Annotated in this window: 47 protein-coding genes, 1 tRNA gene and 2 pseudogenes (2 of these 50 cut by a window edge); 19 read left to right on the top strand and 31 right to left on the bottom strand. The window is 56.3% G+C overall.

The features are described from left to right. From KO1_RS07185 to KO1_RS07120, 14 genes and pseudogenes are all read right to left on the bottom strand, one after another. Positions 1-727 carry the 5' end (the start) of a cellulose biosynthesis protein BcsC gene (locus KO1_RS07185; protein WP_004106722.1) on the bottom strand. 3,326 nt of this gene lie to the left of the window's left edge, so the window shows 727 of its 4,053 coding nt (coding positions 1-727); it begins with the start codon at positions 725-727; its stop codon lies beyond the left edge, outside the window. Then, a complete protein-coding gene (gene bcsB, locus KO1_RS07180; protein ID WP_004106723.1) occupies positions 724-3,129 on the bottom strand; it encodes a cellulose biosynthesis cyclic di-GMP-binding regulatory protein BcsB in 2,406 nt (801 codons plus the stop codon). Before bcsB ends, KO1_RS07185 begins: the two co-directional genes overlap by 4 nt. After that, positions 3,126-5,237: a UDP-forming cellulose synthase catalytic subunit gene (bcsA, locus tag KO1_RS07175; RefSeq protein ID WP_004106724.1), complete on the bottom strand. Its 2,112-nt coding sequence runs from the start codon at positions 5,235-5,237 to the stop codon at positions 3,126-3,128. Before bcsA ends, bcsB begins: the two co-directional genes overlap by 4 nt. A 20-nt stretch (positions 5,238-5,257) precedes the next feature. Further along, positions 5,258-6,050 (bottom strand): annotated as a pseudogene (bcsQ, locus tag KO1_RS07170) (cellulose biosynthesis protein BcsQ). A 1-nt stretch (position 6,051) separates the two neighbouring features. Further along, entirely contained in the window at positions 6,052-6,639 is a 588-nt protein-coding gene (gene bcsO / locus KO1_RS07165) for a cellulose biosynthesis protein BcsO (protein WP_049094282.1), read from the bottom strand. A gap of 702 nt (positions 6,640-7,341) precedes the next feature. Next, positions 7,342-8,355 (bottom strand): dipeptide ABC transporter ATP-binding subunit DppF, encoded by a 1,014-nt coding sequence (gene dppF, locus KO1_RS07160; RefSeq protein WP_004106735.1) that lies wholly within the window; start codon positions 8,353-8,355, stop codon positions 7,342-7,344. Further along, positions 8,352-9,335, bottom strand: a complete 984-nt coding sequence (gene dppD / locus KO1_RS07155; protein WP_004116296.1) for a dipeptide ABC transporter ATP-binding protein — start codon at positions 9,333-9,335, stop codon at positions 8,352-8,354. Before dppD ends, dppF begins: the two co-directional genes overlap by 4 nt. A gap of 10 nt (positions 9,336-9,345) precedes the next feature. After that, positions 9,346-10,248 carry a dipeptide ABC transporter permease DppC gene (gene dppC, locus KO1_RS07150; RefSeq protein ID WP_023321752.1) on the bottom strand — a complete coding sequence of 301 codons (903 nt, stop codon included), beginning with the start codon at positions 10,246-10,248 and terminating at the stop codon, positions 9,346-9,348. Between the two features lie 9 nt (positions 10,249-10,257). Beyond that, positions 10,258-11,277 carry a dipeptide ABC transporter permease DppB gene (dppB, locus tag KO1_RS07145; protein WP_004106742.1) on the bottom strand — a complete coding sequence of 340 codons (1,020 nt, stop codon included), beginning with the start codon at positions 11,275-11,277 and terminating at the stop codon, positions 10,258-10,260. 107 nt (positions 11,278-11,384) lie between these two features. Further along, entirely contained in the window at positions 11,385-12,992 is a 1,608-nt protein-coding gene (gene dppA / locus KO1_RS07140) for a dipeptide ABC transporter periplasmic-binding protein DppA (protein WP_004116299.1), read from the bottom strand. Between the two features lie 887 nt (positions 12,993-13,879). Next, positions 13,880-13,956 (bottom strand) — tRNA-Pro (locus KO1_RS07135). Between the two features lie 89 nt (positions 13,957-14,045). After that, positions 14,046-15,734, bottom strand: coding sequence for a kdo(2)-lipid A phosphoethanolamine 7''-transferase (gene eptB, locus KO1_RS07130; protein WP_004116305.1), 1,689 nt, complete (start codon positions 15,732-15,734; stop codon positions 14,046-14,048). Positions 15,735-15,975: 241 nt separating this feature from the next. Then, a complete protein-coding gene (locus KO1_RS07125; RefSeq protein WP_004116308.1) occupies positions 15,976-17,178 on the bottom strand; it encodes an L-lactate MFS transporter in 1,203 nt (400 codons plus the stop codon). A gap of 239 nt (positions 17,179-17,417) precedes the next feature. After that, positions 17,418-18,062, bottom strand: a complete 645-nt coding sequence (locus KO1_RS07120) for a hypothetical protein (protein WP_004116310.1) — start codon at positions 18,060-18,062, stop codon at positions 17,418-17,420. 159 nt (positions 18,063-18,221) lie between these two features. On the opposite strand from KO1_RS07120, the gene tag reads away from it, so the two are divergent. Together tag and KO1_RS07110 are read left to right on the top strand one after the other, a co-directional pair. Continuing rightward, positions 18,222-18,803 carry a DNA-3-methyladenine glycosylase I gene (gene tag / locus KO1_RS07115; protein ID WP_004106751.1) on the top strand — a complete coding sequence of 194 codons (582 nt, stop codon included), beginning with the start codon at positions 18,222-18,224 and terminating at the stop codon, positions 18,801-18,803. Then, positions 18,781-19,227 carry an N-acetyltransferase gene (locus tag KO1_RS07110; RefSeq protein ID WP_004116315.1) on the top strand — a complete coding sequence of 149 codons (447 nt, stop codon included), beginning with the start codon at positions 18,781-18,783 and terminating at the stop codon, positions 19,225-19,227. The genes tag and KO1_RS07110 overlap by 23 nt, the downstream gene beginning before the upstream one ends. On the opposite strand, the gene KO1_RS07105 is transcribed toward KO1_RS07110, so the two are convergent. Beyond that, the gene (locus KO1_RS07105; RefSeq protein ID WP_004116318.1) at positions 19,190-21,520 is read right to left on the bottom strand and encodes a molybdopterin guanine dinucleotide-containing S/N-oxide reductase; all 2,331 of its coding nucleotides are present in this window, start codon (positions 21,518-21,520) and stop codon (positions 19,190-19,192) included. The genes KO1_RS07110 and KO1_RS07105 overlap by 38 nt on opposite strands. Before the next feature lie 167 nt (positions 21,521-21,687). On the opposite strand from KO1_RS07105, the gene KO1_RS07100 reads away from it, so the two are divergent. From KO1_RS07100 to ghrB, 6 genes are all read left to right on the top strand, one after another. After that, entirely contained in the window at positions 21,688-22,350 is a 663-nt protein-coding gene (locus tag KO1_RS07100) for an OmpA family lipoprotein (RefSeq protein WP_004106757.1), read from the top strand. A gap of 94 nt (positions 22,351-22,444) precedes the next feature. Next, positions 22,445-23,461 carry a LacI family DNA-binding transcriptional regulator gene (locus tag KO1_RS07095; RefSeq protein ID WP_004106759.1) on the top strand — a complete coding sequence of 339 codons (1,017 nt, stop codon included), beginning with the start codon at positions 22,445-22,447 and terminating at the stop codon, positions 23,459-23,461. Positions 23,462-23,569: 108 nt separating this feature from the next. After that, entirely contained in the window at positions 23,570-24,319 is a 750-nt protein-coding gene (locus tag KO1_RS07090) for a sugar phosphate isomerase/epimerase family protein (protein WP_049593696.1), read from the top strand. 3 nt (positions 24,320-24,322) lie between these two features. Next, positions 24,323-25,261 (top strand): sugar kinase, encoded by a 939-nt coding sequence (locus KO1_RS07085; protein ID WP_004116328.1) that lies wholly within the window; start codon positions 24,323-24,325, stop codon positions 25,259-25,261. A gap of 101 nt (positions 25,262-25,362) precedes the next feature. Continuing rightward, the gene (locus KO1_RS07080) at positions 25,363-26,643 is read left to right on the top strand and encodes an MFS transporter (protein ID WP_004106766.1); all 1,281 of its coding nucleotides are present in this window, start codon (positions 25,363-25,365) and stop codon (positions 26,641-26,643) included. A 24-nt stretch (positions 26,644-26,667) separates the two neighbouring features. Next, positions 26,668-27,639: a glyoxylate/hydroxypyruvate reductase GhrB gene (ghrB, locus tag KO1_RS07075; protein ID WP_049593698.1), complete on the top strand. Its 972-nt coding sequence runs from the start codon at positions 26,668-26,670 to the stop codon at positions 27,637-27,639. Between the two features lie 57 nt (positions 27,640-27,696). Here ghrB and KO1_RS07070 read toward each other — a convergent pair whose 3' ends face one another. Beyond that, positions 27,697-28,407, bottom strand: coding sequence for a DUF3053 domain-containing protein (locus KO1_RS07070; protein ID WP_004106769.1), 711 nt, complete (start codon positions 28,405-28,407; stop codon positions 27,697-27,699). Positions 28,408-29,040: 633 nt separating this feature from the next. Here KO1_RS07070 and KO1_RS07065 point away from each other — a divergent pair. The 3 genes from KO1_RS07065 (at position 29,041) to cspE (ending at position 31,402) form a co-directional block, all read left to right on the top strand. Further along, positions 29,041-30,399 carry an MFS transporter gene (locus KO1_RS07065; protein ID WP_064406863.1) on the top strand — a complete coding sequence of 453 codons (1,359 nt, stop codon included), beginning with the start codon at positions 29,041-29,043 and terminating at the stop codon, positions 30,397-30,399. 236 nt (positions 30,400-30,635) lie between these two features. Then, complete coding sequence (locus KO1_RS07060) at positions 30,636-30,929, top strand: HTH-type transcriptional regulator (RefSeq protein ID WP_004106774.1); 294 nt, start codon at positions 30,636-30,638, stop codon at positions 30,927-30,929. 260 nt (positions 30,930-31,189) lie between these two features. After that, a complete protein-coding gene (gene cspE, locus KO1_RS07055; RefSeq protein ID WP_000014594.1) occupies positions 31,190-31,402 on the top strand; it encodes a transcription antiterminator/RNA stability regulator CspE in 213 nt (70 codons plus the stop codon). 94 nt (positions 31,403-31,496) lie between these two features. Here the strand turns inward: cspE and KO1_RS07050 are convergent, their stop codons facing one another. From KO1_RS07050 to KO1_RS07030, 5 genes are all read right to left on the bottom strand, one after another. Further along, complete coding sequence (locus tag KO1_RS07050) at positions 31,497-33,116, bottom strand: ATP-binding cassette domain-containing protein (RefSeq protein ID WP_047720532.1); 1,620 nt, start codon at positions 33,114-33,116, stop codon at positions 31,497-31,499. A gap of 303 nt (positions 33,117-33,419) precedes the next feature. Further along, positions 33,420-33,572, bottom strand: a complete 153-nt coding sequence (gene hokA, locus KO1_RS07045) for a type I toxin-antitoxin system toxin HokA (protein ID WP_047720531.1) — start codon at positions 33,570-33,572, stop codon at positions 33,420-33,422. A 327-nt stretch (positions 33,573-33,899) separates the two neighbouring features. After that, the gene (gene glyS, locus KO1_RS07040; protein WP_004106780.1) at positions 33,900-35,969 is read right to left on the bottom strand and encodes a glycine--tRNA ligase subunit beta; all 2,070 of its coding nucleotides are present in this window, start codon (positions 35,967-35,969) and stop codon (positions 33,900-33,902) included. A gap of 9 nt (positions 35,970-35,978) precedes the next feature. Then, positions 35,979-36,890, bottom strand: coding sequence for a glycine--tRNA ligase subunit alpha (glyQ, locus tag KO1_RS07035; protein ID WP_004106786.1), 912 nt, complete (start codon positions 36,888-36,890; stop codon positions 35,979-35,981). 127 nt (positions 36,891-37,017) lie between these two features. After that, positions 37,018-37,314, bottom strand: coding sequence for a YsaB family lipoprotein (locus KO1_RS07030; RefSeq protein WP_064406862.1), 297 nt, complete (start codon positions 37,312-37,314; stop codon positions 37,018-37,020). Between the two features lie 180 nt (positions 37,315-37,494). Here KO1_RS07030 and KO1_RS07025 point away from each other — a divergent pair, with 180 nt between their 5' ends. After that, positions 37,495-38,490, top strand: a complete 996-nt coding sequence (locus tag KO1_RS07025) for an acyltransferase (protein WP_049095713.1) — start codon at positions 37,495-37,497, stop codon at positions 38,488-38,490. Between the two features lie 2 nt (positions 38,491-38,492). On the opposite strand, the gene yiaB is transcribed toward KO1_RS07025, so the two are convergent. The 3 genes from yiaB to xylA form a co-directional block, all read right to left on the bottom strand. Continuing rightward, entirely contained in the window at positions 38,493-38,873 is a 381-nt protein-coding gene (gene yiaB / locus KO1_RS07020) for an inner membrane protein YiaB (RefSeq protein WP_049095715.1), read from the bottom strand. A gap of 167 nt (positions 38,874-39,040) precedes the next feature. Next, complete coding sequence (xylB, locus tag KO1_RS07015) at positions 39,041-40,495, bottom strand: xylulokinase (RefSeq protein ID WP_024274806.1); 1,455 nt, start codon at positions 40,493-40,495, stop codon at positions 39,041-39,043. A gap of 96 nt (positions 40,496-40,591) precedes the next feature. After that, the gene (gene xylA, locus KO1_RS07010) at positions 40,592-41,914 is read right to left on the bottom strand and encodes a xylose isomerase (RefSeq protein ID WP_024274807.1); all 1,323 of its coding nucleotides are present in this window, start codon (positions 41,912-41,914) and stop codon (positions 40,592-40,594) included. A gap of 374 nt (positions 41,915-42,288) precedes the next feature. Between xylA and xylF the strand changes: the two genes are divergently transcribed. The 4 genes from xylF (at position 42,289) to xylR (ending at position 47,344) form a co-directional block, all read left to right on the top strand. Further along, entirely contained in the window at positions 42,289-43,281 is a 993-nt protein-coding gene (gene xylF / locus KO1_RS07005) for a D-xylose ABC transporter substrate-binding protein (RefSeq protein WP_004106799.1), read from the top strand. A 64-nt stretch (positions 43,282-43,345) separates the two neighbouring features. After that, positions 43,346-44,884, top strand: a complete 1,539-nt coding sequence (locus tag KO1_RS07000; protein WP_004106801.1) for a xylose ABC transporter ATP-binding protein — start codon at positions 43,346-43,348, stop codon at positions 44,882-44,884. After that, positions 44,865-46,043 (top strand): xylose ABC transporter permease XylH, encoded by a 1,179-nt coding sequence (gene xylH / locus KO1_RS06995; RefSeq protein ID WP_004116352.1) that lies wholly within the window; start codon positions 44,865-44,867, stop codon positions 46,041-46,043. Before KO1_RS07000 ends, xylH begins: the two co-directional genes overlap by 20 nt. 122 nt (positions 46,044-46,165) lie before the next feature. Then, positions 46,166-47,344, top strand: a complete 1,179-nt coding sequence (gene xylR / locus KO1_RS06990) for a D-xylose utilization transcriptional activator XylR (RefSeq protein ID WP_004106805.1) — start codon at positions 46,166-46,168, stop codon at positions 47,342-47,344. Between the two features lie 60 nt (positions 47,345-47,404). Here the strand turns inward: xylR and KO1_RS06985 are convergent, their stop codons facing one another. After that, entirely contained in the window at positions 47,405-48,232 is an 828-nt protein-coding gene (locus KO1_RS06985; RefSeq protein ID WP_071530269.1) for a protein bax, read from the bottom strand. Between the two features lie 315 nt (positions 48,233-48,547). On the opposite strand from KO1_RS06985, the gene KO1_RS06980 reads away from it, so the two are divergent. Continuing rightward, positions 48,548-50,578, top strand: a complete 2,031-nt coding sequence (locus KO1_RS06980; protein ID WP_047720529.1) for an alpha-amylase — start codon at positions 48,548-48,550, stop codon at positions 50,576-50,578. Between the two features lie 174 nt (positions 50,579-50,752). Beyond that, a complete protein-coding gene (gene avtA / locus KO1_RS06975) occupies positions 50,753-52,009 on the top strand; it encodes a valine--pyruvate transaminase (RefSeq protein WP_047720528.1) in 1,257 nt (418 codons plus the stop codon). An 84-nt stretch (positions 52,010-52,093) separates the two neighbouring features. On the opposite strand, the gene KO1_RS06970 is transcribed toward avtA, so the two are convergent. Both KO1_RS06970 and KO1_RS28050 read right to left on the bottom strand, forming a co-directional pair. Beyond that, positions 52,094-52,582, bottom strand: coding sequence for a 4Fe-4S dicluster domain-containing protein (locus tag KO1_RS06970; RefSeq protein WP_016807718.1), 489 nt, complete (start codon positions 52,580-52,582; stop codon positions 52,094-52,096). Between the two features lie 118 nt (positions 52,583-52,700). Continuing rightward, positions 52,701-52,799 (bottom strand): annotated as a pseudogene (locus tag KO1_RS28050) (IclR family transcriptional regulator); the annotation flags it as partial. 182 nt (positions 52,800-52,981) lie between these two features. Here KO1_RS28050 and KO1_RS06965 point away from each other — a divergent pair. Beyond that, entirely contained in the window at positions 52,982-53,305 is a 324-nt protein-coding gene (locus KO1_RS06965; RefSeq protein ID WP_016807717.1) for a hypothetical protein, read from the top strand. Positions 53,306-53,373: 68 nt separating this feature from the next. Here KO1_RS06965 and selB read toward each other — a convergent pair whose 3' ends face one another. The 4 genes from selB to KO1_RS06945 form a co-directional block, all read right to left on the bottom strand. Beyond that, a complete protein-coding gene (gene selB, locus KO1_RS06960; RefSeq protein ID WP_004106815.1) occupies positions 53,374-55,221 on the bottom strand; it encodes a selenocysteine-specific translation elongation factor in 1,848 nt (615 codons plus the stop codon). Next, entirely contained in the window at positions 55,218-56,606 is a 1,389-nt protein-coding gene (gene selA / locus KO1_RS06955; protein WP_047720527.1) for an L-seryl-tRNA(Sec) selenium transferase, read from the bottom strand. Before selA ends, selB begins: the two co-directional genes overlap by 4 nt. A 95-nt stretch (positions 56,607-56,701) precedes the next feature. Next, positions 56,702-57,310 carry a glutathione S-transferase gene (locus KO1_RS06950; RefSeq protein ID WP_004116363.1) on the bottom strand — a complete coding sequence of 203 codons (609 nt, stop codon included), beginning with the start codon at positions 57,308-57,310 and terminating at the stop codon, positions 56,702-56,704. A gap of 91 nt (positions 57,311-57,401) precedes the next feature. Continuing rightward, positions 57,402-57,671: the 3' end of an HlyD family secretion protein gene (locus KO1_RS06945; protein WP_004106821.1), read on the bottom strand. The gene runs 867 nt beyond the window's last position; 270 of the gene's 1,137 nt are visible here — the last part of the coding sequence; the start codon falls outside the window, past its right edge; the stop codon is at positions 57,402-57,404.

The following is a 57,671-nucleotide window of genomic DNA, read 5'->3' as shown; positions in this document are numbered from 1 at the left end:
CCGGCTGCGGCCCCAGCCACAGCAGCGCCTGACGCAGCCCGCTATCGGCTTCTTTGCTGCCGCTGGCCATCGGCTCCAGCATGGCGATGCCTTCCCGGCGGGTCTCTTCGCGCCAGGTGAGCACTTTGCCCAGGGCAACGCGCGGCGCGTTCTCCTGCGGATGCTGCGCGACGTATTGACGTAGTTCGCTCAACGCCTGTGGGTAGAGCGCCTTGTCGCTGGCCATGGTCATATAGTATTCGGCCGCCAGCCCGGAAGGCGGAACGTTGCCGTTAAACATACTCCGCCAGGTCGCCAGCGCGGCGGGAACATTGCCGCTGCGCGCCTGCTGTCTGGCCAGAGTGAGCTGTCCCTGCGGCACCTGCGCCATTTTTTTTGCGCTATCCAGATCCTGTAGTCCGGGGCTGTCGGGCGCCGCTTTCTCCAGCCGCGCCCGCCACTGGGCTGCGGCCTGCAGATTGCCCCCCTGCTGCGCCCATAGCGCCATCAGGTACAGCGCCTGAGCGTTGTTGGCATCCACCGATAGCACTTTTTGCAGCGATTCCATCGCCAGTTCGTCATGCGATTTTTCGTGCCAGTAGTTGGCCTGTGCGAACAACGCTTGTAGCGCGGCATCGTTACCCGCCGCGTGCGCTCCGCCGAATGCGCCAAGCGTCAGCGCGCCGGACAGGCACAGCGTAGAAAATTGACGGGCTGCATGGGTATTCATTCTGCTGGCTCTTTTCATTGGCTCTCTCCCGAATCCAGGCGCTTACGAGCATGACGTTTAAACATGGCGGTCAGCGCCAGACCCAGAATCGATGTCGTAATCAACCCCAGCACCGCCAGCAGCCCGGAGTGCTGATTGGCGTACCATACCGCCATCATGTACCACGGCATCTGGCCGCTGGGGAACGGCGTGCTGACCTGGAAGCTACGCACGCCGTTATCGCTGGTGATCACTGCCGTATCGCCGCGAATACCGGCATTGATACGCGGGGAATTAAGATCGTCTTCCAGTTTCGCCAGCTGATCGTCGCTGCTGGCCATCGCCACCACCACCACCCGCTGCGGGTTCCACGGTGAGCGATAGCTGATAAAACCGCGCCAGGCGCTGCTGGAGGAGAAATAGCGGTCGGCATCGACGCCGTCAGAAGCCCAGTCGCCGCTCAGCCTGCGCTGAATCTTTTCCCACAGCGTCGGTTCACGTACGCTCAGCAGGTTATCGACCGGGGCGTAGGGGGAATAGGCCAGCAGGCGCTGGTTAAACGCTTGTTGCTCGAGGGAACTGACCGCCAGCACGTCGCGATCGCGCAGCAGCGGCGCATTGGCGCCGCCGTCAGGAACGCCCAATATTACGCGGTTGTTGGCTAACGCTTTGCCGGTTGAATTACCCGAACGGGCTGCCAGATTCAGCATCATCGCCACCTGGGTTTCCGAAGGCTGTTCCGGCAGCAGCAGCGTAGTTTGCGAATAATCCGCTAACCGGGAGAACGGGAACGAAGCGCCGACAAAATAGGAAAGATTCGGCAGCAGCGAGAAGTGCCGCGTACCGCTCAAATCGATCCACGAATCGTCGGTGATTCGACTCTTGATAGTGCTGTTCAGCAGGAGCGAACAGGGCGCGTTATCCTTCGGCACCAGGTTGAAATAGAGAGATAGCTGGTTATCACCGTAAATCAGATACGGCGCCAGCGGGATAGTAAACCGTTCCTGACGCGCGTCGCCGCCCAGATGCCGCCAGAGCTTCTCCAGCGGCCCCTGTTTGTTCATCGGTAGATTATTAAGGAAGGTGTTGTTCAGCGTCACGCTCAGCAGCGACTTATCCTCGTTAATCCAGTTCTCCGACGGGAAACGATAGCCAATTTGCAGGGGGATAGTTTCTCCATCCCACAGATAAAGATCCGGCGCGGCGCGAAAGGCCACGCGCAGCGGTTCATGCCACACGCCGCTAACGGTCATACTTTGATCCTGACGGATCAGCTCGCTGATTTTTACCGGACGATCGGTGGCGATCCAGCGCGGCGCATCGTAGGGCTTGCCGACGGGAATCGCCTGCGGATCCACGGTCATGCTGGCCGTCTGCGGGGCGAAATCGCCGCGGGTCAGGCGCCACGCGGCCATGCGCAGTGCGGCGTCATTCTGGCCGACGATCAGCAGCAGCTTATAAGCCGGATTACCGGGATTTTCCACGATCCGCAGCAGCGGTTTGTCGGTTTGCGGCAGCGTCAGGCCGCCCACCCGATCCCCGGGATGACCGATGATAATCCCGTGTTTCTCGGGCAGGCGATCGCGCAGCGCGTCAAAAGCGATACCGCGATAGTCGGCCTGAATACCCAGCCATGACGACACCAGCGCCGCTGCGCTGAAAATATCCGCCGTTGGTTTCTCCGGATACGCGATAGCGATATCCGCTGGCGTCATCTGCATACGGTCGAAAAACGGGCGCGGGAAGTGGCCCAAATCGTTGCTGATATTGAGCTGCTGGCTCTCCCAGCTAAAGTGGGAGCCGGGCAGAATGGTTACCCGCGAGGTGTCGTGAATATCGAGCCGGCACTGCAGCGCATCGCCGTCGTTAATCTTAAAGCTCAGGTTGTTGCTGGACACCATCAGCGCCGCCGGGATATCCAGCTGGTAGTGCGAAATATCCTCGCCATCAGCCCCCAGCGGCAAGGTGCCGAGCGGCTGGCCGTTGAGCATTAATTGCAGCGTGGCGTTGCGGGACGCCATCTCCGGCGAAACCTTGACCTCCAGCATCAGCTGGGCGTGGGTGACCACCTGATCGGAGGGGAGCGTAAAGCTGGCGCCGCCCTGATTTTGTCCACCGCTGAGGATAATGCCGTCCGGCATGCCCATCTGCATCAGGTTAAGATTGCCGCCAACGATCGGCGTAAGCGGTACCGTATCAGGGACAACAGGCGTTATCGGCGGCAGCGCGGGTAGCGAATCCGGCTGAGCGGCGTTTGCCGACGCGGCTTCCGTCGTCGCCGGTGAATTCGCTTCGCTAGCGGGCGCCGATGCGCTGTTCGCAGCCGCATCTGGAAGCGGAAAGTTAAGCTCCGGCAATGAATCTGCGGGCATCTCCTCGCTGTGCAGCGCTGGCGCAGAGAGCACTCCAACCAGCAGCGCGAGCGTCGTTAAGGATTTCATAGACTGCCATCCTCCTGCGCGGGGTTTGCCGCAGAGGGCTGACGACGCTGGCTGCGGCGCGTCTTCCACGTCAGCCAGAAGAGTTCAAATACGCAGCGTAAAATCGTGGCGAAAGAGCGGAACGGGTTGTCCTGCGGGCGCGGCGGATTAATCCACGCATCGGCGCGGGCCAGCACCACCCGCACCAGTTCACGGCGACGGGAAAGCTGAATGTTTTCATCAAATTGCAGGCGGATAAACCGATCGTCAGCGGTGACCTGGCGTACCGGGATCGAAATCGCTCCGGACTGAAGAATTAGCTCAATCTCTTCGATTTCATCCTCCAGGTGACGCTTATCCGGCGCGCTTACGCGGCAACCGCCCATGGACAGATCTGCGGTGTGGCTGCGGGAGACAATGCCGCTGGTGTAGTGGATAAGCACCGGGATATCGACATCAATACGAATCGTTTTTCGTACCTGACGGGTTTCGCGCGCCACGGCAATGGCGGCCAGCAGGAAAATCAGGCTGTAAATCCCCCAACCGACGTTCAGCGCGATAACGTTCGGGTCTGAGCCAAAATAGTCGTGACCGATGGCGCGGACGATACCAACCACCACCCCCAGGCCCAGCAGGCAGGCGACGACCAGGTGTGGCCTGACGACGGTAAAGTCGAAGTAGCCCACGTCCAGCAGGCCGCCTTTATCGGTCACGTTGAATTTTCCGCGTTTGGGGAAAATCATGGTGACCAGCGTTGGCAGCACCAGGTGGAAGGCCAGCACGATATCGTAGATTTCGCCCCAGAAACTGTAGCGATAGCGGCCGTTCATGCGCGATCCGACATAGATCGCGAGGAACAGATGCGGCAGCGCGTAGGAAACAATCAGGCTCGCCGAGGAGTAGATGATATTCAGGTTGAACAGCAGATAGGCCAGCGGTGCGGTGACAAAGACCACGCGCGGCAGAGCGAACTGATAATAGAGCATGGCGCTGAGGTAGCACAGGCGCTGCTGGAACGTTAGCCCACGCCCAAGTAGCGGGTTATCCAGACGGAAAATTTGCGTCATCCCGCGGGCCCAGCGGGTACGCTGAATGACGTGCACCACCAGGCGTTCGGTAGCCAAACCTGCCGCCAGAGGAATATCCAGGAACGCCGATTTCCAGCCCAGACGCTGGAACTTCAGCGCGGTATGGGCGTCTTCGGTGACGGTCTCAACCGCAAAGCCACCGATCTGCTCCAGCGCAGCGCGGCGAATAACCGCGCAGGAACCGCAGAAGAAGGTCGCATTCCAGTTGTCGTTTCCCTGCTGAATCGGACCATAAAACAGCATCCCTTCGTTGGGAATATTGCGGCCGACGGAGAGATTGCGCTCGAAGGGATCCGGCGAGTAAAAATAGTGCGGCGTCTGCACCAGCGCCAGCATCGGGTCTTTGAGGAATCCCCCCACCGTTGCCTGCAAGAAGACGCGGGTTGCCACGTGGTCGCAGTCAAAAACGCAGATCAGCTCGCCGTTGGTTAGCGTCATCGCGTGGTTGAGGTTGCCTGCCTTGGCGTGTTTGTTATCGTTGCGGGTGATATACCCTACCCCAACGTCGGCGGCGAATACCGCGAATTCGTTACGCTTGCCGTCATCCAGCAAATAGATTTTTAATTTATCTTTTGGATAATCAATACATTGCGCAGCGAGCACGGTATCACGCACCACTTCAAGCGGTTCGTTATAGCTGGGAATATAGATATCTACCGTCGGCCACTGGCTCATATCATCGGGCAACGGGACGATTTCACGCTTCAGCGGCCAGACCGTTTGCAGGTAGTTCAGCAGCAACATCACCCAGATATAGACTTCCGCCAGAAACAACCCCATTCCCAGAATCGCTTCGATGGTGGAGTTGAAATGCAGGGTCTGCGTCAGACGAAAATACATATAACGGGTCGACATCAACAGCGATGTCACCACCATAATGACGGAAACGCTGCGGTTTTTACTGAAACCCATAACAAAGAGAATACCGATGCTCAGCAGGCCAAAAATAGACTGCTTTTGGCTGTCCATCGGCGTAATCACCACCAGCACGGCAATGGGCGCAAGCACCAATACCAGCGCCCAGAAAAGCGTTTTTTTCATTGAGCAGCCCTGCAGTTAAATTAAAGACCTGACCTGCGAGGCTGGCTGTGCACCGTGCCGTCGCCGATATTGATACCCAACTGCGCAGAGATTTTTTTGGCAATAATTTCAATATCAAAGGCGGCTGCGGAGGATGAGTTAAAGTCGAGGATCGACTTCTGGGAGGCATTTGCCTCCACCACGCTTTCATCACGATGAATAATGCCCAGCAGACGATCGCCCAGCTTTTCTTCCATCAACGCCGTGACATCGCGACTGACCTGGCGACGGTTATCGCTCTGGTTAATCACAAAATAGTGACCGTGTTTAGCGTTGAGAGCGCCTCCGGTCAGGCGCTGCTTTACCACGTGCGACAATGCGGACATCGATGCGGTATCCGCCAGCAGCGGTACCAGATGCATGTCGGCCAGCGAAGTCAGCGCCTTTAGCGCGGGTGAAGGGCCCGGCGGCAGGTCGGCAACGGTAATCAGCCCAGGATAGTTAAGCAGTGCCGCCAGCCCGCGCGTCAGGAAATGCGCGTCATGGGTCAGACGCTCATCGAACGCCTGTCGCTGCGCCTCGCTCACCTCGCCGTAGGGCAAAACGAAAATATTGCTGCCGGCGCTTAACACGCACTGGCTCCAGTCATGGAGCTCCAGCGCTTTTGCGGCATACCCACGCTCATCGCCGAGAGGCACGCCAAAATGCAGGCGCAGCGCGTTCTGCACATCAAAATCCAGAGCGAGGACTTTGCTGCCTGCGCGGGCCAACGCCCAGGCCAGGTTTGCCGCCAGGGTCGTCTTTCCTACGCCGCCTTTCGGCGAACACACGCAGATCAACGGCATGTCGCAATCCTTTCTAAGAGTGATTTCAGGGGCTGATCTTTATCTTTCGCCGCTGGCGCCACCGTTTTTGCCGCAAAGAGATGGGCAAAACCGTCCACCGTCGGCGCTATCGCCGGGCGAGGTCTGACAGCCGGAGCTGGCACGTGGTCAGATAGCGGCGCAACAGGTTGCGATACGGCTGTCCGGAACGCTTGCCCGGTCGCGGCCTCGCCTGCCTGCACTATCGGTTCTACGGCAACCGGAGCAATATGACTCACCGCGGGAACAGGCTGCGGCGCGGATGGGGCTGCAGGGTCGGGAATCATTACCGACGGCGCAACCGACGATGTCGCCGGCGCGGTCTGAATGGCTGTCCGCTCCACCTGATGAAACATATTGGCCGGCACCAGCTGCGGCAGAGGTAAAGATACCGATCCGCCCATAGCCAAAGAGGATGCTTGCTCCGCAGGAATAAGCTGATTGAGAATAACCCAATCGCCTTTTTCACCGGCGCCGGTTTCTGATGAGAGGTCCTTGAATGGGAGACTGTGTGTCCGCGTCTTTTCCTTAAAGCGCTGCAAATCATCATAATGGTTCATAGATAACCTCATGATTTTAAATACATCATATTTAATCTGTTTTAATTGTCATGCTATGCCGCCAGAGCATAGTTTAATGGGTTGTTTTTTGGGGAGTTACGCCCGTCACGATACGCTAACTTTAGTATTAATTTGATTATTTTGAATAAGCCTGACTGGTTTAATTCCATAGCGGTAGTGCGGCTACACTAACAGCTCTTTTTCAAAATGATAGCCCCATTTTTTGGGCGGCAGCGTCATCAATCCCCCCGCAACCTGCCGGGCTATCAGCAGACCGTAGTTTTTTATGCCGTTTAACTTTTAAAAACCGTGTAATACGCGCCGACTGAATGCGAAAGAGAAAACATTTTAATATTTTTTAATGTCTTTAGTAATCACCTGCCACGCTTAATTAAAATAATAAATAACACCGCGGCGCAAAATAAATAGCTCAGGATGTTAGCCAAAAACCAGGAATATAAAGCGTTGACCGAACAACAAGGAACAACTTCATGAATCACCTTTGCTGCTTACCCGCTCCAACCAAAGAAAGAACGAAGATAAAACAAAATATTTTCATGTAGTTATCTCGAACTCCCGCAATAACTATTGTACTGGCGTAGGGTGCCAGCATTGTTCGTTGTAGGTTTGTTCCAACAGCGCTGAGTCCGGGATAAAAAAAGCCGAAGCACAGGCTTCGGCTTTGATTATCGGTTACCTGGATCAGCTCAGCGGCTTCTCGCCGTTTTGATCCTGGTCGACCGCAAAGCAGGCCACCAGTTGGCCGCTGTAGTCTTTCAGCTGCGGTTGAAGCTGGGTACATGGGCCAAAACGGCGGCGACAGCGGGCGTTAAACGCGCATCCCGGCGGCGGATTCAGTGGGCTCGGCAGCTCGCCGGTGAGCTTGATACGCTCGCGGCGGTCATCCGGATTCAGACGCGGCGTGGCTGACAGTAGCGCCTGAGTGTACGGATGCTGCGGGTTATTGAAGATTTGATCCTTCGTCCCTTTCTCCACGCAGCGGCCCAGATACATCACCATGACTTCATCAGCGATATGCTCCACGACCGACAAATCGTGAGAGATGAAGACGTAAGAAAGCCCCATATCCTGCTGTAAATCCATCATCAGGTTCAGCACCTGCGCGCGCACCGAAACGTCCAGCGCGGAGACCGGTTCATCGGCGATCACCACGTCCGGGTCAAGCATCAGACCGCGGGCAATGGCGATACGCTGACGCTGGCCGCCGGAGAACATATGCGGATAACGGTCGTAATGTTCGGTTTTCAGACCCACTTTCGCCATCATCGCCAGCGCCTTCTCCCGGCGCTGCTCTTTGCTCAAGCTGGTGTTGATCTGCAGCGGCTCCTCGAGAATCTGCCCCACCTTTTTACGCGGGTTAAGCGAACCGTAGGGATTCTGGAACACAATCTGGATTTTCTGCCGGCGCAGCTTCTGCGCCTGCGGATCGTGCTTCAACAGGTCCTGTCCCTGGTAGTAAAGCTCCCCGCCGGTGGGAATTTCAATCATCGTCAGCAGACGACCGAGCGTCGACTTGCCGCAGCCAGACTCCCCCACCACCGCCAGCGTTTTACCGCGTTCAAGGGTAAACGAAACGCCGTCCAGCGCTTTGACCAGGCGTTCCGGCGCAAACAGCCCCTTCTTCACCGGGTAGTATTTTTTCAGATCGGTGGCCAGCAACAGAGGCTGTTGCGTGGTGGCCTCATGCGTACTCATAGCCCAGGCCTCCCGGCATCATCAAGTGGGTAATGGCATTTCGACTGGCGACCGCCGTTAAGCAGGTTCAGCTCAGGTTCTTCACTGCGGCATTTGTCTGTCGCATAGGGGCAGCGCGGATTAAGCAAACAGCCGTTCGGACGGTCGTATTTACCCGGCACCACGCCCGGCAGCGAGGCAAGGCGCGCTTTATCCTGAGCGAACTCCGGCAGCGCGCGCAGCAGCGCCTGCGTATAGGGGTGGCGAGGCGCGCGGAAGATATCCTGCGCGTCGCCGGTTTCCACCACCTGCCCCGCGTACATGACGATGATTTTGTGCGCCGCTTCGGCCACCAGCGCCAGATCGTGGGTGATCAGGATCAGCGCCATATTCTCTTTTTGCTGCAGCTCCAGCAGCAGTTCAATGATCTGCGCCTGGATAGTCACATCCAGCGCCGTCGTGGGTTCATCGGCAATCAGCAGCTTTGGCCGACAGGCGATGGCCATCGCAATCATCACGCGCTGGCTCATACCGCCGGAAAGCTGATGCGGATAGACATCAAGACGCGAAGCCGGGTCGGGGATACCGACCAGCGTCAGCAGGTCAATCGCCCGCTGCACGCGGGTTTTCTTGTTGCCGCCCTGGTGCACCTTAATGGCTTCCATGATCTGGTAGCCGACTGTATAGCACGGATTCAGGCTGGTCATCGGGTCCTGGAAGATCATCGCCACTTCCGCGCCCACCAGCTGGCGGCGCTCTTTTTCGGAAATGCGCTTCAGGTCGCGACCGTTAAACTCCAGCTTTTCAGCCATTACCCGGCCGGGATAGTCAATCAGCCCCATAATCGCCAAAGAGCTAACCGATTTACCCGAACCGGACTCGCCGACGATACCAACCACTTCACCCTGATTTACGCTGTAGCTCACGCGATCTACGGCGCGGAACGGCGTCCCTTCGTCGCCGAAGTGCACCGAGAGTTTATCTACATTTAATAACGCCATCTCGAACCTCTTACTGCTTCAGTTTGGGATCGAGCGCGTCACGCAGACCGTCACCCATCAGGTTAAATGCCAGCACCGTCAGCAGGATAGCGACACCGGGAAAGGTGACGACCCACCAGGCGCTCTGCGCGAACTGCAACACGTCGGAGAGCATCGTGCCCCACTCCGGTGTCGGCGGCTGCGCACCCATGCCAAGGAAGCCAAGAGCGGCCATATCGAGAATGGCGTTAGAGAAGCCCAGAGACGCCTGAACAATCAGCGGCGCAAGGCAGTTAGGAAGAATGTTGATGAACATCTGACGCATCGCGCCGGCCCCCGCCACGCGGGAAGCGGTGACGTAATCGCGGTTCACCTCTACCAGCACCGCCGCGCGGGTCAGACGCACGTAGTGCGGCAGGGCGACAAAGGTCAGCGCTATAGAGGCATTGACGATCGACGGGCCGAAGATGGCCACCAGCACCAGCGCCAGCAGCAGACTTGGCAGGGCCAGCATAATGTCGACAACGCGCATAATGACCGAGTCAATCACGCCGCCAAAATAGCCCGCGACAAGACCGAGCACCACACCGAGGATCAGCGATAGCACAACGACCAGACAGCCTACCAGCAGCGACAGGCGCGCGCCGTACATCAGGCGCGACAGGATATCGCGGCCAACGTCATCGGTGCCGAGCAGGTGGGACATGCTGCCGCCCTCCTGCCAGAACGGCGGAGCCAGCAGCGCATCGCGGAACTGATCCGCCGGATTGTAAGGCGCGAGGAAGTTGGCAAAGACGGCGATGATGATCATCACCGCGACATAGGCCAGCCCCACGACGGCGCCTTTATTACGTTTAAAATAGTGCCAGAACTCCTGCAACGGGGTCATTGGCACCGGCGCGGCGACAACTTTATTTTCAGTAAATTGTGACATGATGGCCCCTTACTTCTTATGCCGGATACGCGGGTTCACCACGCCGTACAATAGGTCGACCAGCAGGTTGACGAGAATAATCATCGTCGCCACCAGCAGCACCCCGCCCTGCACCACCGGATAGTCGCGGCGCTGCAGCGCATCAATCAGCCAGCGGCCAAGGCCCGGCCAGGAGAAGATGGTTTCGGTCAGGATAGCCCCCGCCAGCAGCGTACCGACCTGCAGGCCGATAACCGTGACCACCGGCAGCATCGCGTTACGTAAAGCATGCACGATGATTACCCGCATCCGCGTCAGGCCTTTCGCGCGCGCGGTACGGATATAATCCTCACCCAGCACTTCCAGCATCGACGAACGGGTCATACGCACGATCACCGCCAGGGGAATCGTCCCCAGCACCACCGCGGGCAGGATCATATGCATTACCGCATCAATAAAGTCGCCCGGCTCGCCCCAAATCGCGGTATCGATCAGCATAAATCCGGTCAACGGCAGGGTATCGTCAAGGAAGACGGTATCGCTGATACGCCCGGAAACCGGCGTCAGATTGAGCTGCACCGACACCAGCATGATTAGCATCATGCCCCACCAGAAGATGGGCATAGAGTAGCCGGTCAGCGCGAGGCCAACGGAGGTGTGGTCGAAGATAGAGCCGCGCTTAACCGCCGCCAGCACGCCCACCGGGATACCGACAATGACGGCAAAAATCATCGCGCAGACGCCCAGCTCCATCGTGGCTTTAAAGCGCGGTACGAACTCTTCCCAGACGGGAATACGGCTTTTCAGCGAGATGCCCAAATCACCGTGCATCACGCCCCAAATATAGTTGACGTACTGCTGCCACATCGGTTTATCAAGGCCCATCTCGGCCAGCAGCTGCGCGTGACGTTCAGGGGAAATACCACGTTCGCCCGCCATAATCATCACCGGGTCGCCGGGAATCATATGAACGAAGGCAAAAGTGAGAAGGGTAATACCGATAAATGTCGGGATGACAAGTCCCAAACGTCGGAGAATGAACTGCAACATAACCCGGATTCTCTCTAGTGACGACCCGCCTGGTGACAGGACGTCTGTATTGCTCACAAATGTCAATTCCCTCTCCCCAAGGCGGGGAGAGGGGAAACACGCTGTTATTATTCGATAGAGACGTTATCGAAGTGGTGTTTACCTAATGGATCGACCACGTAGCCTTTGACCTCTTTACGCACCGGCTCATAGACGGTGGAGTGAGCGACGATCAGCGCCGGCGCCTGGTCGTGCATCACAACCTGAGCCTGTTTGTACAGCTCAATACGCTTGTTGTGGTCGTCGGTAGCGCGAGCCGGTTGAATCAAGTCTTCAAACGGCTTGTAGCACCAGCGGGAGTAGTTAGAACCGTCTTTTGCCGCGGCGCAGCTAAACAGGGTCGCGAAGAAGTTATCCGGATCCCCGTTGTCGCCGGTCCAGCCCATCATTACGGTCTGGTGCTCGCCCGCTTTCGCGCGCTTGAGGTATTCACCCCACTCGAAGGTCACGATCTTGGCCTGGACGCCAACTTTAGCCCAGTCGGCCTGAATCATCTCAGCCATACGGCGCGCGTTCGGGTTATACGGACGCTGTACCGGCATCGCCCACAGGTCGATGGTAAAGCCTTTTTCCAGTCCCGCCTCTTTCAGCAGCGCTTTCGCTTTTTCTGGATCGTAGGTGTAGTCTTTAATGTCGTCGTTATAGCCCCACATGGTCGGCGGGATCAGGTTCTTCGCGGCCTGGCCGGCGCCCTGATAAACGGCTTTGATAATCGCTTCTTTGTTTACCGCGTAGGTCAGCGCCTGACGAACTTTGACATCATCCAGCGGCTTCTTCTCGGTGTTAAAAGAGAGGTAGCCGACGTTCAGACCCGGCTGTTCCAGCAGGGTGATATTTTTGTCTTCCTTCATGCGCGCGATGTCTGCCGGGTTCGGGTACGGCATGATCTGGCATTCATTTTTCTGCAGCTTAGCGTAGCGCACGGAAGCATCAGGGGTGATGGAGAAGACCAGGCGATCGATTTTCGGCTTAGTGCCCCAGTAACCCGGGAAGGCTTTATAGAGAATACGGGAGTCTTTTTGATACTGCAGCAGCTGGAACGGACCGGTACCGATTGGGTTGAGGTCCACTTTCTCCGGCGTACCGGCTTTCAGCATGTTATCGGCATACTCTTTTGACAGAATAGAGGCGAAGTCCATAGCGAGGTCGGCAAGGAACGGCGATTCCGGACGGGTCAGCACGAACTGGACGGTATTATCGTCCACTTTCTTCACTTCGCTAATCAGGTCTGGTAATCCCATGCCTTCAAAGTATTCATAGCTGCCGCCAGACACTTTGTGGTACGGGTTATTGGTATTTTTTTGTCTGTCGAATGAGAAAACGACGTCATCGGCGTTCAGCGTGCGGGTCGGTTTAAAATCTTTGTTATCCTGCCACTTCACGTCTTTACGCAGATGGAAAGTATAGGTTTTTCCGTCTTCACTAACTTCCCATTTCTCCGCCAGGCCCGGAATAACTTCCGTGGTGCCGGTTTTGAATTCTACCAGGCGGTTATAAATTGGCACTGAGCTGGCGTCATAGGTGGTACCAGAGGTGAAGAGCTGTGGGTTAAAGCCTTCCGGCGAACCTTCTGAACAATAAACCAGGGTCTTCGCTTGTACGCTTGCTGCGACGGTCATGGCAACCAGGCTCAGACCAAGCTTCAGCATCCCTGATTTCTTCAAGGAAATACTCATTATTCTGCTCCAAATGTGATGTTGTTTGCATATATCCGCCAGACCTTTATTTATTTTTATTCGTCATATTTCGAACTACGGATGCGTTGGCTGCGCTCGATCGCTCCAGTCACATAGCCATCTATGCTCCTGGGGATTCTCAAGCTTGCCGCCTTCCCGCAGCTCGAACTATTTAGAATATACCCGGTCCGGTCGGTGGTGCCCGAAAGCGTTGAGAGAGATGGGGATTCCTTTCGCAAAAACGACTGAGTTGCAGTACGGATTCTCCATGAAATGCCCCTCATGCCCTACAATCTGTCAACAGAATGGGGAAACGTCAATACAGCCAACCTGGTTTTACATCCGGGGTGAGAATCGGCAGGCAAAGATTAAAAAAAGTGCAATGCGCTATTTCCAGCAGAGAAATTTATGCTAGCGGCCAATAGACAGAATAAAGCCCTTTATATTTTTCAACAGGCAGTCATAAGCAATTACAGGAAATGGTAAAAATTTCTTGCGATGTGACCAATATGTGAGCGATAAATAGCGTGAACGTTAAAACGCACAGCGGAAAATGCTGAAGTTATCCATAAGCTTCGCGAAAAAAGATCGGAGCATATATAAAAAATACAATGGAAGATGTCACAAAACAGGGAATTGGCGGCAGGAAATGAGGATGGATGCGTTTTTTCACACTCTTAGCAGGCAGCGCCTTTTCCCGGAGGCGATGCTGCGCATCTGTCCGGGCTACCTGCCCGCAAACAATGCTGAACCTGTAGCCCGGGCAAGGCGCTTTGCGCCGCCCCCGGGAGCGGTGTGCGATGCGGCTAATTTCCCGGAGGCGATGCTGCATATCAGTAAAAGCTACAGATGCAAAAAAGCCTGCTCGTTGAGCAGGCTTTTGAATTTGGTCGGTGATAGAGGATTCGAACCTCCGACCCCTTCGTCCCGAACGAAGTGCGCTACCAGGCTGCGCCAATCACCGAATGCGGGCGCATCTTACTGCTGCGATACACACCCGTCAATGCCTTATTATGAAAAAGTCGCTCAAGCGGCGAGAAACTCGCCACTCCGCTACGGCTTTTTCGCCGCAGCGTCAGGAACGTGGCACCAGTTGTTATATTGGTTAATCCCGCCGTCCGGCGAAGTATAGCCAAGACAGCCCATAATGGTGTCATACAGCTCTACGTGGCGGCGCGGCACCTTCATGGCTGCCTGCTGCTTCAGGCGAGCAAAAGAGGCGGCATGATCGGGAGACGCCAGATACTTATCCGACATCCATACCATCATCGGCACGCGGAACTGCTCCGGCGGCGCCATCTTGCGAGGCGTACCGTGTAGGTGCTCGCGCTCATTAATGGACTCGCCGTGGTCGGCGGCATAGAAAACAATCGCTTTCTTATCCCGCAGCTGATCCAGCACGCTGACAATAAAGTGATCGACATAGGTCACGCTGTTATCATACGAGTTAATCAGCTCAGCCTTCGAACACTTATTATCGACGCCAACGCACTCCGGCTGCCACTGCGCAAAACTGCGCGGATAGCGCTGGGTATAGTTAAAGTGCGACCCTTTGGTATGCAGAATAATCAGATGCTTACCATTGGGATTCTTCGCCAGACCGCGCTTCATTTCGTCCACCAGCAGCATATCGTCAACGCTCTTGCCGCGGTTACTCGGCTCCGCGCCAATCTGCTCGCGATAGGCGATATTGTTCGCCATCGTGTTGCTGTAGAACCACATCTCGCTCTGCATGGCATACAGGTCGCCGGTAAAGCCAAGCTGATGCAGAACGGCAAAAACGTTCTGCTCTTTCAGCGTCCGCTGCGGATTATCATCCGCCCCGCCCTGACGGACGAACATACAGCGCAGGGACAGCTTAGTCGCGGTATCGCAGGAGTATCCGCGAAAAGCGACCAGGTTTTTCTCCTGCGCCAGCTTAGGCGTGGTATTACGGCTATAGCCCAGAATCCCCATATGATCCCAGCGGGTGGTTTCGCCGATGATAAACACCACGTAGGTATCGTCGAGCCCTTCGGGCGCCACGTAGGTAAATTTTTTCGCCGGATTAATCAGGGATTTAGTATCCGATGACTCATCAACCTGCGCCCACGCGTACAGCCCCAGCGCCGAAAGCCAGTTTGACGGCAGGTAGGAGTTAGCCACTACGCCGCCGTAGCTTGGCAGATCGACCTCTGAGCTCCGCTCGAAGTTCTTCTGACGGACCTCCAGCAAACGGATTGGCCCCCAGACCATCAATCCCGCCAGCAATACGATCGTAATATTCTTCATCCGCTGGCCAGGGGTACGAATTTGCCGCAGCAGCGTGAAGCGGCAGCGGTTGCTCCAGATAAGCAGCAGCGGCAGCGCGCTCATCAGCACCAGCCAGAGGATCAGGTGCCAGCCGATCACCTCTCTGGATAAGTCGATGTCGGTGGTCATCACCGAGGCGATAATCCCGTAGCCGATCACCACGTTCAGGAAGGTCATGTAATAGCTGGCGGCAGCGGAGAATAGAACGACGATAGTCGCGAGGATACGCCAGACCCGGCGTCCGAACAGCGACAAAATACGCAGCAGAAAGAAGGTGACCAGGAAAGTCCCGACCAGTTCCACTGCCCCTGAGAGTCCTTTCCAGATGGTAAATTCCTGAGCGTACCCTTCGAAGCGGCGGAAGAGTACGGCAGCGTTCATAAACCAGCCGATGTACAGCGCCAGCCAGATACTGAGCTTCAGCTGCGTCATCGTTTTAATGTATTTCATGCAAAAAACCTGGAAAACGAAGAGATAAAACCGCCCGACTTAAGCAATATAAGTAAGCAGGTTAATAAAGTGCGTTTAGCTTGGTTATAAGAAACCTCTACAATGCGCGCTAAGTAGACCACAGCGGAAGGGAAAAGTATCAGGAGGGAATGTGATCCAACCAAACATTTACAAAACATTTGGTTGGATTGGCACTATTAGCTTAGGTGATTAATCATCGAGACCACGATAACGCCCGGCTTCAGGCATGCGCTTCGTGATAAATCTCACTTTTCGGCTGGCGGATGGTGGTCGATAGCGCCAGGGAGAGAATCAGCAGCGCAAAGATGACGCAGAAGGTCACGTAGAAACCGCCGAACAGGGACGCAATCAGGGAACCGCAAATGCTGCCGATACCAAAGCCGAGATAAATCACGCCGTAATTTTTCGCCAGGTTATTGAGACCAAAGAATTCGCTGACCAGCGACGGGAAGACGGTAATCGTACCGCCGAAGTTAAAGGCCACGCAGGCAATGGCGGCGAAGAAAGTGGTGGCGTTCAGCGGAGCGAACAGCAGCGCCGCCATACCGATAAGCGAAACAACCTGCCCGATGGTAATCACTCGAATACGGGACATTTTATCAGACAGGATCCCCAGCACCAGGCGACCGCTAAGGTTAGCGATAGAGATCACCGTGACCGCGTTAGCTGCCGTCGCCACATCAAGGTGCACCATCCCCTGGGCAATATCTTTCGCCACGCCAATCACGTACAGGCCGCTCATGCAGGCGGTCAGGAACATTACCGCCAGCATCCAGTACTGTGGTTTACGCATCGATTCGGCAAGGGTGAAGTCGTTTTCGACGACGCCGTTGTTGGCGGTAGCGGTATGGTTCGGTGCGTCTTTCATCAGCGTCGCGCCGAACACAATCATCACCAGCACGATTGCGCCCCAGATAATAAAGGTTTTCTCAAGGCCGACCGTCGCCAGCAGATGGGAATCAATAAATTTAAAGCCCAGGCTGCCAAGCCCATAAGAACCGATGGAAAAGGCGGAGATCAGCCCCTTACGTTCCGGGAACCATTTGACGCAGTTTGACAGCGTGAGCAGATAGCCGGCGCCATCCGCCAGCCCCACCAGCAGGCCCGCGCTCAGCCACAGCATCATCAGGCTGTTTGAATGAGCGGTAAGGAAGAAACCGAGGCCCAGCAGAACGCCTGACGCCATGGTGACGCGTTTGACGCCAAAACGTTCCTGTAATTTACCCGCCACGGATGAGGAGAGCGCCAGACCAAGGCTTAGCAGGCCAAATGAGAATGCCACCTGGCTTACCGGTTCGTTCAGCTTGGCGGAAAGGGAACTATTGAACAAACTCCATGTATAAACCGATCCCAGCGCAAATTGCGTAATGATAGTGCCGAGCAGCGTGAGCCAGCGGGTGTATTGACGGTTTGCAGCGTTCATAGCAGTTGTCCTGAATAATTAACTGCCGCCACCATAACGAAGTCCCCTGTAAGCCTGGGGAAAAAAGGCATGAGCTGCCGCTACTGCGGAATGAAATGCATAAAAGACGGAATGAATGACATTGCAAAACATTCACGCCTTAAATATTTACTGCAAAGTTAGTGTCCACTATCGCTGCAAGATGCGTCACTGCTGTAACTGATACGTTAATAAATTAAATAAAACATGATACAAATAAATTAAAAATTGGCGCTCACGCCCATTAAATAGAGATAGTTTTCCCCGGAGGGCACATTATCCGCCTGCGATAGCGCCGCCCAGGCGGCTATATGGGGGTTAAGCGACATATCCGCGCCAAAGGTCACGTCCCGCCAGGCGCCATCCTGCGCGCGATTCGGCCCGCCAGAATCCGTCGTTAATCCCTGGTTATAGCTCACCTGCGCCCACGGATGTACGCCCCATAATTTCTGGTAATCGACCCGCCAGCCCAGCGTATTCACATAGCCGGCTCCGGCGGCATTTCGGCTAAGCAGCGGCGAAGTCAAATCGGTATGTAAACTGGCTACCGGACCGGACGTCATGCCCTCGAGCAGAGAGAAATTCCAGCCGACGCTCATCCCGCGGGCGCTATCTGCCGGGGAGACTGCCTTATTAAATGCCAGTCCTGAAGGATCGTCGGCCGCATTTATCCGCTCCGCGAGAATATCTTCATAGCGCGGTTGGTGATCGCTGTCCCATGTATAGCGTTCCGCTGTATTACTTTTTGTATCGATAGCGATATATTCCTGTTGCCAGGCATTCGCACCGGCAACACACGACGCCCAGACGGATACGCACGCCGGGACCAGGAATCCCCGGAGGCCATTGCATTTCTTTATTATCATTAATGCGACTCCAAAAAGAGCCGAAACGGCAAGGTTGCTGTGTTTTTTTATGGGGTGCCCTATTCCTGCTGTGGGAATAATAACCCTGTATTAACTATTATCTTTATCTTTCAGCCGTCAAGTTGAACGACTGATTTTTATGACAAAAGGGAGAGGCAGATGCAACGTTGCGGATGGGTCAGTCAGGATCCTTTATACATTGAGTATCACGATAGCGAGTGGGGCGTTGCGGAAAAGAATCCCCGTAAGCTGTTTGAGATGATTTGCCTTGAGGGCCAGCAGGCCGGACTATCGTGGATCACCGTGCTGAAAAAGCGTGAAAACTACCGCAACGCTTTTCACCAGTTTGACCCGGTTCGCGTCGCCGCTATGGGTGAAGAAGATATTGAACGTCTGCTTCTCGACGCCGGTATTATTCGCCACCGCGGTAAAATCCAGGCCATCATCGGCAACGCTCGCGCCTTCCTGGCAATGGAAGAAAATGGCGAACCTTTCGCAGATTTCGTCTGGTCGTTCGTCGACAATCAACCGCAGGTGACGACCGCCGCCACGCTGGCGGAGATCCCGACAACCACCCCCGCTTCTGACGCGCTATCGAAAGCGCTGAAAAAACGCGGCTTTAAGTTTGTCGGCTCCACTATCTGCTACTCCTTTATGCAGGCCTGCGGTCTGGTCAATGACCACGTCACCGGTTGTTTCTGTCGCACAGGAGGCCAGGATGATTCGCCACTGGGACGCTAGCGAAACCGGCCCGCTGCTTGAGCTGTGGCTGGAAAGTACGATCCACGCGCACCCGTTTATCGCCGAAAGCTACTGGCATGATAGCCTGGCGATAGTGCGCGACGTTTATCTGCCCGCCGCCCAAACCTGGGTCTGGGAACAGGATGGCATGCTGAAGGGCTTTATCAGCGTAATGGAATCCCGCTTCATCGGCGCGCTGTTCGTTGCGCCGGACGCCGTCAGACAGGGTATCGGCAGCGCGCTAATCGGCGAAGTCAAAAAACACTACGGCTGGCTCAGCCTCGAGGTATATCAGAAAAACGTTCAGGCGGTAAATTTCTACCATGCGCAAGGCTTCCGCATTGAAGACTGCGCATGGCAGGATGAAACCCAGCATCCAACCTGGATTATGCATTGGTCGGCGGATCAAATGCCGTCAGCGTAAGCTCGGGTCCGGTATATTTTTCCAGCCAGGCCAGCGCCGTATTTCCGGCGCAGCCGTTGCCCAGTCGCGAGGTGGGAATATCTTTGGTAAGCACGTTTACCGCACCGTTTTTGCAGATACCCGCCTGAGCGTCGAGATCCGGCCACGCCCCTTCATGCAGGCAAATAACCCCCGGACGGATACCGTCGGTTACCACTGCGCCGGCCAGCACCTGACCGCGTGAATTCCATACCCGCACCAGATCGCCATCGGCAATATTGCGCGCCTGCGCATCCTGCGGATGAAGGGTTAACGGTTCACGGCCCGCCACAGCGTACCGTTCACGCAGCGACGTCTGGTTGAGCTGGCTATGAAGGCGATGCGCCGGATGCGCGGAAAGCACCTGAAGCTGGCCTGCCTGCGCATTGCCGTGCCACTCGTCCGGCTCCAGCCACATAGGATGCGGCGGGCAATCCGCATAAGCAAACCCGGCGATGGTCGGCGAGTGAATTTCAATTTTTCCGCTGGCGGTTTTCAGCGGATTCGCCAGCGGATCGGCCCTGAAGGCGGCAAAGCGGGCGAAACGCGCGTTTTCAGGATTTTCCGGCATTTCAATCAACTGATTGTCCTGCCAGAACTGGGCGAACGGCGGCAGGGAAACCTGCTGCGCCGCCCCGCGCTGGGCGGCAATCTGGTAAAACGTCTCCAGCCACTGCAGATCGTTTTTACCCTCAGTGAAGCGCTCCCGCCCGCCCGCTTCCCAGCGCTCGCTGAGATCGGCGAAAACCTCGAAATCATCGCGCGCTTCATCGCGCGGCGCGACCACCCGTTTCATCGGCACCAGATGCTGGTTACTGTAATCGCCGGTCATCGTCATATCGTTGCGTTCAAATGAGGTTGTCGCAGGCAGGACGATATCGGCATGGCGCGCCGCCGCGGTCCAGAAGCATTCGGAAATCACCACCAGCTCCGGCTTTTGCCAGGCGCGGATCAGGCGATTGGTATCCTGATGATGGGTAAAGTTGGCGCCGCCCGCCCACCAGATAAAGCGGATATCCGGGAAGCGGCGTTCCATACCGTTATGTTGATAAGACGCCCCGGGGTTTTCCAGCGCTTCAACGATGCGCGCGACCGGGATTTTTTCCACTGCATCGGTACCGCCCGCCACGCTGCCCTGCATTGAGGCCAGCACCGCCGCGCGGCGCGTAGGGTTGCCGCCGTTGGCAAAGTGATAGGAGAGGCCAAAGCCTCCGCCCTCGGTGCCGATCTGGCCGAGCATGGCGGCAAGGGTCACCAGCATCCAGTGCTTTTGTTCGCCAAACTGCTGGCGCTGCATTCCCCAGCCGGACATTAACATGGTGGTGTTTTCGTGGAAAAGTTGTGCCAGTTCGCGAATTTTCTCCGCGCTAATGCCGCAGATCGCCGCCGCCCATTCCGCCGTTTTGGCCGTTCCGTCGCTCTCCCCGGTCAGATAGCGGGCGAAAACGTCATAGCCGCTGGTGCAGCGGGCCAAAAACGCGTCATCCTGCCAGCCGTTTTCCACCAGCGTATGGGCGATACCGAGCATCAGCGCCACGTCGGTGCCCATATGCGGGGCGATCCACTCCGCCGCGTCGCCAAAGAATTCCGCCGTTTCCGATCGCATTGGATCGATGCAGATCACCCGCTTCCCGCTCTGACGCAGACGATCGAACCACGGGATGCCCTGCTCATCGGAAGCATTCCAGGCAATTTTTAGCGTATTTAATGGGTTAGCGCTCCACAGCACCACCACATCGCTATGTTCCAGCACCATTGGCCAGCTGGTCTGCTGCTGATAAACCTCATTACCGCCAACCACGTACGGCATGATCGCCTGCGCCGCGCCGGTGGAATAATCGCCCAGATGCCCGGTATAACCGCCCGCCAGGCTCATATAGCGTTGGAGCAGCGTCGCCGCTTTGTGCAGCACGCCGTTAGAACGCCAGCCGTAGGAACCCGCGAAGATGGCGCTCGGGCCATAACTGTCGCGAATGCGTCGATGCTGAGCGTGAATCAGATCCAGCGCCTGCTCCCAGCTCACCCGCACAAACTCGTCCTGCCCGCGCACGCCTTGTGGGCTTTCTGGCGAGGCGAGGAAGCCCTTACGCACCATCGGGTAACGTACCCGAGTTTTGCTGTGCACCTGATCGCGCACGGCAGTTTGCAGGGAGTTGGCGAAAGGCGTATCAAGCGCTCCGCGCGACGAGATGACGTTTTCACCATCGGTTTCGACCAGTATGGGTCCCCAGTGGGCGGCGGTCAGAATAGTTTTGGTGGCAGATGAGGTTGGCAAAACGGGCTCCTGGTCAGCGATAGCAGGTGTAGTGACGACAAGTTATTCAGCCGTTCAATGTTATTTACAAATTGAGATGCTCTCTGCGGAATTTTCTCCGGCTTCGGGCGTCATAATCAACCGTCACGGTCGCTGTGGCAAAGAATAAAAAGGATTAAGGAATTAAGATGAAAAAACGCGTACTCATGATTGCGGCTATCGTTAGCGGCGCACTGGTCATTTCTGGCTGTACCACCAACCCCTACACTGGCGAACGCGAAGCGGGTAAATCCGGGATCGGCGCGGGCATTGGTTCATTGGTCGGCGCAGGCGTCGGCGTGCTCTCCTCTTCCAAACATGACCGCGGCAAAGGCGCGCTGATTGGCGCAGCGGCCGGTGCAGCGCTGGGCGGCGGCATCGGTTACTACATGGACGTGCAGGAAGCGAAGCTGCGCGACAAAATGCAGGGAACCGGCGTAAGCGTGACGCGCAACGGTGACAATATCGTACTGAATATGCCAAACAATGTGACCTTCGACAGCAGCAGCGCCAATCTCAAACCGGCAGGCGCCAATACCCTGACCGGGGTGGCAATGGTGCTCAAAGAGTATGAGAAAACCGCGGTTAACGTGGTTGGCTATACCGACAGTACCGGTAGCCAGGATCTGAATATGCGTCTTTCTCAGCAGCGCGCGGAGAGCGTCGCCAGCGCGCTTATCACCCAGGGCGTAGCGGCCAGTCGCATCCGCACGACCGGCATGGGTCCGGCGAACCCCATCGCCAGCAACAGCACGGCGGAAGGGAAAGCGCAGAACCGCCGCGTGGAAATTACCCTCAGCCCGCTGCAGTAACCTCCCCCTTTGCCCGGCGAATCGCCGGGCAAAATGCTTGATATAGCGGATTTTCGCGCTAAGGTGTGTGCAGATTTCAGCAAAGGAAGCCACCATGGCGAAAGCGGCGCGAGCAACCATTAGCGATGTGGCGAAAGCCGCAAAGACCGGCAAAACCAGCATTTCACGCTATCTGAACGGCGAGAAGCACCTGCTTTCCGACGATTTGCTGGGACGCATTGAAAAAGCCATTGCCGAGCTCGACTATCGTCCCAGCCTGATGGCCCGCGGCCTGAAGCATGGCCGCACCCGACTGATCGGCCTGATCATCGCCGATATTACCAATCCCTACTCCGTCAACGTGCTCAGCGGTATTGAAGCGGCCTGTCGTGAAAAGGGATTCACCCTACTGGTATGTAATACCAACAACGAGCTGGATCAGGAACTGCACTATCTCGACCTGCTGCGCAGCTACCAGGTCGAGGGGATTGTGGTCAACGCCGTCGGGATGCGTGAGGATGGCCTAAACCGCCTGCAGCAGTCGGCGCTGCCGATGGTGCTTATCGACCGCAAGATTCCGGAATTCGCCTGCGATGTCGTCGGCCTCGATAATACCCAGGCCGCCACCACGGCCACCGAACATCTGGTGGAGAAAGGCTTCGAAGCGCTGTTGTTCCTCAGCGAGCCCCTTGGCTCAGTCAATACCCGTCGCGAGCGCCTGAGCGCGTTTCGCCAGACGCTCCAGCGCCATACCGGCATCGTCGCGGAAAACGCCGAAGTGCCGTTGAACGATGGCGCGATGCTGGATAACGTCCTGCGTCATTTCCACTCCCACCATCGCGGCATGCGTAAGGCGGTAATTTCCGCCAACGGCGCGCTGACGCTGCAGGTGGCACGCTCCCTGAAACGCGTTGGCCTGATTTGGGGCAGCGATATCGGCCTGCTGGGCTTCGATGAACTGGAGTGGGCCGAGCTGGCGGGCGTGGGGATTACTACGCTCAAACAGCCGACCTGGCAGATTGGCTTCGCCGCCGTCGAGCAGGTGGTGCGCCGGATTGAAGGCAGCACCGACCCGGTCTGCGAAAGGGTATTTTCCGGAGAGCTGATCGTCAGAGGCTCAACCTCCCGCTAGCGATCCTTCGTGATGGCGATCATAAATCAGACATCCTGGCCTTTGCTTTGGAACCGATACCATCTAGCGTAATAAGCAACGCATCAGATAATCGTCGGGAGTATTGGGATGGCCAGAAAGATTATTGTCGTTACCGCCGCGTACGGGAATGACCACGTTAAAGCGCTGGGCGGGCAGTCCGCCGTCCTGCCGTTTATCGCCGGTTCCGGCGCCGATGGCGTAGAGATCCGCCGCGAACTGTTCACCCCTGATGAACTGTCCCGCCTGGCGGAATTAGCGGCCGACATTGAGCGTCGCGGCCTGCTGGTCTGCTATTCCGCGCCGGAAGCCCTGTTTGCCGCAGACGGCTCGCTCAACCCGCGTCTTAGCGACTTTTTGCTGGAAGCGCAAACGCTCAACGCGCTGTGGCTGAAGCTCTCGCTGGGCCACTTTATCCACCACGATGACCTCGAAGCCCTGCGCGAAATTCTGCAGGAGAGCGGGATGGCGCTGGTGGTGGAAAACGACCAAACCGACTGCGGCCAGCTGGCGCCGATGCAGCGCTTCAAAGCCGCCTGCCGGGTTAATCAGCTGCCGATCACCCTCACCTTTGATATGGGCAACTGGCTATGGGTCGGCGACTCGCCGGAAGAGGCTGCTCGCCACCTGGCCCCGGCCGTTAGCTATATTCATGTTAAGGCGGCTGAGCCGCACCATTCGCAGTTTCGCGCCGTGCCGCCGGATGAGGCCTCCGCACGCTGGCTGGCGCTGCTCAACAACCTGCCCGCCGATGCCCCGCGGGGGATCGAATTTCCGCTGACTGGCCATGACCTGACGGCCGTGACCCGCCGCTACGTCAAGCTGTTACGTGAGGATTAAGTTATGCAAAAACCATTAGATGTCATCACGATAGGCGAAGCTATGGCGATGTTTGTCGCCACCGAAACCGGTGAGCTGGCCGATGTAGAACACTTTATGAAGCGCGTGGCGGGCGCGGAGCTGAACGTCGCGACCGGTCTGGCCCGCCTCGGCTTAAGCGTCGGCTGGGTAAGCCGCGTTGGCGCGGACAGCTTTGGCCGCTTCGTCCTCAATACGCTGGCGAAGGAGGGGATCGACGCCTGCGGCGTGAGCACCGATAGCCGCTACGCTACCGGCTTTCAGCTGAAATCTAAAGTTGAAAATGGAACCGATCCCATCGTGGAATACTTCCGTAAAGGATCCGCCGCCAGCCATCTTTCGCCGGACGACTTTAACGAATCGTACTTCGCCAGCGCCCGCCACCTGCACTTAAGCGGCGTGGCCGCCGCGCTGTCGGAAAGTTCATACGCCCTGCTGGACCGCGCGGCACGCACCATGAAGGCGCAGGGAAAAACCATTTCGTTCGACCCCAATCTGCGGCCGGTGCTGTGGAAAAGCGAAGCCGAAATGGTGGAGAAGCTTAACCAGCTCGCATTCCAGGCCGACTGGGTTCTGCCGGGTTTAAAAGAAGGCATGATTCTGACCGGCCAGCAAACGCCGGAAGCTATTGCGGACTTTTATCTCCGCCACGGTGTTCGCGCGGTCATCATTAAAACCGGAACCGATGGCGCCTGGTATAAAACCGCCGACGGCGAACAGGGGGCCGTCGCGGCAATAAAAGTGGATAACGTCGTCGATACCGTCGGCGCGGGCGATGGTTTTGCCGTCGGGGTCATCAGCGCCCTGTTGGAAGGAAAACCGCTGCAGCAGGCGGTAAAACGTGGAAATAAAATTGGCTCCCTGGCCATACAGGTTCAGGGCGATAGCGAAGGCTTACCCACGCGCGAGGCGCTGGACGAGTAAACAGATTCAGCACAACGTCAGGCCGTTCTGTACCCTACATGCAGCGCGGCGTAACGGATCTTTTCTATGATGAGCGTCACCTCAATTACAGAGGCAAACCTATGAATAGTTCAACGAATGCAACAAAACGCTGGTGGTACATCATGCCTATCGTGTTTATCACGTATAGCCTGGCATACCTCGACCGCGCTAACTTCAGCTTCGCTTCGGCGGCCGGTATTACCGAAGACCTGGGGATCACCAAAGGTATCTCCTCCCTGCTGGGAGCGCTGTTCTTCCTCGGCTACTTCTTCTTTCAGATCCCCGGCGCGATTTACGCCGAACGCCGCAGCGTACGTAAACTGATTTTTATCTGTCTGATCCTGTGGGGTGCCTGCGCCTCGCTGACCGGGATGGTGCACAATATCCCCGCGCTGGCGGCGATTCGCTTTATCCTTGGCGTTGTCGAGGCTGCGGTCATGCCGGCGATGCTGATTTACATCAGCAACTGGTTTACGAAATCTGAACGCTCCCGCGCCAATACCTTCCTGATCCTCGGTAACCCGGTGACGGTGCTGTGGATGTCGGTCGTATCCGGCTATCTCATCCAGGCTTTCGGCTGGCGGGAAATGTTTATTATTGAAGGGGTTCCGGCGGTAATTTGGGCCTTCTGCTGGTGGGTGCTGGTAAAAGATAAACCGTCGCAGGTCAACTGGCTGGCGGAAAGTGAAAAAGCCGCGTTACAGGAGCAGCTGGAGCGTGAACAGCAGGGAATCAAACCGGTGCGCAACTACGGCGAAGCCTTCCGCTCGCGCAATGTTATCCTGCTGTGCATGCAGTATTTCGCCTGGAGCATCGGGGTTTACGGTTTCGTTCTGTGGCTGCCGTCCATTATCCGCAGCGGCGGCGAGAATATGGGCATGGTCGAAGTCGGCTGGCTCTCCTCGGTTCCCTATCTGGCGGCGACCATCGCGATGATCGTAGTCTCCTGGGCCTCTGATAAAATGCAGAACCGCAAGCTGTTTGTCTGGCCGCTGCTGCTGATTGCCGCCTTCGCCTTTATTGGTTCCTGGGCCGTTGGCGCCAACCATTTCTGGATCTCGTACACCCTGCTGGTGATTGCCGGCGCGGCGATGTACGCCCCCTACGGGCCGTTCTTCGCCATCATTCCTGAGATGCTGCCGCGCAACGTCGCCGGCGGCGCCATGGCGCTGATTAACAGCATGGGCGCGCTGGGTTCGTTCTTCGGTTCATGGTTTGTCGGTTACCTGAACGGCACCACCGGCAGCCCCGCAGCCTCGTACATTTTCATGGGAGTGGCGCTTTTCGTCTCGGTATGGCTTACTTTGATTGTTAAGCCTGCTAATAATCAAAAACTTCCGCTTGGCGCACGTCACGCCTGAAACCTTAACGCAACGGAGAACCGCATGAAGCCGTCAGTTATTCTCTACAAAACGCTTCCCGACGACCTGCAACAGCGTCTGGAACAACACTTTACCGTCACTCAGGTGAAAAACCTGCGTCCGGAGACCGTTTCGCAGCACGCCGACGCGTTCGCTGAAGCGGTTGGCCTGCTGGGTTCCAGCGAAAAAGTCGATACCGCGTTACTGGAGAAAATGCCCAAGCTTCGTGCGACCTCGACCATTTCCGTCGGTTACGATAACTTCGACGTCGAGGCGCTGAATGCGCGTAAGGTGCTGCTGATGCACACCCCGACCGTGCTGACCGAAACCGTCGCCGATACCGTAATGGCCCTGGTACTGAGCACCGCGCGTCGGGTGGTTGAGGTGGCCAACCGCGTGAAGGCCGGGGAGTGGACCAAAAGCATCGGTCCGGACTGGTTTGGCAACGATGTGCATCATAAAACCCTCGGCATCGTGGGTATGGGACGTATCGGGATGGCGCTCGCCCAGCGCGCCCACGCGGGCTTCGGTATGCCGATTCTCTACAATGCCCGCCGCCAGCACCCGCAGGCGGAAGAGCGCTTTAACGCCCGCTATTGCAATCTCGATACCCTGCTGCAGGAAGCGGATTTTGTCTGCCTGATCCTACCGCTGACCGACGAGACTTATCATCTGTTCGGCAAAGAACAGTTCGCCAAAATGAAGTCCAGCGCCATCTTTATTAACGCCGGGCGCGGCCCGGTAGTGGACGAAAAGGCGCTGATTGCCGCTCTGCAGGAAGGGGTTATTCACGCCGCCGGACTGGACGTTTTCGAACAAGAACCGCTGGAAAAAGACTCCCCGCTGCTGACTATGCCGAACGTTGTTGCCGTGCCGCATATTGGCTCCGCAACGCATGAAACCCGCTATAACATGGCGGCCTGCGCGGTGGATAACCTGATTGATGCTCTGAACGGTAAAGTGGAAAAGAACTGCGTGAATCCGCAGGTGAAGTGAGAAGGGGAAAAAGAAAACCCGGGCGAAGGTGAAGCCTTGCCCGGGCTATCAGAGCCGTTAACGGGTCGCGTTAACAGCTGCCGTCCACGCCTGGTTGAAGGCCTGGTGCTGAGCGGCCAGCGGGCCAATCAGCGTATTGTACTGGCTGGCCTGCTGCGAAGTCGGGAACTGAATACCGTTCGCCGCAAAGCTAACCTGGGATTCTTGCTGAGCAATAAAATCGCCTACCTGCACCAGCTGCTGGGTAAAGACCTGAGCGGCCGGAATAAGCGGCTGTAGCGCATTCGCCGGCGCGGTCACGACTTTATTATACACCTGGTCGAAGACCGGCTTGAGATCGTCCCCCTGCTTCAGCGCGCCGTGAGCGGCATCCGCCTGCATTTTTGCATTCTCCAGCTGCTGGCTCAGTACGCCGAGGGCGCCGTTTGCCTGACGCAGCGGCTCGCGCTGGGTGACATAATCCTGCGGTACGCGGATCGCGTTTACGCTATCCACCACCGGACGCAAACCCGCATCCATCGCCTGGCTTACCTGCTGTGAATAGCCATAAATCACCGCATAATCGGAAACGAAAGGCCCAAACTGTTTTTTCTGATCGGCGGTCAGCGTCGGCAGACGTTCGCCGCTACGCATTGCCGTATTTTGCAGGAAATCGATGAACGCTTTGCGCTGATCGCCTTCTTTATCAAAACACCCACTCAGGCTAACCACCATTAACAGGGCCGCAATAGCCGCAAACCAGCGAGAGCAGGACTTTCCTGTCGCCATTTTTTTACTCCTTTCAGCCAAAAAAAGCGCAAACAGACACACACGTGCCAGACGCTGACAAGGATAGTCCAGGTCGGCCTTGCAGGATACCTTTTCCTCACATTCTTCCTCCCTGAAAGCCGGCTTTTTAGCGTTTTAGCGGCCAGTCGCGTCGGCTGTTAAGTTCATCACAATTACCGCTATCATCCGGCATTCGACCGAAACATTTAAATATTTGATTTTACTATTATTAATCTATTCTCTCTTCTGCCCACGTCGCAAAGTGGACGATAATCGCACGCTTCCCTTTTCGCCTGCATTGCCTGAACCGCCGTTCGATGATTTTATTAAATGAGCGATTAACGGCTCTTTGTTCGATAATCGCACAAACAACATCAACGACCGCGAGGGAGATAACAATAATCGATACCCCAAGTAATTCGAGTTGCGGGACAAAGCGGTTAACCGTTTTGAACAGCGCTTGCGCTGGCACCGTAAGGGGCGAGGCCTTAAGCCGCGTAACGCGGCAAGTGAGAGAGTCCCAGGCGCTTACTGGTGTAAGTGACTGGGGTGAACGAGCGAAGCCAACGCACAGGCAACTTGAAGTATGACGGGTATATTTCTGTCCCCCGCTCTGCCTGCCAGGAATGCCGCATGAAGAAAACAACCATCGATATTCAGGCTTTTATCAATGAACATCCCTTCACGAAATACCAGTGGATGATTCTGGCCTTATGTTTTATCACCGTCGCGATGGACGGATTCGATACCGCGATAATCGGCTTTATCGCCTCTGACCTGGTGCAGGAATGGGGCGTCGAAAAATCGGCGTTAGGCCCGGTGATGAGCGCCGCCTTAGTCGGGCTCGCCGTCGGCGCGCTGACCGCCGGACCGCTCGCCGATCGCGTTGGGCGCAAAAAAGTTCTGATTTTGTCCATTGTGGTTTTCGGCGGCTTCAGCCTGCTGACCGCCTTTGCTATCAGCCTTAATCAGCTAACGCTGCTGCGTTTTCTCACCGGCCTTGGGCTGGGTGCCGCCATGCCGAACGCCGCGACGCTGATGAGCGAATATGCCCCTGAGCGCCGCAGAGCGCTAATGGTCAATCTGATGTTCGTTGGCTTTCCAATGGGCTCCTCGCTGGGCGGTTTTCTCTCCGCCTGGATGATCCCCCATTACGGCTGGCAAAGCGTGCTGGTGCTCGGTGGCGTAATGCCGCTGCTGCTGGCGGTCGTTTTGATCTTTTTTCTACCGGAATCCGCGCGCTATATGGTGGTCAAACGCCAGCCTGCGCAGCGTATCGCCGCGATCCTGCGCCGCATTGCACCTGTTCCTGAGCAGGCGGAATTTGAGCTACGCGAAGCGGGCCAGGTAAAAGAGAAATCGTCCATCGGCGTGATTTTTTCTCCGCGCTACGCCGTCGGCACCGTGATGCTTTGCCTGACCTACTTTATGGGCCTGCTGATCTTCTATTTACTGACCAGCTGGCTGCCGCTGCTCATCCGCGAAACCGGGGCGACGATGAGCCAGGCCTCCATTATCACCGCGCTGTTCCCGCTGGGTGGCGGCATTGGCGTACTCATTCTCGGCGCGCTGATGGATAAGCTCAATCCAAACAAAGTCGTGGCGGTAGGCTGGCTGCTGACGGGGGTCTTTGTTTGTCTGGTCGGTTTCTCAACCCATAACCTGCTGCTGATGGGGATTATGGTATTTATCGCCGGCAGCATTATGAACGGCGCGCAATCGTCGATGCCGGCGCTGGCTGCCGGCTTCTATCCCACTCAGGGACGCGCAACCGGCGTGGCCTGGATGCTGGGTATTGGCCGCTTTGGCGGCATTCTCGGGGCGTTTAGCGGCGCATTCCTGATGCAGGCCCAGCTCTCTTTCGAAACAATTTTCTCCCTGCTGGCTATCCCGGCATTTCTGTCGGCCATCGCCCTGCTGGTGAAATATAAGCTGGGTCAGCGGCAACCTGCGGCTGCGCCAGGCGAAGTGGAGAAGCTGCAAAAGGCGTAATACACCGGCCAGCGGGCGCGCGCTGGCCATTTCTGCTTTTCTTCTGACCTGTTTACAATAATTTGCTTAACTGCTCTCTCTATTACTTTTCAGCACCTTATAGCGTCTGTAACGGACCAGAAGAACCTCTGGTGATAAATAATTATCAGGGTAATCATTCCAGGGCTTTTTTTCCGACTATTCTTAAGAGGCTCTACATAATTCACCCTCCGCCGTATGAAAGAGAGGAGTCCTCAATGGAATATAAAGATCCTGCATTTGAACTGCTGAGCAACCTTGAACAAATTATTTTTAAAGATCAGGCTCAGGCGGCCTCCCTGACGCGTAAGCCCGCCGCATGCATTGAATTTGACCAGCTACGCAAAGGTACCGGGCTGAAAATCGATGATTTTGCCAACGCCATGGGCGTCAGCGTAGCAATGGTACAAGAGTGGGAGTCAAGACGCGTACGGCCTTCGCCCACGGAGCTTAAGCTGATGCGCCTGATACAGGCCAATCCGCAGCTTTCAAGACAGCTTATTGATTCATAATTTTAGCGTTTATAGGTTTCGGCTAGCGGTCCTGCTAAAGGACCGTTTTCAAGCCAACGAAAAAAAAGTTTGCTATCACGACGTGAAAATGCGTTAATGCTCGCAGGTTTGAAGTAAAGACCACAGAGCATTCGAATAGAGCAGTCCTTCAAAGGTTATCCGTTGATACCCCGGTAGTGAACTTTCCCTTTATCGCTTTAAATCTGTAGTCCAGACCGTAACGCCGCAAGGCTCATTTATTTTTTTAAAGGTAATTCACTATGTCCGGTAAAATGACTGGTATCGTAAAATGGTTCAACGCTGACAAAGGCTTTGGCTTCATCACTCCTGACGATGGCTCTAAAGACGTGTTCGTACACTTCTCTGCTATCCAGAACGATGGTTACAAATCTCTGGACGAAGGTCAGAAAGTTTCCTTCACCATCGAAAGCGGCGCTAAAGGCCCGGCAGCTGGCAACGTAACCAGCCTGTAAGCTTAAAAAGCTCAAAATTCTAAGTCCCTGCCATACGGCGGGGATTTTTTTATTTGCAGCGTAGGTCACCGCCATCGTAAATGGCGGATTTCTTTTATAGCCTCTCAAAGCACCAGCCATCTTCCCGCCATGTCAGACTGTGGGACAGCTTCAGCGCCTGCAAGAAAGCTTCATCATGCGAGACCACCAGCATCGCACCGGGAAACCGGGCCAGCGCTTTTTCAATCGCCTGAGTGGATGCCAAATCGAGATGATTCGTGGGCTCGTCCAGCAGCAGAAGCTGCGTGGCATCACGCCGCCAGAGTACGCAGGCCAGCGCCGCCTTCAATCTCTCGCCTCCGCTCAGGGCCGATAGCGGCAGATCGACTTTATCCGCCCCCAGCTGTAGCTGCGCCAGCTGGCTACGCAACGCGCCTTCTTCTAAGGGCGTATCGCCGAGGTTCAGGTGCTTCATAACCGATAATGACGGGTCCAGTTGGGTCAGATGCTGGTCCAGATACGCCGCGTTAACCGATAAGCGGCAGCGTCCAGCGATCGGCAGCTCCAGACCCAGCAGCGTTTTCAGCAACGTGGTTTTACCGCAGCCGTTGGGACCACGCAGCGCCACCCGCATTGGCCCATCCATCCGCCAGCTCAGCGGTGCCAACATCGTATGCGCCAACCGCACCGCATCCAGTTCCAGCACCTGTTTTCCCGGGGCTATCCGGTTGCCAGGTAACGTAAACATCACCGGGCTCTCCTCTTCCACTCTCTCCCGCGCCTGTACTACCGCGTTGTTAAGGGCGCCATTTTGCTGTCGATGCTGGCGCTGCAGGCTGCCGGGACGTTCTTTTGCCGCGCCTTTCCAGGCAACCCGCTCGAATGACGCGATATTTAGCGTATCGACGGTGCGTAACGTTTGCGCGGAACGCCGCTGGCAGGCATCGTGCTCTTTGTGCATCCGCGCGCGGGTACGGCGCCGTTCAGCGACGGCATGATCCAGCGCGGAGCGAGCCGCCTGCTGTTCCAGCCCACGCTGCTGCTGATAATCCGCATAGTTGCCGCCGTAGCGACGCAAAGTCGCAGGCGTCAGCTCAAGGATACGCGGCATGACCGCTAATAACTCCCGGTCATGGCTGGCAATTAGCGCCCCGCCGCGCCATTGTTTAAGCTGCTGATACAGCCACTCGCGTCCCGGACGGTCGAGATGGTTGGTGGGTTCATCAAGCAGAAGAAAATCGGCGCCGGACAGGAATGCCCCGCAAAGCTGCGCCTTCACTCTTTCACCGCCGCTCAGCGAAGGGGCGGGCCGTGCAGGAGAAAATGTACCTAAGCCAGCCGCAAGAAACGCCGTATCCAGACGATCCGGGAGATCCCAAAAACCATCAAGACGTTCAAGATCGTCACTTCGTCCCTCCCCTCGATCAAGGCGAGCGAAAGCAGCGAAAATGGACTCCAGGCCCAGCAATTCCGCCAGCGTCATCTCTGAAGCCCTATCCCGCAGCTGAGCAACGTAGCTTACGGAAACCATGCGCTCGATGTGGCCGCCAGACGGCGTGTCATGGCCCGCCAGCAAGCGTAAAAGCCGGGTTTTACCGACGCCGTTGCGCCCGACAAGGCCGCAAAGAGAGGAGTCCAGCGATAAATTCAGCGGACCAAAAAGGGTATCTCCTGTCGCAAAGTGACAGGTGACCTGATGCAAAATAAAAGAGGGGATCTGGGCACAATGAGCCATAAGCACTCCTGAATGAAATCAATACTTCCCCTGCTCACCAATAGCGCTAAGCAAGGCATGAGATTCATCAGTCGTGTTTGTTCATTTGGCGCGTGCTCTCCAGTAAGACGAGGGATTCGTCGGGCCATAGGATAGCCACACCCTGATATGAATTTCAAGCCTGTTTTTTCACCGGATGGCAAAACGGTAAAAAAAAGCCTCCTGAAAACAGGAGGCAAATTATTTATTTGATGAAAAAAACAGGGTGCCTTGAGAATGCTTCACGCCGTAAGAATGGCGGAGATCGCTCTCCGCCACCGTCTCTTACGTTTTAATCCCACAGGCTAAGAACGCCACCAGCTCAATATTCCCCTGTCTGATCTGTAATTCACACAGCGAATCACGCACCATCCAGGTAAATAATAAAATAGTGAAGCAAATCACTATTAAGCTAAACAACAGATACTTTTGCGGCATTCCTCGCCTCCCGTGTTGATTTTCAACAGGTAAGAGGCTACTCTTATGGTGTTGATGCATAGGGGAGCCTCACTTTGATTTATCATCAGGTGGGGCTTTTCTCTGTCTGTCTCCCGCTGAACGCCTGAGACAAACAGTCTCAAGCACCCGTCAGCATTCTACCGTAAATATCTGACCAGATTACGTTGGCATATTCCTAAAATAATTCCTGGCAATCAATGCAAATTAAATAAATATTATTCAGAGAATTATTAACGGTTCATTTATTTATATTCCATGCATAAAAAAACCTGCCCGCAGGCAGGTTTTTTATTATTACCCATTCACTTACTGCAGCAGGGAAATATCCGCTACCTGCAGGAACAGATCGCGCAGCTTGGACAGCAGCGTCAGTCGGTTTACGCGCACGTCCTGATCTTCTGCGTTCACCATCACGTTCTCAAAGAACTCATCCACCGGCTCGCGCAGGGACGCCAGCTCAATCAGCGCATCCTGGTAACGCCCTTCGGCGAAGTACGGCTGCAGCTTATCGCGCAGCACGACTAAATTGCCTGCCAGCTTGATCTCGGCCGCTTCTTTCAATACCGAAGCATGGACGATATCGTTCAGCGTAACGTCTGATTTCGCCAGAATGTTAGAAACACGCTTGTTGGCCGCCGCCAGCGCAGAGGACTCTTCGAGGGTACGGAAGTGGGAAACCGCCTTCATACGCGCATCGAAGTCTGCCGGACGGGTCGGACGACGCGCCAGCACCGCCTGAATCGTGTCGACGGTATAGCCTTCATCCTGATACCAGGCACGGAAGCGCCCCAGCATGAAGTCGATAACATCATCAACGACGTTGCCGTTGGTCAGCTTATCGCCGTACAGACGTACCGCTTCTTCGGTGAGGGTCTGCAGGTCCAGATTGAGGTTCTTCTCAACGATAATACGCAGCACGCCCAGCGCGGCGCGGCGCAGCGCAAACGGGTCCTTATCGCCTTTCGGATGCTGACCGATGCCAAAGATACCCGCCAGGGTGTCCATCTTATCGGCAATCGCAACCGCGCAGGCTACCGGGTTAGACGGCAGGTCATCGCCAGCAAAGCGCGGCTGATACTGCTCGTTCAGGGCAACCGCAACGTCTTCCGCTTCGCCATCATGGCGCGCGTAGTGCATGCCCATCACGCCCTGCGTATCGGTGAACTCGAAGACCATGTTGGTCATCAGGTCGCACTTGGAGAGCAGGCCCGCGCGGGTGGCATGATTCACGTCAGCGCCAATCTGCTCGGCGATCCAGCCGGCCAGCGCCTGAATACGATCGGTCTTATCGCGCAGCGTACCCAGTTGCTGCTGGAACAGGACGGTTTGCAGACGCGGAAGGTTATCTTCCAGACGTTTTTTACGGTCAGTATTGAAGAAGAACTCAGCATCCGCCAGGCGCGGGCGAACCACTTTCTCGTTACCGGAGATAATCTGCTGCGGATCTTTCGACTCAATGTTGGCGACGAAGATGAAGTTCGGCAGCAGCTTGCCCGCGTTGTCGTAAACCGGGAAGTACTTCTGGTCGCCCTTCATGGTGTAAACCAGCGCTTCGGCAGGCACCGCAAGGAATTTCTCTTCGAACTTCGCGGTGAGGACTACCGGCCATTCCACCAGTGAAGTCACCTCTTCCAGCAGACTTTCGCTCAGATCGGCGTTGCCGCCAATTTTACGCGCTGCTTCTTCTGCATCGGCTTTAATTTTGGCTTTACGCTGTTCGTAATCGGCGATGACTTTACCGCGCTCCAGCAGGATCTGCGGATACTGATCGGCATTGTCGATAGTGAACTCAGCCTCGCCCATAAAGCGGTGGCCGCGAATAACGCGATCGGACTGGACGCCCAGAATAGTTGCCGGGATGACTTTGTCGCCCAGCAGCAGGGTCACGGTATGAACCGGACGCACGAAGTGGACGTCGGACGCGCCCCAGCGCATCAGTTTCGGGATCGGCAGCTTCGCCAACGAGGTTGCGATCATGTTTGGCAGCAGCGCTTCGGTGCTCTCGCCTTTCACGTGAGCACGATACAGCAGCCATTCGCCCTTATCGGTCGTCAGACGTTCCGCCTGATCGACGGTGATACCGCAGCCGCGCGCCCAGCCTTCGGCCGCTTTACTCGGGTGGCCGCTGGCGTCAAACGCCTGGGCAATCGCCGGACCGCGTTTTTCGACTTCGCGGTCTGCTTGCGCAGCCGCCAGATTCGCCACTTTCAGCGCCAGACGGCGCGGCGCGGCAAACCATTCAACTTTACCGTGCGCAAGGCCAGCGTTATCCAGCTCTGCGGTCACGTTCGCAGCAAAGGATTCAGCCAGGCTGCGCAGGGCTTTTGGTGGCAGTTCTTCAGTGCCGATTTCCACCAGGAAAGTTTTCTCAGACATGGCCGCCTCTTATTTATTCTTGTTGCACATCGGGAAGCCAAGGGCTTCACGGGAAGCATAGTAAGCTTCAGCCACTGCTTTGGTCAGGGTGCGAATGCGCAGGATATAGCGCTGACGCTCGGTGACGGAGATGGCTTTACGCGCGTCCAGCAGGTTAAAGCTATGGGCGGCTTTGAGAATGCGCTCGTAGGCAGGCAGCGGCAGCGGGTTTTCCAGCGCCAGCAGCTGCTGGGCTTCTTTCTCGTACTGCTCGAAGCAGGAGAACAGGAAGTCCACGTCAGCGTATTCGAAGTTATAGGTGGATTGCTCCACTTCGTTCTGATGGAACACGTCGCCGTAGGTCGTTTTCCCCAGCGGGCCATCGCTCCAGACCAGATCGTAAACGCTGTCGACACCCTGGATATACATCGCCAGACGTTCCAGACCGTAGGTGATCTCGCCGGTAACCGGCTTACACTCCAGACCGCCCACCTGCTGGAAGTAGGTGAACTGCGTGACTTCCATACCGTTCAGCCACACTTCCCAACCCAGACCCCAGGCGCCCAGCGTCGGGTTTTCCCAGTTGTCTTCGACGAAGCGAATGTCGTGGATGGTCGGGTCCATACCCAGCTCTTTCAGCGAGCCAAGGTAGAGCTCCTGGATGTTCTCCGGGGAGGGTTTTATCACTACCTGGAACTGATAGTAGTGCTGTAAGCGGTTCGGGTTTTCACCGTAACGGCCATCGGTCGGGCGACGAGACGGCTGCACGTAGGCGGTCGCCATCGGCTCTGGACCCAATGCGCGTAAGCAGGTCATCGGGTGAGAGGTGCCTGCGCCGACTTCCATGTCCAGTGGTTGAACAATGGTGCAGCCCTGGCGAGCCCAGTAATCCTGTAAGGTCAGGATCAGGCCCTGGAAGGTCCTGGTATCAAACTTTTGCATATGATTTCGTGCTGGATACGTGTGGATTTAAAGGAAGGAGCCAGTATACCCGCTGGCTGCGAGATATACAGTACGAAACGGGGTTGTTTAGGGAAAATTGCGGAAATTAGCGCCAGCGCGGCCGTCGTTAGCGCATCGAAAGATGTAAAAACTGCCCGTCCGGGTCAAAAGAACAGATAAAGCGTTCATTCCGCGCAGTCTTGCCCGAAAGCTCAAAGCTGCCCTGGAACTGCTCGAAATGGCTGACGTCCACCTGACGCACGCCTGTATTATAACGGACGGCGGCATTATCCTTGCAAAGCTGCTCCATATTGAGGGTGGTCTGCGGCGTTATCCGCGCTTTCTGCGTAGGCTGAGGCGGCGTTGCGCTACAGCCCGCCAGCAGGCACAGCAGTAGTCCAGAAAACGCATATTTCATCACCATTTGTTCTCGACCGCCTTGTTAGTAAATTGTTATCGTGCAGCTTACGTAAAATAACCGGCTCATTGTGCGAATTGGGCCACACCTCGACAAGTCTATGGCGAAAAACTCAGATTATTCCACTGCGACAGGGTCGAATAAGGATAGTCAGAGCCAGATGGAGAAGGTGAAACTGAGGTTCTGATGCAGGAAAAAATACACTGGATTACTCATTTGCGCGGCATTGCCTGCCTGATGGTCGTCATGATTCATAGCACTACCTGGTATATTACGCACCCGCACGCGATTAGCCTGCTGGAGTGGGATTTGGCCAATATCCTCAACTCTGCGTCCCGCGTCAGCGTACCGCTATTTTTCATGATTTCAGGCTATCTGTTTTTCGGTGAGCGCAGCGCCCAGCCCCGCCATTTTCTGCGTATCGCGCTATGCATTCTCTTCTACAGCACGCTATCGCTGCTCTATATCACCCTGTTCACCCATATTAACGTTGAGCTGTCGCTGAAGAATTTGCTGCAAAAACCGGTGTTCTACCATCTGTGGTTTTTCTTCGCCATCGTCGTGATATATCTGCTTTCGCCGCTGGTGCAGGTTAAACAGGTAAGCGGCAGGATGCTGCTGGCGCTGATGCTGGTACTGGGCATTCTGGCGAACCCCAATATGGTCCCGGTAAAAGCCGGAGGCGTTGAATGGCTGCCGTTCAATCTTTATATCAACGGCGACACGTTTTACTACGTGATGTATGGCGTGCTGGGACGGGCTATCGGCATGCTGGATACCGAGAAAAAATGGCTGACCGTCCTCTGCGCCGCGCTGTTCATCGTCGGCGTGTGGGTAATCTCACGCGGCACGCTGCACGAGCTGCGCTGGCGCGGCGATTTCGGCGATACCTGGTATTTATACTGCGGTCCTGCGGTTTTTGTCTGCGCCATCGCTCTGCTGACGCTGGTAAAAAACACGCTCAATCGGCGTCAGCTGCCGCTTATTGCGCCGATTGCGCGCCATTCTTTAGGGATTTACGGTTTTCATGCGCTGATCATTCACGCGCTGCGCGCCAGCGGGCTTGAACTAAGCCGCTGGCCGTTACTGGATATTATCTGGATATTCAGCGCCGCGCTGCTGGGCAGCTTACTGCTCTCGGCTCTGGTTCAGCGGTTTGATAGCCGCCGTTTCGTCAGCTAAGGCTATTCCGTGGGGTCTTGCGGCGCCACGTCCGCCGCCAGTGCTTTATGCGGCAAGGCTGACGCGCCGTACATGCACACAAACCAGGCCGCCACGTAGATGCTTTTCTCATCCCAACCGGCAGGTACAAACCTCGCGCCGACCATTAACAGGCCAAGCGAAAGCAGGAGCACCAGTCGGCATAGCGATACAAACCCGTCGTCATTTCTGCGTTCCTCCTGCATCGTGCGCTGATGGGCCAGCATGGCGAACATCCCCATCACCAGTACGCCGAGGAAATAGCCTTTACCGCTAAATAACGGACAGGTGTGCCAGATCCCCATCAGATACACCAGCGCCCCGATGACCATCAACAGTTTCGGCGCAATATTCTTATTTTTCATGGAGCCTCCCTGCGAAAGATGGCGTCCATTATGTACCGGTAAAGCTTTACTGCTGATGCTTCAGGAAGCAGAAACGACAAATTCGGAATATATAAATACGCAGGACAGATAAATGCGAACGATGCATTCATGGATGTAATTTGCCCTCGTTAACCGAGGGCAAAATATTACGACATCAGCGGTAAAAGCTGCTGATAAATCTGTCGGAATGTCTCCCGACGGGGGGCGTAGCGGGCAAAACGCTCGTCATCAGGGCAGTGGGCCTGCTCCAGCGGGAGCTGCGGCAGCAGATCGGAGAATGCGACGTTTTTATGCAGCGCCAGCTGCGCCAGTCGCGCCGCGCCAAGCGCCGGTCCCACGTCGCCGCCGGTGCGGAAATCAAGCTGCTGACCGCTGATATCCGCCAGCATTTGCCGCCAGTACGCGCTGCGCGCGCCGCCGCCAATCAGCGTCACGCTTTCCGGCTTCACGCCGCAGGAGTGCACCACATCCATGCCATCCGCCAGCGCATAACCGACGCCCTCCAGCACCGCCCGCGCCAGCTCCGCCGGACCATGTTGATGAGTCAGGCCGAAAAAGACGCCTTTCGCCTGCGGATTGTTGTGCGGCGTACGTTCACCGGAGAGGTAAGGCAGAAACCAGATAGGATCGGCACTCTCGTTCGCCGACTCCGCCGCCGCAATCAACGCCGGAACCGTGCCAAGGCCGGTTAATGTCGCCGCCCAATCCAGACAGGAAGCCGCGCTCAGCATCACCGACATCAGGTGCCAGCGCCCGGGCAGCGCGTGGCAGAAACTGTGTACGGCGCTTTCCGGCTTACTAAGAAAGCCGTCGCTGACCGCAAAGTAGACGCCCGAGGTCCCCAGCGACAGCATCGCCTGCCCCGCATCCGCCATACCTACGCCAACCGCACCGGCTGCGTTATCGCCGCCGCCGGCTACCACCAGCGCTTCCGGCATATTCCACGACTGCGCAACCGTCGGGCGCAGCGCCCCCGTGACTTCACATCCTTCGAACAGCGTCGGCATGTTGTCGCGGTTCAGACCGCAGGCGGCGAGCATCTCATCGCTCCAGTCCCTTCGCGCCACGTCCATCCACATCGTTCCAGCGGCATCGGACATATCGCTGGCAAACTCGCCGGTCATGCGTAAACGTAGATAATCTTTAGGCAGCAGGACTTTATCAACCCGCTCGAAGATCTCAGGCTCGTGGCGTTGTACCCACAGCAGCTTCGGCGCGGTGAATCCCGGCATCATCAGGTTGCCGGTTATCTGCCGCGAGCGGCTGACTTTCTCTTCCAGCAGCGCGCACTCTTCACCGCAGCGGCCATCATTCCATAAAATCGCCGGGCGCAGGACACGCTGTTGCTTATCCAGCAGCGTCGCGCCGTGCATCTGGCCCGCAATACCTAACGCTTTGACTTCGCGCAGCGAGTGCTGGGCGCCCAGCGCTTTCATCGCGCGGTCCGTCGCCTGCCACCAGTGCTCGGGGTCCTGTTCAGACCATAGAGGGTGCGGACGCGACACGTTGAGCTTTTCAGTATGCGAAGCCACGACCTCGCCCTGCTCATTGAGCAGAATAGCTTTGACGCCCGAGGTGCCCAGATCAATCCCGATATACATACAGCCTCTCCTTACTGACGCGCCACGGCTAAGCGTGGCGCGAATAAAGCATCGGTTATAGCCAATGCCCGTTCCCGCCGGGCATCATCGCCTTCATTAGCGATCAAAAAGGTAGCGGTTTACCACATTTTCCAGCAGTTCCTGATGGCCGCTCTGGTGCTGCGGCGCCAGGTCATGCTGAGTGGCATAGCGAGCAATATCCGCCAGGTTCATCTGGCCTTTCAGGATCTGCTGACCCAGCTCGCCGTTCCAGCCGGCATAACGTTTGGCAACGCGTTTATCCAGCTCGCCGTCTTCAATCATGCGCGCGGCAACTTTCAGCGCCAGCGCCATGGTGTCCATTGCGCCGATATGGCCGTAGAACAGGTCGTATTTATCGGTGCTCTGACGACGCACTTTAGCATCAAAGTTCAGGCCGCCGGTGGTGAAACCACCCGCTTTCAGGATTTCGTACATCACCAGCGCGTTTTCTTCAACGCTGTTCGGGAACTGGTCGGTATCCCAGCCCAGCTGCGGGTCGCCGCGGTTAGCGTCAACGGAACCAAACAATCCCAGAGCAATGGCAGTCGCAATTTCGTGATGGAACGTATGACCGGCCAGCGTCGCGTGGTTCGCTTCGATGTTCAGTTTGATCTCTTTTTCCAGGCCGAACTGTTTCAGGAAACCATAGACGGTAGAAGCGTCGTAATCATACTGATGTTTGGTTGGCTCCTGCGGTTTGGGTTCAATCAGCAGCGTACCCTGGAAGCCAATCTTGTGCTTGTGCTCAACGACCAGCTGCATAAAGCGGCCAATCTGCTCGCGCTCCTGACGCAGATCGGTATTCAGCAGGGTTTCATAACCTTCACGGCCGCCCCACAGGACATAGTTTTCGCCGCCCAGCTTGTGGGTCGCATCCATTGCGGTGACCACCTGAGTCGCCGCCCAGCTGAACACTTCCGGATCCGGATTGGTTGCCGCCCCGGCGCCATAGCGCGGGTTCGTAAAGCAGTTTGCCGTTCCCCACAGCAGCTTGACGCCGCTCTGCTGCTGTTTTTCCGCCAGCACTTCAACCATTTGCGCAAAGTTGTTGGCATACTCTTTCAGCGATGCCCCTTCAGGGGAAACGTCAACGTCGTGGAAACAGTAGTACGGTACGTTCAGTTTGTGGAAAAACTCAAACGCGACATCCGCTTTGCGTTTCGCCATTTCCAGCGCTTCGCCCGGCTGCTGCCACGGGCGGTTAAAGGAGCCCACGCCAAACATGTCAGCACCATTCCAGCAGAAGGTGTGCCAGTAGCAGGCCGCAAAGCGCAGGTGCTCTTCCATCCGTTTGCCCAGCACCAGTTCATCCGGGTTGTAATGACGGAAAGCCAGTGGGTTAGCGGATGTCGGGCCTTCATAACGAACGCGATCGAGTTGATCAAAATAGGTCTGCATAATGAACTCCATATTCAGGGATGCGGCGAGTAATAAGTCATAAGCCAATATAGAATTCTCTTTTTACTTTCCTCAATTACGTTATTTCACACCGTGATTGAGAGAATCCACAAACGTGCGCCAGGTCGCAAAAACAATAGAACAACGCCCTCACTTCGCTGCTTACGCCACGAGAGATCAATGAAATACGATGAGAACTAATTATTAAAGTACGATCCCGGTCATAAATTAACAAATAAACAAAATTTCATAACGGCAAAATAAGCATAGATAATTGCCAGCGCCCCTTTCCGCGTTAAAAATCTGCTACGTATCAGGCCGTTTATTTTTATCGTTCGTCTTATCCTGCACTTTACAAAAAAGGTGTTATTATTATGAAGATAAAGAACCTTTGCCTAACGCTCTGTGCTTCACTCCTCCTCACCAGCCTGTCGGGCATTGCGAAAGAAGTTAAAATTGGCATGGCGATTGACGACCTGCGTCTTGAGCGCTGGCAAAAAGATCGCGATATTTTTGTCAATAAAGCTGAATCATTAGGTGCAAAAGTATTCGTCCAGTCAGCCAATGGCAACGAAGAAACGCAAATGTCGCAAATCGAAAACATGATTAATCGCGGCGTCGACGTTCTGGTTATTATTCCCTATAACGGTCAAGTGCTGAGTAATGTGATAAAAGAGGCTAAACAGGAGGGAATTAAAGTTCTCGCCTACGATCGTCTCATCAATAATGCCGACATTGATTTTTATATTTCTTTTAATAATGAGAAAGTGGGCGAAATGCAGGCGCAAAGCCTGGTCGATAAAGTGCCTCAGGGTAACTATTTCTTAATGGGCGGCTCGCCCGTTGATAATAACGCCAAGCTTTTCCGCGCTGGCCAAATGAAAGTCCTTAAGCCCTATATTGATGAAGGCAAAATTAAAGTCGTCGGCGATCAGTGGGTTGACGGATGGCTACCTGAAAACGCATTGAAAATTATGGAAAACGCCCTGACCGCCAACAATAACAAAATTGATGCGGTTGTCGCCTCTAACGATGCCACCGCTGGCGGCGCCATTCAGGCCCTGAGCGCCCAGGGGCTCGCAGGCAAAGTGGCGATCTCCGGTCAGGATGCCGACCTCGCCGGCGTGAAGCGCATTATCGCTGGCACCCAAACGATGACCGTCTACAAACCGATCGCCACCCTTGCCACCACCGCGGCGGAGATTGCCGTCGAACTGGGCAACGACAAACAGCCGAAGGCTGACGCCACGCTCAACAACGGCCTGAAAGATGTCCCTTCTCGTCTGCTGACGCCCATTGAAGTCAATAAAGACAACATTGACCAGACGGTGATCAAAGACGGTTTCCATAAAAAAAGCGAGCTGTAATCTCTGACGCCCTCTGCCGGGGGCGTTACTCCATCCAGCCGGATATCGCTTATGCGGAGCCTCTATGTCCTGGTTACTCGAAATGAAAAACATGACTAAAACCTTCGGCGCGGTGAAGGCGATTGATAATGTCAGCCTGCGGCTGAACGCCGGGGAAGTGGTCTCATTATGCGGAGAAAACGGCTCCGGGAAATCTACGCTCATGAAGGTGCTTTGCGGAATATACCCGCACGGTAGCTATGAGGGAGAGATTATTTTTTCCGGAGAAACTTTGCAGCCGGGCCATATTCGCGATACCGAACGCAAAGGAATTGCCATCATTCATCAGGAGCTGGCGCTGGTAAAACACCTGACCGTTCTGGAGAATATTTTTCTCGGCGCGGAGATCTCCCGCCACGGTCTGCTGGATTACGAAACCATGACCTTACGCTGCGAGAAGCTGCTGGCCCAGGTCAATTTAGCCATATCACCCGACACCCGCGTCGGCGATTTAGGCCTTGGCCAGCAGCAGCTGGTCGAAATAGCGAAAGCGCTAAATAAACAGGTACGGTTGTTAATTCTCGACGAACCCACCGCCTCATTAACGGAACAAGAAACGGCCATTCTGCTGAATATTATTCGCGATTTGCAAAATCACGGTATTGCCTGTATTTACATTTCCCACAAACTCAATGAAGTCAAAGCGATATCCAATACTATCTGCGTGATCCGCGATGGGCAGCATATCGGTACCCGTAACGCTGACGGCATGAACGAAGATGACATCATCACCATGATGGTCGGCCGCGAGCTTACCGCCCTCTATCCGAACGAAGCCCATAGCTGCGGCGATGAAATCCTGCGCGTAGAAAATTTAACCGCCTGGCATCCGGTCAATCGCCACATTAAGCGGGTCAATGACGTCTCTTTTTCACTGCGGCGCGGCGAAATTCTGGGGATAGCCGGACTGGTCGGCGCGGGCCGTACCGAAGCGGTACAGTGCCTGTTTGGCGTCTGGCCGGGCCGCTGGCAGGGGAAAATTTTCATCGATGGCCAGCAGGTGACGATTCACAACTGCCAGCAGGCCATCGCGCAGGGCATCGCCATGGTGCCGGAAGACAGAAAGAAAGACGGCATCGTGCCGGTGATGGCGGTGGGTAAAAATATCACCCTCGCCGCGTTAAACCAGTTTACCGGCCCGCTGAGCAGCCTTGACGATGCCGGAGAGCAACACTGCATTCAGCAATCCATCCAGCGTTTGAAAATCAAAACCTCATCGCCAGAGCTGGCGATCGGTCGCCTGAGCGGCGGCAATCAGCAAAAGGCGATCCTCGCCCGCTGCCTGCTGCTGAACCCGCGCATTCTGATACTCGATGAGCCTACCCGCGGCATTGATATCGGCGCCAAGTACGAAATCTACAAGTTGATTAATCAGCTGGTGCAGCAGGGGATCGCCGTCATTGTCATTTCATCCGAACTGCCCGAAGTACTGGGGCTAAGCGATCGGGTGCTGGTGATGCATGAGGGCAAACTGAAGGCCGATTTGATTAATCAGGGCCTGACACAGGAACAGGTGATGGAAGCCGCACTGAGGAGCGAACGCCATGTCGAAGAACACGTCTGAAATGAAACTCACCCCGCCCGTCTCCGGGGCTTTTTCCGGGCTAAAAGGGATGAATCTCCAGGTATTCGTGATGATCGCCGCTATCGTGGCCATTATGCTGTTTTTCACCTGGACTACCGAAGGCGCTTATCTGAGCGCGCGTAATATCTCTAACCTGCTGCGCCAGACCGCCATCACCGGCATTCTCGCGGTCGGCATGGTGTTTGTGATTATTTCCGCCGAGATCGATCTTTCCGTCGGCTCGATGATGGGCCTGCTCGGCGGCGCAGCGGCAATATTTGACGTCTGGCTCGGCTGGCCGCTGCCGCTGACGATTGTGGTCACGCTGGCGCTTGGCCTGCTGCTGGGCGCATGGAACGGTTGGTGGGTCGCCTACCGTAAAGTCCCGTCGTTTATCGTGACGCTCGCCGGTATGCTGGCATTCCGCGGTATTCTGATAGGTATCACCAACGGGACCACCGTCTCTCCCACCAGCCCGGCGATGTCGCAAATCGGCCAGAGCTATCTGCCTGATGGTATTGGCTTTGGTATCGGCGTGGCGGGAATGGCGGCCTTTATTATCTGGCAATGGCGCGGCCGTATGCGACGTCAGGCCCTGGGACTTGCCACGCCCGCTTCCGCTTCGACCGTAGGTCGCCAGACGATTACCGCCGTTATTGTGCTGGGCGCTATCTGGCTATTAAACGACTATCGCGGCGTCCCGACGCCGGTACTGATTCTCGCCGCGTTGCTGCTGGCGGGTATGTTTATGGCCACCCGCACCGCGTTTGGCCGCCGCATCTACGCCATCGGCGGCAACCTGGAAGCCGCGCGTCTATCCGGCATTAGCGTGGAACGCACCAAGCTGGCGGTGTTCGCCATTAATGGCCTGATGGTGGCGATTGCCGGGTTGATTCTCAGTTCGCGCCTGGGCGCCGGTTCTCCTTCCGCCGGCAACATCGCCGAATTGGACGCCATCGCCGCCTGCGTGATCGGCGGAACCAGCCTCGCCGGCGGCGTCGGCAGCGTTGCCGGCGCGGTCATGGGCGCGTTTATCATGTCCGCGCTGGACAACGGCATGAGCATGATGGATGTCGCCACCTTCTGGCAGTACATCGTTAAAGGGGTCATTTTATTACTCGCGGTGTGGATGGATTCAGCCACCAAACGCCGGAGCTGAGAGCTTTGAAAAAAAATGCCCGAATTCTTTGCGCTACAGCCAAACTTAGGCACAAGTAGCTTGAAATAATCCGGGCATTGGCCGGTATTGTATGGCCTGCAAGAGAGACCAGGAACAACACTATGTTTGAAAAGCGTCACCGTATTACGTTGTTATTCAACGCCAACAAGGCCTATGACCGCCAGGTCGTTGAGGGCGTCGGCGAATATTTACAAGCATCGCAATTGGAATGGGATATCTTCATTGAGGAAGATTTTCGGGCGCGAATTGAAAACATCAAGGAGTGGTTAGGCGACGGCGTTATTGCCGATTACGACGACCCGGAGATTGAAAACCTGCTGCTCGACGTTAATGTTCCAATTGTCGGCGTCGGCGGCTCCTTCCACCGCCCGGAGTGCTATCCGCCGGTTCACTACATCGCTACCGACAACGCCGCGCTGGTCGAGAGCGCCTTCCTCCATCTGAAGGAAAAGGGCATTAACCGCTTTGCCTTTTACGGCCTGCCCACATCCAGCTGTAAAGGCTGGGCCGCAGAGCGCGAGCATGCTTTTTGTCAACTGGTCGCCAGAGAGAAATATCGCGGCGTGGTCTATCAGGGGCTCGAGACAGCGCCGGAAAACTGGCAGCATGCGCAAAATCGCCTCGCCGACTGGCTACAAACCCTGCCGCCGCAAACCGGCATTATCGCCGTCACCGACGCCCGCGCCCGTCATGTGTTACAGGCCTGCGAGCTGTTGCATATCCCCGTTCCGGAAAAGCTGTGCGTTATTGGCATTGATAACGAAGAGCTTACCCGCTATTTGTCGCGCGTGGCGCTGTCTTCCGTTGCTCAGGGCACCCGCCAGATGGGCTATCAGGCGGCAAAGCTGCTGCATCGTCTGCTGGAGAATGAAGAGCTGCCGCTTCAACGACAGCTTATCCCGCCGATGCGCGTAGTAGAGCGCCGCTCCACCGACTACCGTTCGCTAACCGACCCTTCGGTTATCCAGGCGATGCACTATATTCGTAACCACGCCTGTAAAGGGATTAAGGTAGAGCAGGTACTGGACGCCGTAGGCATTTCCCGCTCGAATCTGGAAAAACGCTTCAAAGAGGAAGTGGGCGAGACAATTCATACGGTGATCCACAGCGAGAAGCTGGAAAAAGCGCGCAGCCTGCTGGTTTCAACCACCCTGTCGATTAATGAAATCTCGCAGATGTGCGGCTATCCGTCGTTGCAGTACTTCTATTCGGTGTTTAAGAAAGAGTACGACGTGACGCCGAAGGAGTATCGCGATCGGCACAGTGAAGTCATGATGTAGAGAGCAAAGAAAAATGCCCGGGCTTGCGCGCCGGGCATTAATAATGTCATGGATAAGCCATTACATATGCGCGGCAATCAACCGCTGATTATCCTGATACATGGCGAAGAGATAGTTGTTATAGCTCGACCCTTTAGTCGAATAGCCCTTCAGCTTATGAATCATGGTGCTGGCGGTCACTTCCTGATCGGCCTTGCGCAGCTGCGCACGCGATTTACGGAACGATGAATAAGCCGGATGCGTATTCAGGTTTCTCACGTAGGCCTGAACGGACTCTTCCACCGAATCAAACTGCGAGTAGCCCTTCACCGCGCCGCGGCAGTTTCCACCGCCACACTTCATACCAAACAGATTGTTGTTAACGCGCGCCAGTTTTGACGTTCCCCAGCCGCTTTCCGCCGCCGCCATGGTTGCAACCATACTGTTCGGGATAATATCGACGCGTTCAAGCAACGAGTTCCATGGAATATGGCGAGTATTGCCGGACCACTTCACTTTATAGCGCGAGGCGATCTCTTTCAGGCGCGTACGCTCGCTCGGCGACCAGCGCGCATCGTACTGCTTGGAAACCAGCCAGTTACGATCGGCAGTAATCACCTGATTCTGTTTCGTAATATAAGGCATTACCGTCCGGAGAAACGCTTTTTTCCTTGGTGTCCCGGAAGGGTATTTTCGCAAATCAGGAAGTGAACTGCTCTTTACACTATTGCGAGAATACTCTTGTTTACTGCTTACCTTGCTTACTTTAACGGTACTTTTCTTTTTAACTATTGGGGCTTTATGACTCGTTGTTGCTGTGTGTGTTGTTGCCAGCACACTACCTGAAAATATGCAGGTAAGTAACATGAGTATCGCGGCCCCATATCGTCGAATGGGAGTCGATATCATTAGGTCTCCTGGTCGGATGCAATCATTCCAACGCCTTGTTTTTCACAAAAAATCGATAGTTGAATCGCGAATAGTATCAAAAATACCCAGATGACGCACCCACAGAAATAGTCCAATTCCGAAATGGTGTCACCTGAAATCGGTTTCTGCCAGCCTGCGAAGGCGCAAAAATGCTAGCGCCGTCTCATTTTCTGAGCATTTTTTGAGCGCGATCACTCACCCCTTTTCATCCTCCCTGGAAAAGCGCGGCCGGGATGAGTTCATCAGGCGGGTAGACGCGCAAACTGAACAAAACACCGCCTACAGGACTCCGCAATGAAACTCGCTGCGCTTGCGTCGCTGCTGTTGCCTGGGATGGCCTTCGCCGCCTGGACTACCGCAGACTTCCCCGCCTTCACCGAAGAGGGCACCGGCAGATTTATCAGTCAAAACGAGGTAGCAAAGGGTACGCGCCCGCTGCGAATTAATTTTGACCAACAGTGCTGGCAGCCCGCTGGCATGATCAAGCTCAACCAGATGCTGTCGATGGAACCCTGTCGCGACCCGGTGCCGCAGTGGCGCATCTTTCGCGACGGGCGCTATACCCTGGAAGTGGACACCCGTTCGGGTACGCCAACCCTGATGGTCTCCCTTGAGGAGAAACAGTCCGCTGCCGCCGCGCCGCAGATCAAGCAGTGTCCGAAATGGGATGGCAAGCCGCTGACCATTGACGTCAGTAAATCCTTTGCCGAAGGCAGTAAAGTTCGCGACTTTTACAGCGGCAATATCGCGACCGTCAGCGGCGGTAAAATTACCCTCCAGCCGGCGTTTAACAGCAATGGTCTTCTGCTGCTTGAGCGCGCGGAAACCGAATCCGCCGCGCCGTTCAACTGGCACAACGCCACCGTCTATTTCGTTCTGACCGATCGCTTTGTTAACGGCAACCCGGCCAACGACAATAGCTATGGCCGCCGCAAAGACGGCATGCAGGAAATCGGCACCTTCCACGGCGGCGACCTGCAGGGCCTGACCAGCAAACTTGATTACATCCAGCAGCTCGGCGTTAACGCGCTCTGGATCAGTTCTCCGCTGGAGCAAATCCACGGCTGGGTCGGCGGCGGTACGAAAGGTGATTTCCCGCATTATGCCTATCACGGCTACTACACCCAGGACTGGACTAAGCTGGATGCCAATATGGGGACGGAAGACGATTTGCGCCGTCTCGTAGACGAGGCCCACAAGCGCGGGATTCGCATTCTGTTCGACGTGGTGATGAACCATACCGGCTACGCGACCCTGGCCGATATGCAGGAGTTTCAGTTTGGCTCGCTGTACATCCAGGGTGACGAACTGAAAAAGACGCTCGGAGAGCGCTGGACCGACTGGAAGCCTCGCGCGGGACAGAGCTGGCACAGTTTTAACGACTACATTAACTTCAGCGACAAAGCCGGATGGGAGAAATGGTGGGGTAAAAAATGGATCCGCACCGATATCGGCGATTACGACAACCCCGGCTTTGACGATCTGACCATGTCGCTGGCCTTCCTGCCGGATCTGAAAACCGAATCCACGGAGCCCTCCGGCTTGCCGAACTTCTATCGCCATAAGCCGGATACCGCCGCTAAAGCGATCCCCGGCTACACGCCGCGCGATTATTTGACCCACTGGCTGAGCCAATGGGTACGCGATTATGGCATCGACGGTTTCCGGGTTGATACCGCCAAACACGTCGAGCAGGCGGCCTGGCTGCAGCTAAAAACCCAGGCCAGTGAAGCGCTGGCGGAATGGAAAAAAGCCAATCCGGATAAAGCGCTGGATAACGCCCCGTTCTGGATGACCGGCGAAGCCTGGGGCCACGGCGTGATGCAGAGCGACTACTATCGTCACGGCTTTGATGCCATGCTGAACTTTGATTATCAGGATCAGGCAGCAAAAGCGACAAGCTGCCTGGCCAATATGGATCTGACCTGGCAACAAATGGCGGAGAAGCTCCAGGGTTTCAACGTCTTAAGCTACCTCTCTTCGCACGATACCAGCCTGTTCCGTGAAGGCGGTAGCAAGGCGGCGGAACTGCTGCTGCTTGCGCCTGGCGCAGTGCAGATCTACTACGGCGATGAATCCTCACGGCCATTCGGTCCGACCGGCTCCGACCCGCTTCAGGGAACGCGTTCAGATATGAACTGGCAGGACATCAACGGCAAAGCCGCGCGCAGCGTGACTCACTGGGAGAAACTGGGCCAGTTCCGCGCCCGTCATCCGGCCATTGGTATGGGTAAACAAACCACGCTATCGATGGCGACAGGCTACGGCTTTATCCGCGAGAGCGGTGATGACAAAGTCATGGTGGTGTGGGCAGGACAGCAGTAGCTTTTTGATGAGCGGCTCCCCCGGCGATCGCGGGAGCCTTTTCAGGATAAACGACCAAAAATCATCTACCTCAAAGCATAAAAACGAATTATCTTCCTGATACCTCGATTTGCACCCTGTCTGCGCTGGCGTTATGGTTACCCACTTTCCTGGGATACCGACAGACTAATCGCGATGACATTTTCACTTTTTGGCGACAAATTTACCCGTCATTCGGGCATCACCCGCTTGATGGAAGACCTCAATGACGGCCTGCGTACGCCAGGCGCCATCATGCTGGGCGGCGGCAATCCCGCACAGATTCCGGAAATGAATGATTACTTCCACAGCCTGCTGAGCGACATGCTGAATAACGGCAAAGCCCTTGATGCGCTTTGCAATTATGACGGCCCGCAGGGTAAAAGCGAGCTGCTGACCCTGCTGGCGCAAATGCTGCGTGATGAACTGGGTTGGGAGATCGAGCCGCAGAATATTGCACTGACAAACGGCAGTCAGAGCGCGTTTTTCTACTTGTTTAACCTCTTCGCAGGACGTCGCGCGGATGGAACCACGCGTAAAGTGCTGTTTCCATTGACGCCTGAGTATATCGGCTACGCCGACTCCGGCCTCGAAGAAGAGCTGTTTGTCGCCACTCGCCCGAACATTGAACTGCTGCCGGAAGGCCAGTTTAAATACCATGTGGATTTCGAACATTTGCAGGTGACGGACGAAACGGGAATGATCTGCGTTTCCCGTCCCACCAACCCAACCGGTAACGTGATCACCGATGATGAGCTGATCAAGCTCGATGCGCTGGCCAATCAGCACGGCATCCCGTTGGTTATCGATAATGCCTACGGCGTTCCGTTCCCGGGCATTATTTTCAGCGACGCCCGACCGCTGTGGAATCCGAATATCGTCCTGTGCATGAGCCTCTCCAAGCTTGGCCTGCCGGGCAGCCGCTGCGGGATTATCATCGCTAACGAAAAAATCATCACCGCCATCAGCAATATGAACGGCATTATCAGCCTCGCCCCCGGTGGAATGGGGCCGGCCATGATGTGCGAGATGATTAAACGCAACGACCTGCTGCGCCTGTCGGAAACGGTGATTAAGCCGTTCTACTACCAGCGCGTTCAGGAGACTATCGCTATTATTCGCCGCTACCTGCCGGAAGATCGCTGCTTGATTCATAAGCCGGAAGGGGCCATTTTCCTCTGGCTGTGGTTTAAAGATTTGCCGATATCTACCGAGCTGCTGTACCAGCGCCTGAAAAAGCGCGGCGTCCTGATGGTGCCAGGCGACTATTTCTTCCCGGGGCTGGATAAGCCGTGGCCGCACACGCATCAGTGCATGCGCATGAACTACGTGCCGGATCCGGAGAAGATTGAAGCGGGCGTGAAGATTCTCGCCGAAGAAGTTGAACGCGCATGGAGCGAACAGGACGCGTAATGTGCATCAGCAGACCGGCGGGGCCACCATCGTCTGCCGATCAGTAGCCCCGACAGGCGCGTAGCGCCGTCTACGAGAAATACGCTACATCGCCAGCGCCATCCGCTGGCGACGTTCAGCGGCTATTCTTTCCAGCTCCATGGGCTCTATGCAGCGTAGCGCCTGCGTCGGGCATGCCGCCACGCAGGCCGGGCCCTCTTCACGATGGCTGCACAAATCGCACTTCAGCGCCTGTACGCCCTCCTCCACCCGCATCACCGTCATCGCGCCATAGGGGCACGCCACCATGCAGCTTTTGCACCCAATACAGCGGCGCTGATCCACGCGCCAGACCGAATTTTCTCGGCGGATAGCGCCCTCGGGGCAGACGTTGGCGCAGGGCGCATCTTCACACTGGCGGCACAACGTCGCCGTCGAAAGTTCATCATTCTTTACCACGCGGATCCGCGGTGCAAAGCGCGTAGCGGATACGCCAGAACAATCCTGATTCTGCTGATGGGACACCACGCAGGCGACTTCACAGGTACGGCAGCCGATGCACTTTTGCGCATCCGCGATAATAAACCGGTTCATCCTTGCTCCATTAGGGATAAAAATGCAGAGTGCCAGAAAAAGCCGCTTCCGCGCCTTGATCCTGAATGGAGTCAGCGGCGTTTTCTCTCAGAAGCCCGGGACAATTAGGTCATCTGCCTTAGCCTTCCCGCACGGAAAAGCCCAGTTCGCGAGAAATCGCCTCTGCCGTCTCGCGCAGCGGTTTGAGTAAACGCTTCTCTCCCGCCATTTCAGGGCGCAGTGCAAATCAGGGTAACAACAGAGAAACGAACTCAGAAGCAGCAATAAGCGGGCTATTTTCAGATTGACCCCCCTCGCTCCCAGGCCACATACTTTCTCCCGCCCCCCGCTGCTAGCGGGCGTCTGATGGCGCAAGCGACGTCATGTCTCCCGGTGTTTTAGAACAGGATCTTTTGATTTATGGATGAATTCATTACCGTTTCTTTAAAAAAAATGAGCGCGGGCAGTATTTATAAAATCCTGCTTATCGGCCTGACCTGCTCATTAGTGCCGCTCGGCCTTTTAAACGGCATTCTCGCGGCGGTTGGCGTCAATTTACTGACGCTGCGCTGGAACGGAGAAGCTGTCCATGGCTTCAGCGCGATTATTATCAGCCCGATCTTCTGCTTCATCCTGGCGCTGGTGTTGACCGGCATCGTCGGCAGCCTGGCCTGGCTCGGATTATGGATTTACGGCCAGTTTCGCCCGCTGACTCTGCGCATCTCTTCCACCGATCGGGGTTAATGCAACCCGCTGCCCGGGCCATCAGACCAGACCTGATAGCCCGGCCAGGCGCCTCCGGCAACTTCTGTTTATTCTTTTATGAACAATGCCTTATCCCGAAGAATATGGTCGTTACCGCGACGGCGAGTAAAACCGATGCGGTCAAAATACTCGAGGATCTGAATCGCCAGCTTGCGCCCGACGTTCAGCGTATCGCGGAAATCCGCCGCGCAGGTTGAACCCCTTTCCAGATCCAGTTCACGGATCATTTTGGCAAACTCCACGATCCGATCGTTGCGATAGTAGCGATCTTTGACGATCGCGGTAATCATCCCCTGCTGCGCCGCCTGGCGAAGCACCGCACGCATTAACGACTCTTCCACGCAGGCTTCCCGCGCCAGATCGCGAACCCACCAGGGCTCATCGGCAAACAGCCCGGCGACCCGCTGCCAGATGGCCTGCTGCTCGTCGGTAAAGCCCGCTTTATGTTCCGGCAGATGCAGCCAGCCGTGGTGGCTATGAACAATACCGCTTTCTCGCATTTGCTCAATCAGCAGCAGCACCAGCGCTTCATCTTCCATCGGCAGCGCAATACGCCGCAGCCGTTCGCGGCCCGGTCCCGGCTCATCGCGATGCTGATCGTGATAGCGCGCGAGGGCTTCAAGCAGCTTGCGCTGCCAGCGAGCGGCGAGCGGGGCGCTCAACAGGCTCTTTCCCGCCTGTAGATAGTCAGGGCGGTTAATCAGGGCGTTGAGGCCATCGCTACTGAGCTGACGCGCCCAGGCGAAATCATCGAGACGCACCGCATCGCGCTGAAGGTGAATATCCAGCGCCTGGACGTCATCGCTTTGCGCAGCAGCCAGCGCGTGCAGCCACTGTAAATACTCCGGCTTACGCTTGCCCCGGCGCGGCGGATTGAGCGTAACCACTCGCGCACCGGCGAGCGTCAGGCGCGCGGAAATATCGCGGAGCACCAGACGGTCATTATCCGCCAGCCGCAGCGGCGTATCGAGGACCAGCTCCGCCAGCGCGCCTTCAAGCAGCGACACCCGGCCGGTAATATGGCTGGCGGCGTGGTGGATATGCAGCGGCTGCCACTGGCTAAGCGGCGTGTGGCACTGGAGCTCGACAATGACCCGGTCACAGGCTTCCGGGGGCTGTACCGAGAGCAGCCAGTCGCCGCGATTGAGGTCCTCTTTTTGCGCATCGCCGACAATATTCAGGGCAATACGCTGGCCGGCTCGGGCCTGCTCAACCGGCTGATTTTGCGCGTGCAGACCGCGCACGCGCATCGGTTTATCCACGCCGGTCAGCCACAGCGTCTCGCCAACGTTGACCTCGCCGGATAGCGCCGTCCCGGTAACCACCAGCCCCGCGCCTTTGACGGTAAATGCCCGGTCGATCGCCAGGCGAAAACGCTGATGCTGCGGATGCGCGCGCGCGGCAAGGCGCAGGAGATGCTCGCGCAACTCGTCAATGCCCCGCCCTTCCGTCGCCGCGACGGTAAACAGGGTCGCGCCGGTAAAGCCGAACTCCGCCAGCGCCGCATCGATTTCCGCCTTTACCTCCTCGATCCGAGTTGCTTCTACGCGGTCAGCTTTGGTCAGCGCGACGGTTAACGTCGGCTGCCCGGTAAGCTGGAGGATCGCCAGATGTTCGCGCGTCTGCGCCATCACCCCATCATCGCAGGCCACCACCAGCAGCGCGTGATCGATACCGCCGACACCGGCCAGCATGTTGGACAAAAACTTTTCGTGACCGGGTACGTCGATAAACCCCAGTACCCGCCCGTCAGGCTGCGGCCAGTAGGCGTAGCCCAGATCGATTGTCATCCCGCGCGCTTTCTCTTCCGGCAGGCGATCGGCGTTGATGCCGGTTATCGCCTGCAGCAACGTGGTTTTGCCGTGATCAACGTGTCCGGCGGTGGCAATAATCATCTCAGTAACATCTCCATAAACCGGGTTTCATCCTCAAGACAGCGCAGGTCCAGCCACAGGCGGCCATCATAGATCCTGCCAATAACCGGCACGGACAGCAGACGCCAGCGTGCCGCCAGGGCCTCCAGCTGGCTGCCGCGACCATCGCGCGGAGTCAACGTCAACGCCGCGCTGGGCAAGCGGTCCACCGGCAGCGAGCCGCTGCCGATCTGCGACAGGCATGGCTCAACCCGCAGGTCAAAATCAGCATAATGCGCGACCAGAGCCGTTCGTATACGTTCGGCCTGCTGACGAATATCATCCGCCTGACGAGTCAGCAGGCGTAGAGTCGGCAGCTCTGCGGCCAACTTTTCCGGGTGCAGATAGAGGCGCAGCGTGGCTTCCAGGGCCGCGAGGGTCATTTTATCCGCCCGCAGGGCGCGCTTGAGCGGATGGCTCTGCAAACGGGCGATTAGCGATTTTTTGCCGACGATGATTCCCGCCTGCGGGCCCCCCAGCAGTTTATCGCCTGAGAAGCTCACCAGGCTGACGCCTGCGGCAATCATCTCCTGCGGCATCGGCTCTTTCGGAAGGCCGTACTGGCTTAAATCTACCAGCGAACCGCTACCGAGATCGGCCACCACCGGGATATTCAACTCGCGCCCCAGCTCGGCCAGCTCCGCTTCATCGACCGCTTTCGTGAAGCCCTCAATGCTGTAGTTGCTGGTATGCACCTTCATCAGCAGGCCGGTATTGTCGTTCACCGCCTGACGATAATCTTTCGCGTGGGTGCGGTTAGTGGTACCGACTTCATGCAGAACGCAGCCCGCCTGGCGCATCACGTCAGGAATACGGAACGCGCCGCCGATCTCCACCAGCTCACCGCGCGACACCACCACCTCGCTGCCGCCGGCGGTCGCCGCCAGCATCAGCAGTACCGCCGCCGCGTTGTTATTGACGATACAGGCGTCTTCCGCACCGGTGATACGGCACAGGAGGTCGGCGAGCGCTCGGTCGCGGTGGCCGCGTCCGGCATCATCAAGATCGTATTCCAGCGTCACCGGCGCGCGCATCGCCCGGGCAACCGCCTCAACCGCCGCTTCCGCCTGAATCGCCCGGCCAAGATTGGTGTGCAACACGGTACCGGTCAGGTTAAAAACCGGACGCAGCGCGCTCTGCTGCGTCAGCGCCAGCCGCCTCGTCGTTTCCTGCATCCAGTCATCGCACCAGCCCGGCAGCGCCTGGTTCTGACGGATATTTTCCCGCGCCTCGTCCAGCATCTGGCGCAGCAGCGCCACCGTCTGGGAGTGACCATATTGCATCAGCAGCGGCGAGAATGCGGGATCGCGGAGTAAACGGTCGATGGCCGGAAGCCGGGTATAAAGCGCACGAATCTCGGTAGTCATGAATGAGCCTATTTTCCCCCCTCCCGACGGGAGAGGGAGTCAACAAATGAGCAGCAATTGTAATCCCTTCACGAGAAAACTGTTACCTGCCTGGGTCAACTCACCGGCGGTTCGGTGCGCGCAAAGCTGGCGCGCTGAAAGAGGGAATCCACCAGACGGACCAGCTTCGGTCGGGTGGCGCACCAGCCTGGCGCGACGCGGCGGAAATTGAGATAAGCGATGGCGCAGGCTGCGGAGATGGTCGCCAGATTAACCTCATCAGGGCGCAACGTTCCGTCACTCGCATAGCCTTCCAGCGCATCGAGACCGCGCGCGACCTTTTCGCGCTGGCGCAGCAGTTCACTTTCCGACTGCTGCGCCGCTGGCCGCGCTTTCTCCCGTACCAGAGTTTGCGCGGCCTCCATCACCCCATCAGCCAGCGCCTCAATTTGACGCAGTTTCAGCGCGGCTTTCGGTTCCGCAGGCAGCATAGCCGGGGCGATGCCGAGCAGCTCCAGGTATTGAGCAATAATGGGAGAATCGTACCAGCAGTCGCCGTCATCGGTGACCAGCGCGGGCACTTTTCCCAGCGGATTATACTGCGCCACGCCGTTAGTCTCGTGGTAAGGGAATTCGTTGACGAACTCAAAGGGGATCGCTTTTTCCAGCAGTATGACGGAAATTTTGCGCACAAAGGGACTGGTGTAGCTGCCGATCAGTTTCATTGCCTGCTCCTTTCGCCAACAAAGTAATAAGTATGGCGCAGGCGCAGGCAAATAGCAGAGAGAGAAATCACCCCATGCCAGACTGACCCCGCTAATGGTCCAGATAGAGATAGTGCATCCAGCTGGTCATGCGCAGTAGCACTTTACGCATCACCGAAACGTGGGTGAAATGATCGGAGTAAACCGCCACCTGGGCATAGATCCCGTCAGGCAGAGCGTCGACGGCAGCGTTGGGCTCCAGCTCAATGGTCGCCAGCACGCCATCGGTACCCGGCGTCACCGTCAGTGCCTGCAGCGTGCCCTGCGCCTGGTATGTTCCGCCCGGCACGACCGGCAGGATACTTACCAGTTTGCCGCGAAA

The organism is Klebsiella oxytoca NBRC 105695 (genome assembly GCF_001598695.1).
GTDB lineage: Bacteria > Pseudomonadota > Gammaproteobacteria > Enterobacterales > Enterobacteriaceae > Klebsiella > Klebsiella oxytoca.
The sequence above is the reverse complement of the archived record's forward strand: the minus strand, read 5'-3'. Positions and strand labels throughout refer to the sequence as shown.

Excerpts from the sequence above, each read along its gene's own strand:
- bcsB (WP_004106723.1), bottom strand. The coding sequence starts at position 3,129 with ATGAAATCCTTAACGACGCTCGCGCTGCTGGTTGGAGTGCTCTCTGCG.
- bcsA (WP_004106724.1), bottom strand. The coding sequence starts at position 5,237 with ATGAAAAAAACGCTTTTCTGGGCGCTGGTATTGGTGCTTGCGCCCATT.
- bcsO (WP_049094282.1), bottom strand. The coding sequence starts at position 6,639 with ATGAACCATTATGATGATTTGCAGCGCTTTAAGGAAAAGACGCGGACA.
- dppF (WP_004106735.1), bottom strand. The coding sequence starts at position 8,355 with ATGAGTACGCATGAGGCCACCACGCAACAGCCTCTGTTGCTGGCCACC.
- dppD (WP_004116296.1), bottom strand. The coding sequence starts at position 9,335 with ATGGCGTTATTAAATGTAGATAAACTCTCGGTGCACTTCGGCGACGAA.
- dppC (WP_023321752.1), bottom strand. The coding sequence starts at position 10,248 with ATGTCACAATTTACTGAAAATAAAGTTGTCGCCGCGCCGGTGCCAATG.
- dppB (WP_004106742.1), bottom strand. The coding sequence starts at position 11,277 with ATGTTGCAGTTCATTCTCCGACGTTTGGGACTTGTCATCCCGACATTT.
- dppA (WP_004116299.1), bottom strand. The coding sequence starts at position 12,992 with ATGAGTATTTCCTTGAAGAAATCAGGGATGCTGAAGCTTGGTCTGAGC.
- eptB (WP_004116305.1), bottom strand. The coding sequence starts at position 15,734 with ATGAAATACATTAAAACGATGACGCAGCTGAAGCTCAGTATCTGGCTG.
- KO1_RS07125 (WP_004116308.1), bottom strand. The coding sequence starts at position 17,178 with ATGAACGCTGCAAACCGTCAATACACCCGCTGGCTCACGCTGCTCGGC.
- KO1_RS07120 (WP_004116310.1), bottom strand. The coding sequence starts at position 18,062 with ATGATAATAAAGAAATGCAATGGCCTCCGGGGATTCCTGGTCCCGGCG.
- tag (WP_004106751.1), top strand. The coding sequence starts at position 18,222 with ATGCAACGTTGCGGATGGGTCAGTCAGGATCCTTTATACATTGAGTAT.
- KO1_RS07110 (WP_004116315.1), top strand. The coding sequence starts at position 18,781 with ATGATTCGCCACTGGGACGCTAGCGAAACCGGCCCGCTGCTTGAGCTG.
- KO1_RS07100 (WP_004106757.1), top strand. The coding sequence starts at position 21,688 with ATGAAAAAACGCGTACTCATGATTGCGGCTATCGTTAGCGGCGCACTG.
- KO1_RS07095 (WP_004106759.1), top strand. The coding sequence starts at position 22,445 with ATGGCGAAAGCGGCGCGAGCAACCATTAGCGATGTGGCGAAAGCCGCA.
- KO1_RS07090 (WP_049593696.1), top strand. The coding sequence starts at position 23,570 with ATGGCCAGAAAGATTATTGTCGTTACCGCCGCGTACGGGAATGACCAC.
- KO1_RS07085 (WP_004116328.1), top strand. The coding sequence starts at position 24,323 with ATGCAAAAACCATTAGATGTCATCACGATAGGCGAAGCTATGGCGATG.
- KO1_RS07080 (WP_004106766.1), top strand. The coding sequence starts at position 25,363 with ATGAATAGTTCAACGAATGCAACAAAACGCTGGTGGTACATCATGCCT.
- ghrB (WP_049593698.1), top strand. The coding sequence starts at position 26,668 with ATGAAGCCGTCAGTTATTCTCTACAAAACGCTTCCCGACGACCTGCAA.
- KO1_RS07070 (WP_004106769.1), bottom strand. The coding sequence starts at position 28,407 with ATGGCGACAGGAAAGTCCTGCTCTCGCTGGTTTGCGGCTATTGCGGCC.
- KO1_RS07065 (WP_064406863.1), top strand. The coding sequence starts at position 29,041 with ATGAAGAAAACAACCATCGATATTCAGGCTTTTATCAATGAACATCCC.
- KO1_RS07060 (WP_004106774.1), top strand. The coding sequence starts at position 30,636 with ATGGAATATAAAGATCCTGCATTTGAACTGCTGAGCAACCTTGAACAA.
- cspE (WP_000014594.1), top strand. The coding sequence starts at position 31,190 with ATGTCCGGTAAAATGACTGGTATCGTAAAATGGTTCAACGCTGACAAA.
- KO1_RS07050 (WP_047720532.1), bottom strand. The coding sequence starts at position 33,116 with ATGGCTCATTGTGCCCAGATCCCCTCTTTTATTTTGCATCAGGTCACC.
- hokA (WP_047720531.1), bottom strand. The coding sequence starts at position 33,572 with ATGCCGCAAAAGTATCTGTTGTTTAGCTTAATAGTGATTTGCTTCACT.
- glyS (WP_004106780.1), bottom strand. The coding sequence starts at position 35,969 with ATGTCTGAGAAAACTTTCCTGGTGGAAATCGGCACTGAAGAACTGCCA.
- glyQ (WP_004106786.1), bottom strand. The coding sequence starts at position 36,890 with ATGCAAAAGTTTGATACCAGGACCTTCCAGGGCCTGATCCTGACCTTA.
- KO1_RS07030 (WP_064406862.1), bottom strand. The coding sequence starts at position 37,314 with ATGGTGATGAAATATGCGTTTTCTGGACTACTGCTGTGCCTGCTGGCG.
- KO1_RS07025 (WP_049095713.1), top strand. The coding sequence starts at position 37,495 with ATGCAGGAAAAAATACACTGGATTACTCATTTGCGCGGCATTGCCTGC.
- yiaB (WP_049095715.1), bottom strand. The coding sequence starts at position 38,873 with ATGAAAAATAAGAATATTGCGCCGAAACTGTTGATGGTCATCGGGGCG.
- xylB (WP_024274806.1), bottom strand. The coding sequence starts at position 40,495 with ATGTATATCGGGATTGATCTGGGCACCTCGGGCGTCAAAGCTATTCTG.
- xylA (WP_024274807.1), bottom strand. The coding sequence starts at position 41,914 with ATGCAGACCTATTTTGATCAACTCGATCGCGTTCGTTATGAAGGCCCG.
- xylF (WP_004106799.1), top strand. The coding sequence starts at position 42,289 with ATGAAGATAAAGAACCTTTGCCTAACGCTCTGTGCTTCACTCCTCCTC.
- KO1_RS07000 (WP_004106801.1), top strand. The coding sequence starts at position 43,346 with ATGTCCTGGTTACTCGAAATGAAAAACATGACTAAAACCTTCGGCGCG.
- xylH (WP_004116352.1), top strand. The coding sequence starts at position 44,865 with ATGTCGAAGAACACGTCTGAAATGAAACTCACCCCGCCCGTCTCCGGG.
- xylR (WP_004106805.1), top strand. The coding sequence starts at position 46,166 with ATGTTTGAAAAGCGTCACCGTATTACGTTGTTATTCAACGCCAACAAG.
- KO1_RS06985 (WP_071530269.1), bottom strand. The coding sequence starts at position 48,232 with ATGATATCGACTCCCATTCGACGATATGGGGCCGCGATACTCATGTTA.
- KO1_RS06980 (WP_047720529.1), top strand. The coding sequence starts at position 48,548 with ATGAAACTCGCTGCGCTTGCGTCGCTGCTGTTGCCTGGGATGGCCTTC.
- avtA (WP_047720528.1), top strand. The coding sequence starts at position 50,753 with ATGACATTTTCACTTTTTGGCGACAAATTTACCCGTCATTCGGGCATC.
- KO1_RS06970 (WP_016807718.1), bottom strand. The coding sequence starts at position 52,582 with ATGAACCGGTTTATTATCGCGGATGCGCAAAAGTGCATCGGCTGCCGT.
- KO1_RS06965 (WP_016807717.1), top strand. The coding sequence starts at position 52,982 with ATGGATGAATTCATTACCGTTTCTTTAAAAAAAATGAGCGCGGGCAGT.
- selB (WP_004106815.1), bottom strand. The coding sequence starts at position 55,221 with ATGATTATTGCCACCGCCGGACACGTTGATCACGGCAAAACCACGTTG.
- selA (WP_047720527.1), bottom strand. The coding sequence starts at position 56,606 with ATGACTACCGAGATTCGTGCGCTTTATACCCGGCTTCCGGCCATCGAC.
- KO1_RS06950 (WP_004116363.1), bottom strand. The coding sequence starts at position 57,310 with ATGAAACTGATCGGCAGCTACACCAGTCCCTTTGTGCGCAAAATTTCC.